This is a genomic window from Brevibacillus sp. FSL K6-0770 (assembly GCF_038000275.1).
Classification (GTDB): domain Bacteria; phylum Bacillota; class Bacilli; order Brevibacillales; family Brevibacillaceae; genus Brevibacillus; species Brevibacillus parabrevis.
Window position 1 is genome coordinate 5,560,848 of sequence record NZ_JBBOBQ010000001.1, and the last position, 57,671, is coordinate 5,618,518.

The 57,671-nt window shown below is 52.1% G+C and carries 48 protein-coding genes, 1 pseudogene and 1 riboswitch (1 of these 50 only partly in view); of the genes and pseudogenes, 14 read left to right on the plus strand and 35 right to left on the minus strand.

Annotation, left to right across the window (positions count from 1 at the left end):
- Window positions 1–412: 412 nt before the first annotated feature.
- Window positions 413–2,464: a transglycosylase domain-containing protein gene (locus tag NST23_RS26465; RefSeq protein ID WP_340964942.1), complete on the plus strand. Its 2,052-nt coding sequence runs from the start codon at window positions 413–415 to the stop codon at window positions 2,462–2,464.
- Window positions 2,465–2,536: 72 nt separating this feature from the next.
- On the opposite strand, the gene NST23_RS26470 is transcribed toward NST23_RS26465, so the two are convergent.
- The 9 genes from NST23_RS26470 to NST23_RS26510 all read right to left on the minus strand — a co-directional run bounded on the left by NST23_RS26470 (window position 2,537) and on the right by NST23_RS26510 (window position 14,349).
- The gene (locus NST23_RS26470; protein ID WP_122962555.1) at window positions 2,537–2,791 is read right to left on the minus strand and encodes a hypothetical protein; all 255 of its coding nucleotides are present in this window, start codon (window positions 2,789–2,791) and stop codon (window positions 2,537–2,539) included.
- A gap of 275 nt (window positions 2,792–3,066) precedes the next feature.
- The gene (locus tag NST23_RS26475) at window positions 3,067–3,564 is read right to left on the minus strand and encodes a YwhD family protein (protein ID WP_122962554.1); all 498 of its coding nucleotides are present in this window, start codon (window positions 3,562–3,564) and stop codon (window positions 3,067–3,069) included.
- An 81-nt stretch (window positions 3,565–3,645) separates the two neighbouring features.
- On the minus strand, window positions 3,646–4,005 hold the full coding sequence (locus NST23_RS26480) for a hypothetical protein (protein ID WP_242773861.1): 360 nt from the start codon (window positions 4,003–4,005) through the stop codon (window positions 3,646–3,648).
- Between the two features lie 126 nt (window positions 4,006–4,131).
- Window positions 4,132–6,927, minus strand: a complete 2,796-nt coding sequence (locus NST23_RS26485; protein ID WP_340964944.1) for a lipase/acyltransferase domain-containing protein — start codon at window positions 6,925–6,927, stop codon at window positions 4,132–4,134.
- Window positions 6,928–6,994: 67 nt separating this feature from the next.
- Window positions 6,995–10,561: an ABC transporter permease gene (locus NST23_RS26490; protein WP_340964946.1), complete on the minus strand. Its 3,567-nt coding sequence runs from the start codon at window positions 10,559–10,561 to the stop codon at window positions 6,995–6,997.
- A 400-nt stretch (window positions 10,562–10,961) separates the two neighbouring features.
- Window positions 10,962–11,873, minus strand: a complete 912-nt coding sequence (locus NST23_RS26495; protein ID WP_340964947.1) for an S-layer homology domain-containing protein — start codon at window positions 11,871–11,873, stop codon at window positions 10,962–10,964.
- A gap of 37 nt (window positions 11,874–11,910) precedes the next feature.
- Window positions 11,911–12,297, minus strand: a complete 387-nt coding sequence (locus tag NST23_RS26500) for a thioredoxin family protein (protein WP_280648657.1) — start codon at window positions 12,295–12,297, stop codon at window positions 11,911–11,913.
- Window positions 12,298–12,536: 239 nt separating this feature from the next.
- Window positions 12,537–13,061 carry a YwgA family protein gene (locus NST23_RS26505; RefSeq protein ID WP_063228939.1) on the minus strand — a complete coding sequence of 175 codons (525 nt, stop codon included), beginning with the start codon at window positions 13,059–13,061 and terminating at the stop codon, window positions 12,537–12,539.
- On the minus strand, window positions 13,054–14,349 hold the full coding sequence (locus NST23_RS26510; RefSeq protein ID WP_063228938.1) for an HD domain-containing protein: 1,296 nt from the start codon (window positions 14,347–14,349) through the stop codon (window positions 13,054–13,056). The genes NST23_RS26505 and NST23_RS26510 overlap by 8 nt, the downstream gene beginning before the upstream one ends.
- 208 nt (window positions 14,350–14,557) lie before the next feature.
- On the opposite strand from NST23_RS26510, the gene NST23_RS26515 reads away from it, so the two are divergent.
- The gene (locus NST23_RS26515) at window positions 14,558–15,418 is read left to right on the plus strand and encodes a CPBP family intramembrane glutamic endopeptidase (protein ID WP_173599044.1); all 861 of its coding nucleotides are present in this window, start codon (window positions 14,558–14,560) and stop codon (window positions 15,416–15,418) included.
- A gap of 107 nt (window positions 15,419–15,525) precedes the next feature.
- Here NST23_RS26515 and NST23_RS26520 read toward each other — a convergent pair whose 3' ends face one another.
- From NST23_RS26520 to NST23_RS26550, 7 genes are all read right to left on the minus strand, one after another.
- Window positions 15,526–18,636 carry an efflux RND transporter permease subunit gene (locus tag NST23_RS26520; protein WP_173596347.1) on the minus strand — a complete coding sequence of 1,037 codons (3,111 nt, stop codon included), beginning with the start codon at window positions 18,634–18,636 and terminating at the stop codon, window positions 15,526–15,528.
- Window positions 18,633–19,865 (minus strand): efflux RND transporter periplasmic adaptor subunit, encoded by a 1,233-nt coding sequence (locus NST23_RS26525; protein ID WP_122962548.1) that lies wholly within the window; start codon window positions 19,863–19,865, stop codon window positions 18,633–18,635. The genes NST23_RS26520 and NST23_RS26525 overlap by 4 nt, the downstream gene beginning before the upstream one ends.
- A 42-nt stretch (window positions 19,866–19,907) precedes the next feature.
- Window positions 19,908–20,534 carry a TetR/AcrR family transcriptional regulator gene (locus tag NST23_RS26530; protein WP_063228934.1) on the minus strand — a complete coding sequence of 209 codons (627 nt, stop codon included), beginning with the start codon at window positions 20,532–20,534 and terminating at the stop codon, window positions 19,908–19,910.
- A gap of 221 nt (window positions 20,535–20,755) precedes the next feature.
- Complete coding sequence (locus tag NST23_RS26535; protein WP_229049764.1) at window positions 20,756–21,481, minus strand: polymer-forming cytoskeletal protein; 726 nt, start codon at window positions 21,479–21,481, stop codon at window positions 20,756–20,758.
- A gap of 20 nt (window positions 21,482–21,501) precedes the next feature.
- A complete protein-coding gene (locus NST23_RS26540) occupies window positions 21,502–22,122 on the minus strand; it encodes a YhbD family protein (RefSeq protein ID WP_340964950.1) in 621 nt (206 codons plus the stop codon).
- Window positions 22,123–22,305: 183 nt separating this feature from the next.
- Window positions 22,306–23,241, minus strand: a complete 936-nt coding sequence (locus NST23_RS26545; protein ID WP_274874490.1) for an RluA family pseudouridine synthase — start codon at window positions 23,239–23,241, stop codon at window positions 22,306–22,308.
- Between the two features lie 148 nt (window positions 23,242–23,389).
- On the minus strand, window positions 23,390–24,502 hold the full coding sequence (locus NST23_RS26550) for an aminopeptidase (RefSeq protein ID WP_340964952.1): 1,113 nt from the start codon (window positions 24,500–24,502) through the stop codon (window positions 23,390–23,392).
- 725 nt (window positions 24,503–25,227) lie between these two features.
- Between NST23_RS26550 and NST23_RS26555 the strand changes: the two genes are divergently transcribed.
- Window positions 25,228–26,466, plus strand: a complete 1,239-nt coding sequence (locus tag NST23_RS26555; protein WP_122962544.1) for an MDR family MFS transporter — start codon at window positions 25,228–25,230, stop codon at window positions 26,464–26,466.
- A gap of 66 nt (window positions 26,467–26,532) precedes the next feature.
- On the plus strand, window positions 26,533–27,183 hold the full coding sequence (locus NST23_RS26560; protein WP_340964955.1) for a hypothetical protein: 651 nt from the start codon (window positions 26,533–26,535) through the stop codon (window positions 27,181–27,183).
- 72 nt (window positions 27,184–27,255) lie between these two features.
- Here NST23_RS26560 and NST23_RS26565 read toward each other — a convergent pair whose 3' ends face one another.
- Window positions 27,256–28,728: a DUF4855 domain-containing protein gene (locus NST23_RS26565; protein WP_340964957.1), complete on the minus strand. Its 1,473-nt coding sequence runs from the start codon at window positions 28,726–28,728 to the stop codon at window positions 27,256–27,258.
- 43 nt (window positions 28,729–28,771) lie between these two features.
- On the opposite strand from NST23_RS26565, the gene NST23_RS26570 reads away from it, so the two are divergent.
- Entirely contained in the window at window positions 28,772–29,059 is a 288-nt protein-coding gene (locus tag NST23_RS26570) for a hypothetical protein (protein ID WP_340964960.1), read from the plus strand.
- Window positions 29,060–29,072: 13 nt separating this feature from the next.
- On the opposite strand, the gene NST23_RS26575 is transcribed toward NST23_RS26570, so the two are convergent.
- Window positions 29,073–29,957: an S-layer homology domain-containing protein gene (locus NST23_RS26575; RefSeq protein WP_340964963.1), complete on the minus strand. Its 885-nt coding sequence runs from the start codon at window positions 29,955–29,957 to the stop codon at window positions 29,073–29,075.
- A 46-nt stretch (window positions 29,958–30,003) separates the two neighbouring features.
- Window positions 30,004–31,161: a THUMP domain-containing class I SAM-dependent RNA methyltransferase gene (locus NST23_RS26580; RefSeq protein ID WP_122962541.1), complete on the minus strand. Its 1,158-nt coding sequence runs from the start codon at window positions 31,159–31,161 to the stop codon at window positions 30,004–30,006.
- Window positions 31,162–31,359: 198 nt separating this feature from the next.
- Between NST23_RS26580 and NST23_RS26585 the strand changes: the two genes are divergently transcribed.
- Entirely contained in the window at window positions 31,360–32,169 is an 810-nt protein-coding gene (locus NST23_RS26585; protein ID WP_217022097.1) for an Fpg/Nei family DNA glycosylase, read from the plus strand.
- 33 nt (window positions 32,170–32,202) lie between these two features.
- Here NST23_RS26585 and NST23_RS26590 read toward each other — a convergent pair whose 3' ends face one another.
- Window positions 32,203–33,102, minus strand: a complete 900-nt coding sequence (locus NST23_RS26590; RefSeq protein WP_274874492.1) for a GNAT family N-acetyltransferase — start codon at window positions 33,100–33,102, stop codon at window positions 32,203–32,205.
- A 149-nt stretch (window positions 33,103–33,251) separates the two neighbouring features.
- On the opposite strand from NST23_RS26590, the gene NST23_RS26595 reads away from it, so the two are divergent.
- Entirely contained in the window at window positions 33,252–33,695 is a 444-nt protein-coding gene (locus NST23_RS26595; RefSeq protein ID WP_173599054.1) for a 2Fe-2S iron-sulfur cluster-binding protein, read from the plus strand.
- Between the two features lie 18 nt (window positions 33,696–33,713).
- Window positions 33,714–34,355, plus strand: a complete 642-nt coding sequence (locus NST23_RS26600; protein ID WP_173599055.1) for a thiamine diphosphokinase — start codon at window positions 33,714–33,716, stop codon at window positions 34,353–34,355.
- Window positions 34,356–34,416: 61 nt separating this feature from the next.
- Here NST23_RS26600 and NST23_RS26605 read toward each other — a convergent pair whose 3' ends face one another.
- On the minus strand, window positions 34,417–35,106 hold the full coding sequence (locus NST23_RS26605) for a uracil-DNA glycosylase (RefSeq protein ID WP_122962536.1): 690 nt from the start codon (window positions 35,104–35,106) through the stop codon (window positions 34,417–34,419).
- A 227-nt stretch (window positions 35,107–35,333) separates the two neighbouring features.
- Here NST23_RS26605 and NST23_RS26610 point away from each other — a divergent pair, with 227 nt between their 5' ends.
- Together NST23_RS26610 and NST23_RS26615 are read left to right on the plus strand one after the other, a co-directional pair.
- Complete coding sequence (locus tag NST23_RS26610) at window positions 35,334–35,849, plus strand: stalk domain-containing protein (RefSeq protein ID WP_340964966.1); 516 nt, start codon at window positions 35,334–35,336, stop codon at window positions 35,847–35,849.
- Between the two features lie 163 nt (window positions 35,850–36,012).
- Window positions 36,013–36,342 carry an antibiotic biosynthesis monooxygenase family protein gene (locus NST23_RS26615; protein WP_173599056.1) on the plus strand — a complete coding sequence of 110 codons (330 nt, stop codon included), beginning with the start codon at window positions 36,013–36,015 and terminating at the stop codon, window positions 36,340–36,342.
- Between the two features lie 61 nt (window positions 36,343–36,403).
- On the opposite strand, the gene NST23_RS26620 is transcribed toward NST23_RS26615, so the two are convergent.
- From NST23_RS26620 to NST23_RS26635, 4 genes are all read right to left on the minus strand, one after another.
- On the minus strand, window positions 36,404–37,858 hold the full coding sequence (locus tag NST23_RS26620) for a sigma-54 interaction domain-containing protein (protein WP_122962533.1): 1,455 nt from the start codon (window positions 37,856–37,858) through the stop codon (window positions 36,404–36,406).
- A gap of 27 nt (window positions 37,859–37,885) precedes the next feature.
- Window positions 37,886–39,097 carry a trans-sulfuration enzyme family protein gene (locus NST23_RS26625; RefSeq protein WP_242773803.1) on the minus strand — a complete coding sequence of 404 codons (1,212 nt, stop codon included), beginning with the start codon at window positions 39,095–39,097 and terminating at the stop codon, window positions 37,886–37,888.
- Window positions 39,098–39,326: 229 nt separating this feature from the next.
- A complete protein-coding gene (locus NST23_RS26630) occupies window positions 39,327–41,045 on the minus strand; it encodes a GMC family oxidoreductase (protein ID WP_122962531.1) in 1,719 nt (572 codons plus the stop codon).
- Between the two features lie 17 nt (window positions 41,046–41,062).
- Window positions 41,063–41,806, minus strand: coding sequence for a gluconate 2-dehydrogenase subunit 3 family protein (locus NST23_RS26635; protein ID WP_122962530.1), 744 nt, complete (start codon window positions 41,804–41,806; stop codon window positions 41,063–41,065).
- Between the two features lie 161 nt (window positions 41,807–41,967).
- Between NST23_RS26635 and NST23_RS26640 the strand changes: the two genes are divergently transcribed.
- Window positions 41,968–42,663, plus strand: a complete 696-nt coding sequence (locus NST23_RS26640) for a hypothetical protein (protein ID WP_173596335.1) — start codon at window positions 41,968–41,970, stop codon at window positions 42,661–42,663.
- Between the two features lie 44 nt (window positions 42,664–42,707).
- On the opposite strand, the gene NST23_RS26645 is transcribed toward NST23_RS26640, so the two are convergent.
- The 8 genes from NST23_RS26645 to NST23_RS26680 all read right to left on the minus strand — a co-directional run bounded on the left by NST23_RS26645 (window position 42,708) and on the right by NST23_RS26680 (window position 50,641).
- A complete protein-coding gene (locus NST23_RS26645) occupies window positions 42,708–43,550 on the minus strand; it encodes an alpha/beta fold hydrolase (protein ID WP_122962528.1) in 843 nt (280 codons plus the stop codon).
- A 14-nt stretch (window positions 43,551–43,564) separates the two neighbouring features.
- Window positions 43,565–44,359: an energy-coupling factor transporter transmembrane component T gene (locus tag NST23_RS26650; protein ID WP_233454058.1), complete on the minus strand. Its 795-nt coding sequence runs from the start codon at window positions 44,357–44,359 to the stop codon at window positions 43,565–43,567.
- Window positions 44,350–45,171, minus strand: coding sequence for an energy-coupling factor ABC transporter ATP-binding protein (locus tag NST23_RS26655; RefSeq protein ID WP_122962527.1), 822 nt, complete (start codon window positions 45,169–45,171; stop codon window positions 44,350–44,352). Before NST23_RS26655 ends, NST23_RS26650 begins: the two co-directional genes overlap by 10 nt.
- Entirely contained in the window at window positions 45,168–46,010 is an 843-nt protein-coding gene (locus tag NST23_RS26660) for an energy-coupling factor ABC transporter ATP-binding protein (RefSeq protein WP_122962526.1), read from the minus strand. The genes NST23_RS26655 and NST23_RS26660 overlap by 4 nt, the downstream gene beginning before the upstream one ends.
- The gene (locus NST23_RS26665) at window positions 46,007–46,612 is read right to left on the minus strand and encodes a QueT transporter family protein (protein ID WP_122962525.1); all 606 of its coding nucleotides are present in this window, start codon (window positions 46,610–46,612) and stop codon (window positions 46,007–46,009) included. The genes NST23_RS26660 and NST23_RS26665 overlap by 4 nt, the downstream gene beginning before the upstream one ends.
- A gap of 186 nt (window positions 46,613–46,798) precedes the next feature.
- The gene (locus NST23_RS26670) at window positions 46,799–48,133 is read right to left on the minus strand and encodes an APC family permease (protein ID WP_122962524.1); all 1,335 of its coding nucleotides are present in this window, start codon (window positions 48,131–48,133) and stop codon (window positions 46,799–46,801) included.
- 138 nt (window positions 48,134–48,271) lie between these two features.
- Window positions 48,272–49,939, minus strand: a complete 1,668-nt coding sequence (locus NST23_RS26675; protein WP_371736927.1) for a glutamine--tRNA ligase/YqeY domain fusion protein — start codon at window positions 49,937–49,939, stop codon at window positions 48,272–48,274.
- Window positions 49,940–50,023: 84 nt separating this feature from the next.
- Window positions 50,024–50,641 carry an SET domain-containing protein gene (locus tag NST23_RS26680; protein ID WP_122962522.1) on the minus strand — a complete coding sequence of 206 codons (618 nt, stop codon included), beginning with the start codon at window positions 50,639–50,641 and terminating at the stop codon, window positions 50,024–50,026.
- A gap of 246 nt (window positions 50,642–50,887) precedes the next feature.
- A riboswitch (cyclic di-GMP riboswitch) is annotated at window positions 50,888–50,976 on the plus strand.
- Between the two features lie 184 nt (window positions 50,977–51,160).
- On the opposite strand from NST23_RS26680, the gene ggt reads away from it, so the two are divergent.
- From ggt to NST23_RS26695, 3 genes and pseudogenes are all read left to right on the plus strand, one after another.
- The gene (gene ggt / locus NST23_RS26685) at window positions 51,161–52,879 is read left to right on the plus strand and encodes a gamma-glutamyltransferase (RefSeq protein ID WP_063228909.1); all 1,719 of its coding nucleotides are present in this window, start codon (window positions 51,161–51,163) and stop codon (window positions 52,877–52,879) included.
- A gap of 112 nt (window positions 52,880–52,991) precedes the next feature.
- Entirely contained in the window at window positions 52,992–54,980 is a 1,989-nt protein-coding gene (locus NST23_RS26690; RefSeq protein WP_122962521.1) for a methyl-accepting chemotaxis protein, read from the plus strand.
- Window positions 54,981–55,272: 292 nt separating this feature from the next.
- Window positions 55,273–55,905 (plus strand): annotated as a pseudogene (locus NST23_RS26695) (MBL fold metallo-hydrolase); the annotation flags it as partial.
- 101 nt (window positions 55,906–56,006) lie between these two features.
- Here NST23_RS26695 and NST23_RS26700 read toward each other — a convergent pair.
- Window positions 56,007–56,726: a glycerophosphodiester phosphodiesterase gene (locus NST23_RS26700; RefSeq protein WP_173596334.1), complete on the minus strand. Its 720-nt coding sequence runs from the start codon at window positions 56,724–56,726 to the stop codon at window positions 56,007–56,009.
- A 31-nt stretch (window positions 56,727–56,757) separates the two neighbouring features.
- Window positions 56,758–57,671, minus strand: the 3' portion of a protein-coding gene (locus NST23_RS26705) for an ABC transporter substrate-binding protein (RefSeq protein ID WP_122962518.1). 418 nt of this gene lie beyond the right edge of the window; only the last 914 of its 1,332 coding nucleotides appear in the window; its start codon lies beyond the right edge, outside the window; its stop codon occupies window positions 56,758–56,760.

Sequence of the window (57,671 nt, forward strand, 5' to 3'; positions counted from 1 at the left end):
GAGCGGATTTTGCGAAAAAACTCGGCAAGGGTTATGGCGGTGGAGGTGTCGTTTTCGCTTGTCAAACAGCTATTTCGTTTCTGTGAAAAGACGCGATGGGGGCTTGACGGCAGATGTGGCGCTTTCGCTTGTCAAACAGCTATCTTGTTTCTGTGAAAAGACGCGGCGGGGGCTTGACGGCAGATGTGGCGCTTTCGCTTGTCAAACAACCGTCCCCGTTTCTGTGAAAAGACGCGATGGGGGCTTGACGGCAGATGTGGCGCTTTCGCTTGTCAAACAACCGTCCCCGTTTCTGCGAAAAACGTCTTTTGGGACGTAAAACGCTTGCGACCAACGCTTTTCTCCTCCAAAGAGCGGGGAGACTGTCACGACTATTTTGTTCGTTCAAACAATAGAAAGGAGGAGAGGCAAAATGGAAGTCATTCGTGAGCCTTCCCTGTTGCGTTATCTTCGCTGGGCCAAGAAATTTGTAAAATTTTCCATACTCAGCCTTTTATGCTTATCTTTTGCCATCTTGCTCTTGATCTTGTACTTGCGCTCGCAACCGCTTCCTGAAACATTCGTCAAGCAGACGACAACGATTTACGCAGCTACCGGAGATGTGCTGGACACGATGCACCGGGGGGAAAATCGCATTTCTGTGCCCATTCAGGAAATATCGCCTGCCCTCATCAACGCAACGATCGCGATCGAGGATCGTTCATTTCGGGAGCATTACGGCTTTGACTGGAAACGGCTGGCCATGGCTGCCTACGTCGATGTGATCAACATGGACATGCGCCAAGGAGCCAGTACGATTACCCAGCAGCTGGCACGAAATCTGTATTTAAGCCTGGATAAAACATGGGAGCGAAAAATCAAGGAAGCCTTGCTCGCGATTCAACTGGAGCTGAATTACAGCAAAGATGAAATTTTGGAAATGTACATGAACCAGATTTACTATGGTCATTCTGCCTACGGAGTTCAGGCTGCCGCCCAAACGTATTTCGGCAAGGACGCCAAAAACTTGTCTCTGGCGGAAAGCGCCATGCTGGCCGGGATTCCCAAAGGACCGACCTATTACTCTCCTTTCGTTGATTTTGAGCGGGCAAAATCGCGGCAGAAGCTGATTCTCGAAGCCATGGAACGCGATGGCATGCTCACGGCAAAAGAAGTAGAAACGGCTTATGCCGAACCAATCAAGCTGAAGGAGCGCGCCACAGAAAACGTAGCCGAACAAGCGCCTTACTTCCGTGATTACATCGCGAGTCTGGTCAAAAACAAGTACGGCATCGACGAAGAAAAATTCATCCATGGCGGTTTGAAAATCCACACCACGCTTGATCCGGTGATGCAAAAAAAGGCAGAGGAAATCATCGCTTCCACACTGCCGAAAGACAATCCGAATTTGCAGATCGCCTTGGTCGCCATGGACCCTGCTACCGGGTACATCAAAGCAATGGTAGGCGGACGCGACTATAAAACAAGCCAGTACAATCGCGTGCTGGGCAAAAGACAGCCCGGCTCCTCCTTCAAACCGATCATGTATTTGGCGGCCTTGCAAAACGGCTACACGCCGCTGACGATGATGAAAAGCGAGCCGACGGTCTTCACCTATGACCATAACAAGCAATATATCCCGAGCAATTTCGGCGGACGATATGCGAACGCGATGATCAACATGCGCGATGCGATCAAGACTTCTGACAACATTTACGCGGTCAAAACGATTGATTTTCTCAGCCCGCAAAAAGTCGTCGAGCAGGCGAAAAGCTTGGGGATCAGCAGTCCTTTGCAAGCTGTGCCTTCTCTCGCCCTCGGCACTTCCCCCGTCTCACCTCTGGAGTTGAATGCAGCCTACGCGGCCATCGTCAACAAAGGAGAAGCGGTTGAGCCAATCGCGATTACATCGATTGAAGACAGCGAAGGAAACGTTTTGGTGCAAGAAACTACGCAGAAAACACGGGTGGCTGATCCTGTCGCCTCTGCTCTGTTGGTGAATATGATGCAAGGCGTGTTTGAACGCGGCGGAACCGGATTCCGCGTCGCCAATGAATTGAATCGGCCAGTTGCCGGAAAGACGGGGTCGACCGACTATGACGCTTGGCTAAGCGGTTTTACCCCTCAGTTAGTCTCCACGGTGTGGGTAGGCTACGACAAAAATCAAAAGGTGGACGATGTAAAGGAAGGGTATTTGTCCAAAAAAGTGTGGGCGAGCTTTATGGAGAGCGCACTGAAAGGCCAGCCTCCCGCCCTCTTCGATATGCCCGCCGGAGTGGTTTCCGTCTACATCGATCCAGCGTCAGGAAAGTTGGCTACCGAACATTGCCCGACTCCACAGCTGTTTTACTTTTCCAGTGGCACGGAGCCGCAAGATTACTGCACAGATCATCTGCCTCCCAACCAAACACCTACGCCGCTGCCTGCGCCCGACTCTTCGACGTTCTGGCAACGGATGGGCAGCTGGTGGAAGCCGGATCAATAACGATAACGAAAAAAGGACGCGCTCGCAAAGAGTACGTCCTTTTTTTGTTTCATCATTTCAATGCCTGGCTCATCACTTTAATGATTGGCTGTCTCCGCCGCCTACGATGCCATCTCCGTCGGTGAAGACATGGTCGTTGACGATACTAATCATCCCGGCCTGATCGAGCTGTTCCAATACTTCAAACAAGCTTTCCCGCTTGCCTGCCGGGAGCTTGCGGATAAAGTTGTTGATTTCAGCAGGTTCCACATGCGTCCGAAAATGAACCCCGCCGTGTTTCACAAAATGATCCTGGGATTGCTCCTGTTCACGCGGATCTTCATTCATGAGTACCGCCCCTTCCGTCAGACAGTTTGGGTCGAGCCTCTTTAGTGTGCCGCTATCAGCGCAAACCATGACCAGTAAAAAAATCTTCTATCGGCAATCACCGGATCATCATGTTCACAATTTGCCTGAACGCAAACAGGGAAAGAGTGACGGCTCTTTCCCTGTTTGTTGACCCAGTGTACATGTACACAGATATGGAAATAAGTTTACCTGACTTCAATTCTGGTAACAATTGATTTCACAATTTGTTCACAGACCGTTCACGATTTCCAGCTTTAGGACAAATTTTGTTTTAATTCCTCCGTGGAATTATCGAACATGGCTGCATTATTTTCGATCAGCAATTTTTTCAAAGCAGCTTTTTCTTTGTCGCCAAGCTCGGTCAACATGATCCGGCGCTTCATGGAATAGTCCATACGATTCACATGATCCGCCAAAATTTTGTAGCCACGGCGCGCTTCCCGATCGATTTCCATGTAACAAGCAGTCGCCCCTGCGTAATACGGGCCATTTTCATTGCGGTCAACGGTTACCCACACCACCCAGTACGGCTTGCCGTTCGGTACTTCTTCTTTGTTCATCGTCCATTTGATGCCTTTTTCAATCGAGCTTTTTGCATGCAGCGCCCCCATGTCGATGTAGGCTTCATCTCCATCGATGATAACGGACGATACAGCTCCCAGATCGAGTACCCCTTGGCCGAATCCGCCGTGAACGTCCGTTTTGCCGCTCATGATGGTAAAGCCGCCTTTTTTGTTATCGAAAATATCCATTTACACGCCCTCCAGACACATATTCTCCTTTCTTTATTCTACTCGGAAACCTACAGTGACGCAATTTGCCCATGTGCCCGGTTATTTTTTTGCTTCGTGCCCCTCTGCTTCTTCGTCAAGCGGCTCCCCGTCCTCGGTCGGCTTTTTACGATATCGCTTCATGAGCTTGTCGAACAGCCACATGATCAAAGTCAGCAGCAACGCAGAGTGAATCGCCATCGCTGCCTTGATGATCAGGAGCGATCCCAGCATCGTATCGGAAGGCACGGCAATCATGTAGTACAAAAAACAGCCAAGAAACGCTGCGCCGAACGTCAACCATCCCCGAAATCCGTAAACCGCCCGCAGGTAGCCTGTTACAAGCAACCCGATAATCGGTCCGCCCAACTCAATCGAGTACATAAACGGGCCGAGGAGCAGCCAGATAAACAGATTGTCCATATTTTCGTCCTTCCTGCCTTAGGTGCTTTGGGCGCTCTACTTGGAAGTCTTGATCAAGCGTTTTTATGGATTCACAAATCCAGACTTCCGTCTATTTATTCATTCATCTATTCATGTATCCCATTTTCAGCTTTCCTCCGGCGCTTCGTTTAAGCCATTTCCGTCCAGGCGATACCGTCTGCCACTTTCCCCATCTTCTTGTGAATCCTCGGACGAAAAGCGCTTGATGAAAAGCTTCGTCGCTGGCTCGTTTGAAGCTGGCGTTGGAGGTTCAAATTCCAGTTCTTCTTGATCGAGCACATGGATTACGACGATGTTGCCATGGTATTCAATCGACAAATCTTCCACCACTTCTTTTGCATTCGCATCGAGCTTGATCGACTTTCCATTTTTCAGCAACGTCAACTCTGGAAAGGTCCCGTCTTCCTTGGAAATAATGTAGTACAAATACTTGGCGCTTTTGCCCCCAAGCTGGTTGCGTAGACCAGGCTGAACTTCCTCGTTGCCCTTCAGCAATTGCGTCACTTGTTTCATGACTTCCGGATTGGCAGGCAGCTTGGCATGTTCGCCAGCTACATAGTACCTTTTTTTCATATCCTTTTGAGCATAGTTCGCGCTGATGTACGGAACGGTGCCATCTCCAAGACCATTGTCGTAATAAGGGACCCATTCATTGTGGTACGCATCAAAGTAGTAGCCGAGAAACGTAGTTTGACCCGTACCAACAATCGCATACTGGGGTACATTGATCGTCTTTTTGTCCCACTTTTCATGGAGTGCTCCTCCCTGCTTGACCAGCGGAGTGTAGTCGAGACGAATTTTTTTATCTTGCAAAAAGTCTTGATAGCTGTAAGGTTCGTTGCGATTTTTCTTCAAGAAACCTACCGTTTCAAAGTACTTTTTGGAAGGCAGCAGTTCATAAACAGCCGGTGCGTATTCCGAGATGATTTTTCCTGTCTCTTCATCCAGCCATGGGATGGAAAAGTTGTACCCGTATTTGATTGCCTGATACGCTCGCGGAGAGCCGAGAAATGGCGTTCCCATGTAGACAATGCGCTTGACTTTTGACTGGTACGACACATTTGAGAGCAACGTTTCCCTCGTAAGTAAACCACCCATGCTGTGCGCGACCAGCTGAACTTGCCTCGCCCCCGATCGTTCCAGCGCAGTATCTATTTTTTGTTTGAGGAAAGCTGCGTTTTTCGTGCTGCTGTATCGCCAGTCATACGGCATCGCAAAGATAGTCTTGTGCTTTTTGTAGCCAGCTCTCTCCAATTCTTTGACCATGCTGTAATACTGTTCGGTCATGTCACGCACAGGGCTCAGCGGAGAGTAAGAGAGATACTCAATCGCGCTGAATCCTTCATCGTCAGGTTCTGGATAGATGGATGCTCCCGCCTGCCGTGGGCGCACTTCTACGCTGTTTGTTGTCGTCGGCTCCAACGACAGCAAGCGCCGATGTCTGGGGTCATTGATTCCGACCAAACTGTCTCCAAGACCAAGCCATATTTCCGAAGCTTGACCGCCCTCCTCGGCCATGAGGCGTGACCCGCCAATTCCCGGAATCAATATGACCGGAATGGTCTTTGCTGCTATCTCCAGCTTGTAAGAATTAGGCGTGAAATCGGATCGCTTGCTCGCCATGACTTTAATGATGTAGTTGCCCGGATCGACGTTCATGATGATTTGTTCGTTGGCATTCCTCGGCTTCTCTGATCGGGACAGTACCTTCCCCTGCTCGTCCTGTACATACAAGTCGATGTCCATCCCGGCCGGAATTTCTTTGAGATCAATGGTAAAAGTCGAGGCAAGCGAGAACGAGTAGCGATAATAATCGACGTCCGTACTGGCGTGCAAATTTCCGTCCACAGAAGCTGTAAAATTGGCTGGCAGCTCGTACGCTTCTTCGAGCGTATTGTTCGGCTCGTACTCGTCCACTTTTGCTTCTGTCTGATCAGCCAGAAAATCCACCCGCAGTCGATAGTAAAAATCTTTATGGTGTGACTCCATATGTCCTTTTACCATGACATAGTACCACTGGTCTTTTTCCAGGCCGATTCCTTCCACACTTTCATCGTGCTCTCCCGCAAGTTCAGAACGCCCCAGCTCGTTATGCTCATTGTCAAATACGTATACGTGATAGTCCTGGCCCGGAGGAACCTCACGCAAGGAAACATTCATTCGTCCATGCTTCGTGCCTTTTACTTTCCAGTAATCGACGTCGCCTGCTGTGCCAATTTTCCCCCTGCCATCCTTGGCGTCAAACAGCCAATCCGCTTTTTCCTTGGTATTGTTAGGCTCCAGTTCAAAAATCACTTCTCTGCTGCGCAATTCGGCTTCTTGTGGCTTGTCGCTTTCGGCAAAATCTTTGTAAAACGCTTGTGCCAGCTCAGCCAGTGACCTATCAGAAACGTCTGTGTCCGGCTCCTCTATCTCTGACTCATCCGGTTCTCCAGTCTGGTGCATCTCAGCTTCTTCTGACGCGGGGATTAACTCCAGCAGGTCTTTCCCGTCCTCAACGTACTTGTCCCAAGGTGCACGCCTCACCTCCAACGCAGCCTCGTAAGATACATCTAGATCAGTCAAATCCAGTTGCCAGCTTGCCAACAACTCTTCGTCGTCCCGATCTGTCAGACTGATGATCAGCGGGCGATTGCCAGCAGGCTTAACAACAGCGGAAATGCGATCATCGTTGCGGAAGGCCCGGCTTTTTCGCTCCCCTTCCTGAACGACAGCCAGCTCGACCTGCTCTGAAGCTGCTGACAATTGCGCCTGAAAGTGTATCTCTCCCTCTTCCACCCAAGCCCACGCCGTTTCAACGAATAAACGATGCTCTTTTGCCCACCCGGTTCCGCCAGCATTCACCCAGCATATCGCAAGCATAATCAACAAATAGAACAGGCGCTTGGCCGTTGTCATCATCGCGATCCCCCTTGTCTTCTTTCTACTTCAAACAGTAAAAAAAGACAGATAAGGGCTGCAAATATATTTACTGAGTGCTGTGGTTGCGGACACCTTGGCGTTCCCAAGCGTTGGCAATGATTCGGAAAGGCACCCGGTAATCTGCATGCTCATGACCTTGCCCTGTCGTTTTGTTCCAGTAGGAAAAACCTTTGTTCACCCCAAACCGGAACTGAACCTGGTAGTAAACCGCATAAGAAGCCCCTTTTTCAAATCCGTACTGCTTGTCTCCCATCAAAGGAGTATCTACCCCTGTCTCACGCTGCCCCAACTTGGCAACCGCATAGGAAGGACCACCCCATCGCTGGCTGGAAATAGCGCGCAAATCGAGCAAAGACTGCAATAACGTCTGCCTTCGTCCAGTCTCAGATATCCACGCCTTGGCCGAGGCGATGAGGGGAAACTGTCCGCTGACCGGGTGACGATGTCGATCCTGCAGCTCCACGCGCGCCAAGATCCGCTCTCCAGCGTAAAAATCGAGAGGTGTACTGTCCGGATAGCGGTCACGCCCGTGGTACTCAGCCCATTCGGCTGTATGAAGGACAGAGCTTGTCGCATTCGGTTCAAACACTTCAAAAAGCCGCTCTCCGCCTTTGACCGTGATCGTATAACGGCCTGTCATGGTGCTGCCGGCTTGTTGTGCCTCGCACGTCTCGTTGTCATCCTCGTCTTTGGTGCACACGTCATAGCTCAAGGCAAAGTCAATTTTATAGTTCATCGTGATGACAAAACCGTTAATTTCCGCTTTGTATTTCTGATTTTGCAATACTTGTCTCCATGTCGTTTGAGTCGGAACGGTCGTCCCTGTATAAACAAACTCCCCACCCATGGAAGTGCTGGCAACCTGCCATTGTTCAGGTACGCCGGGTCCCGTTACTTGCAAATCCAACATGGCAGGTGTGTAGACAGCCAAACGTTTTGCATCGGCGATCCAGCCCGGATTTGCTGTCACTTTGACGTTCTTGATTTCCTCTCCACTGACCGACTTTTCGAGCTGCTGCGTGTAATCTAATATTTTTTGATTGATTTGTTGCTGTGTCTTTTGATAGCCTTCATTGATTTTCGTCTGATCAATCACGACGCGAATTTTGGCTGGCTCTCTCTCCCATACGCCATCGGCATGCACCGGAAGCTTTTGCAATTGACGTCCATCGCTGTCGTAAATCTCCAGTCCGATCTCCCCGCCTTCGTAATCCTCTCCGCCTCCCGGGGGCTGCGGAATGTTTCCGCCGACGATTTTTACAGGCCATTTTGCCCGGTTGTCTGCCCAGTTCATTTCATTTTCCGGCTGATTTTGGGCCGGGTTCAAATGGGCAATAAAATCCTCGGATTTTTGCGGGTATTGCGTTGGAACCTTGATCGTACGCACCTCGCCCGGCTTAAATCCGTCTACATCGAGCATCGTTTCTTTTGCCGAGCTGTCCCATCTCACTGCCAGCTTTGTATCATGCTTGAGTTTGCCTGCATTTTTAATTTGAAACGTAATGACGCCTGTTGTCCCAGCTGCTTGCGGCTGTTTGGGAGCAATCGCGAAACTCTCTTTGAGAATGAGCAAATTTTCCTTGTCGGTCGTATCCGCTCCTTCAATCTCAATGAAAATATAACCGTCACACGTCTCGTTGGACTCGCCATAAAACGCCACCATGTACAAACCTGGCAACACTTCGTCTGTCACATCATCATCCGGGAGACGTATCCAGTGACTTTCAACCGGAAGCTTATCAGAAGGCAAGCTCCGGCCGTCCCGCGAAAACTTCCACTCCAAAGAAACCGGGTCCAGCCATTGCGTGTTCATTTTCGTGTCCTCGGATGTAAACAACATCAGATCGTACCGCTTGTCAGGAAAATCAGACGCTTGAAGCCGAATGGTTTCCCCACGCTGTATCGGCCTTGTCCATGCCTCTTGACCAGAGAGCGTTTCCATACTGATCAGCATTTTATAACATCTGCCATAGCCTTGAACAGTAAAGACAAATTCACGGATGCATCCGGTTTCGGAAATGAAAACCAGTTTGATTTGCTCTCCCACTTCGATGTCTTCGGGCAGCACAACGGCTTGCTGCTCACTCGCCCCTAGTTTTTGGCCGAGCGGCTTTCTCTCATTGTTTCTCTCCACATACCAGGTTCCCGCGCTGCTGGCAGCCACTCGCATGTGAGTCTGGTATCCTTCTGGCGTCAGCGTAAAGTTTTCTTTGTAAAACGGAATGAATTTGAAATCAGAAAAGCTCTCCCCGCCCGGCGGGAACTGCGAAGGTTGCTCCCCGTATCTTTTGAAACGTATTCGTTCCTGTTCAGCGATTGAGCAGCTGATGTCGCGAATTTTGATCGTAATTTGCCAGTCGCACTCCGGCCTGTCTCTCCAGAGTGCCTGATTATAGTTCAGTTTCACGCGATATGTTTTTCCCTTGTCCAAAGTCACACCCTCGCCAACCTCATCTGTATAGGGAAGCCGAAATGTATCGGAATTATAAGTAACCCATCCTGCGCGGTCGCCCTTGTCTCGCCTGGGCAATGTCTCGACAGTCCCGTCAGGCTTTGTCACATCCCATAAAATGGACGCCGGGTTGACTTCTCCGGCTGCGTCCCGATAAGTGGACTTGAACCTGATCTCCTCTCCCGGAGACAATTCAATGGTTGCACCGCTTTGCAGCACTTTGCCGTTCACCATAACGATTGGGCATTGATCGACTCCCTGACCCCCTCTTTTGACGGCAATGCTTTTTTCCCAACATTCTGTTTTGTCTTCGCTCGTATAGGCAATTTTGAATGTGCCAGATTCAGGCGCTTCCGTGATGCCAACTTTGCGATTGTTGCCACTTCCCGTTTGCATAGTGACACCATTTTTCGTAAACGAACCAGGCTTTTTCGCCGTGGCGATAATCGTGGCATACTTCTCGACAGTGATAGTCTCTCCCTGATCGGCTACCCGCAGCAGCTCTCTGACTGTCTTCTCTTCTTCAATGCGCAAGTCCATCGTCGTGCGTTTGCAGCCGGAGGGCTCCGGGTCAACGGGAGGCTTCGGGTCGATCGGCGACGCGTCTCCTACTGTGAATTGGTACGTGTAAGGAGTCGATACGTTGATGCTGGGCGAGCCTTGACGGGAGCGGTGGTGCCTGTCGGTTATCGTCAGTGTTACCTCGTAGAGACCCGCTTCCACTGGCTTGTATTGGTAGCTGTTTGTCCATACAAATGGCTTCGGGGTGCTAGTTTCGCTTACAACAGGCACGTACCCGCTCTGATCGCGAATTTCTTCGTTGCTCACAAAGGAGTGGTAACCTCGCCCGGTAGTTTTGTTGACAACGGACAAACTCCAAACAAGAATGCCACGGTCATAGTAAGAATAGTCCGTGGCATTCGCCGAAATGGTCACCTGTTCGTTGACCTCGTATTTGGTTTTGTTAGTGCTGACTTGTCCAGTCGGTTGAGAGGTGGTGCGGAAATGGCCTACGGATATGTAGCCATTCCCGTTTGGTTCGAGATTGTCTCCAATGGTGTAGCCAGCTCCGCCGGAGGCTGTGGCTAGTTCGGCTAGGTTGTAGGCTTGGTAGGGTTCAGCTTTGAAGTTGGAAATGTTTATAACTTCCTTGCTATTCACGTTTGCTTTACCACTAAGTATGTAGCTATTATTTCCATTAAGCTTTGAAATCCAATACACTGCCTCATCCCTATCAACGAAATACCAGCCTTTATCTGCCTTTTTATCAGTATCCGCAAATCCTAGCACTTGTTGCACATCTACTTGTCTATCAACTTCTACTTTTGATATCGTTGCACCAAGCGTCCCATTTATTGTAGAAATCGACATTAGATCATACCCATTTTTGGGGTATAGCTCCTTGTATTCATCGACAATCGCGACTTTTATATGATGTAAATTCAAGGCCGCTTCAGTAGACATATGAGTTCCTAAGATTTCCAAAAAAATGCATAAAGAAAATACTAATAACAGGATTTTCCTATACTTATAGTAAATACTTTGCATTTTTTGACCTCATTTAGTGATAAAATTTTTGTGTTTTATTTTCGGGTTGTAGAACTGGCAATTCGGGATACCAATAAACTCCTGCAACGCTAGAATCCAGTAGATTTACTACTTGGAAGGAAAGCGACTCTACTATTGTAGTAGAGATAGAAAATGATTCGTTATTCAAAAAACCGCTTCTCCCATCATCTTTTGTAATAAAAACGGCTCTGATCATAAAATCCCCATCCCCTTTCGGCACCTTCCCCACAATATTGCCATTAACAATCTTCAAACTCCTATGAAACTCCTCAGCATACTTCGCCCCCTGCTCCAGTTGCCACTTATCCGTCCACAAATACCGCAAAATCTCCGCCGCATCCCCCCGCAATACGGGCAAGTCCTCCCTGAACTTGGGCTGCCCGCTTGGTGCCGCCTTCATCCAGCCCCAAGTAATCAATGCACCAGTATTGGACAAATTCGGATTTTTCTCCCCCCGAAACGGCTTCCACGCATTAAACACCAGCAGCGCCGCCTCTTCCTTCGTCAACAGCTTGTTCGGATTGACGGGCACATTCGCCAAAATGCCTGCCTTTTGTGCGCGCTCGTAGATGTCTTTGGCCCAATGGCCCGCAGCGAGTGCTGGCACAGACTCTTTTTCGCTTACTTGCCGGATCGCTACCAGACTGGCTACAAATTGCGATTGGGTAACAGTTTGCTCAGGGTGAAACTTTCCGTCGGGATACTTCCAGAGGTAGCCTTTTTGCAGGCCGTGCGAAATGGCATCTTTGGCGGGATGATTGGCATAATCAGAGGCAGGTGCGGATTTTGCTGCTGCTTCCGCTACATGTAGACGAAGAACTTCGCTTTCGCTGCCACCGTTTTGCACCACCGCGATCCCCACTAACAACAGACTTGTCCACAACGTTTTTCCAATCAGTTTCACGCCTATCCCCTCCCTATTACCAGACATTTTACCTATTTTATCCATTTATCGAAAGATCCCGCTCCAGGTTTCTTTGCAAAAAGCTTCGCAGCAACGCCTCCGGCACGTCCCCCTCCAGCTTGTCGATGACCCGCTCCCCGTCTACGATAAAAACCGTGGGCGTCGCCTGCGCTCCCAAACGCATGGCTTCATCCAACTCCCGGTCCCTCTGGATGTCCAGTCGTGCCACCCATTCCTGTGGATAATCTTTTGCCACCTTTTCAAACGTGGGCGTAAACGTTGTGCAATATCCACAACTGTTGCTGAAAACGTAGATAATCTTCGCTTCCTTCGTCCCAAACCCACTAGCCCATCCAATCAACGCGCCAAGCAAAATAGCGCCGCCAAGCACACTCCACCACCATCCGTGCCGAACTCTCTTCATTTTCTTCGCTCCCTCCACACGGGCTAAATTGAAAACGGACTGACTATGTTTTTGTCAAAGAACGATGCCCGTATTATGCGGCGTCATTGTGAGACAAAAAAAGCCGACCCGCTTTGTGGTCGACTTGACAGACAGTTCCCTGATTTAAAAACCCGCGAAAAAAGACAAAAAAAAATGACGTACCACAACTGTTGGAAGTTCGTACGCCGTGCTGGTTCGTTTATGCAAAACATTTTACATCAGTTCAATTCCGTGCCGTCTCCGTGCATCAAAGAACGCAGTTCCTCGATAAAAGCCTGTCCCTTCCGGATTTCTTCCTCGGAATAGCGCTGTTTGCTCTTAAAAGTAAAAATTTTGCCCTTCATTTCTTCGTAGGGCAAATGGTTGAAGTACAAGATAGTGGATACCAGTTCAAGAAAACGGGAGTTCTCTTCGTTCATGCGCAAGATGGCTCGCTCTCCCAAGCCAAAGTCGACCTCGTGAAACCGGAGGAAATCTCGCCCCGTTTCGTTAAGCGAGTAGCGGTACATGTGAATGGCGCCCTTGCTCTCCACCTGCTCATCCAGAAGCCCCATGTTGCACAACTCATCTACCCTGAGTGTCAGCTCTTCCGAATACGGACCGTACATGTGAAACTCGTAGCGCTCATCGAAATCCATCTCCAGATGTTTTCCTATGTACACCATTTTCTGCAATTTTTTTCGCCCGCTCACTTCGCCGACAATTTCGATCAGACGAATGATCTTGGCGTGACGATTAAGCATCCTCCATCACTCCCAGACGTTCTCGAATCTTCCGGGATAGCTCCCCCGGCAAAGCCATGACTTTATCCAATGGAAAGTACAATTTGTAGTCAAATCGGCGCTTTCCGCTAATGGCCTGTACAATCTCAGACTTCTGCGACAGTTCTACCAGCTCGCCGGAAGGCATCTGGAGCATGATCGGAATCCGCTCCTCTTCTTCTCCGGCACGGTAAAAATCATACGGAAGATCGGAGGTCGTGTCTACCTCCAAATAATACATCGGGTCGATCCCTGCCTCAATGAACTGTTCTTTCAGTTCTGCCAGCAAGCGAAAATCTCTTGGATTATATTCGACGTATTTGAAGAGATTCCTGTCCAAAAAACGGGCGCACAAATCTTTCAAAATAGCGTCTTCTTCCTTGCGCCAAAGCTGCATGTAGAACAAAATCACCGATTCATCCAGCGCCAAATAATCGGCCACCTCCACCTTTTCCGTCAAAAAAGGAAGCAGCATGACAGGCTCCTGGGAAAACTTGTACCCTGTGGCAAACAGCCATTTGGCCCGCTGAAAAATTTTGCAAAGCACAACTTCCGCGCTGCGCGTCACCGGATGGAAATATACTTGCCAATACATTTGGTAGCGCGACATGATGTAGTCCTCAACCGCGTGCATGCCGCTGAACTTGAAAACAATGCCGTCCTCCTGCGGTCGCATGACTCGCAAAATGCGCTCGATCTCAAAGTTTCCGTAATTCACACCCGTGTAGTAGGCATCTCGCAGCAAATAGTCCATGCGGTCTGCGTCCAGCTGGCTGGAAATGAGGCTGACAATCAGCTTGTTGTCGTACGTTTTGTTGATCACTTCTGCCAGCTTTTTCGGGAACTCCTCATCGAAACGGCGCAAAATCCGGTTGATTTGCGTATCGCCGAGCAAAATTGCCCGCGTCCAGTCCTCGTGATGGTACTTGAACACCTTTTCAAAGGAATGCGAAAACGGCCCATGTCCGACATCGTGGAGCAAAGCAGCACACAAGCAGAGCAGCTTTTCCTCGTACGTCAGTTGAATCCGGCCTTCAAACGTCTCCAAAATTCGCCGCATCAGCTCGTACACGCCAAGCGAATGGTTAAACCGGCTGTGCTCTCCACCGTGAAAGGTAAAAAAGCTGGTGCCCAGTTGCTTGACCCGGCGCAGACGTTGAAATTCTGGCGAGTTGATCAAGTCCCATATGAATTTGTCCCGCACATGGACATAGCGGTGGACAGGGTCTTTGAATACCTTTTCTTCATGAAGAAGCTGGGGCTGTTGCATCCTGGACACTCCCTTCCTGTTTGCGTTCTCTCTCTATATTTCTCTGCGTACAGTATCGTCTCACTCTATCATATCACACGTCTGGACGTGTTTCTTGTCACAAGCAAACTCTTAAAAGAATCTGAAGAATGTGCCTTTAGTATAGACCAATCATTGGATAAATAGGAGGATTAAAGAAAATAATCTTGAACAATGTGAGGATCGCAACATGATGAAAAACGCTTTTCGCTTGATGTCCGCCAATCCGTTACCCGGCAGTTTGCTGCTGATTGTACTTTTGCTGCCGTTGATCGTCTCCTGGGGGCAATTCATCGAGTCAGGCTTTTGGCAAGAAACCGTATCCGTAACGCTCCTGTTCTGGCCAAAATCAGCGTGGAAGCTGGCTGTTCCACTCCCTGGCTGGTTTATTTTTGCTGTCTTTACGCTCGTATACACGCTGAGCATGATTCGTCTGGCACAAAAACGCAGCCTGGTCGAAGCGTTTCTGTTCATTCTGGCCGGATTTTTGCTGGCAAAAGCGGGCGGTGCGACATTTCAGGCAATCAGCGGTTGGTCGAAACTACAGCCAATCGGCTCACAGGAGCTGGCAGGCAAAGCAAACCTGCTCGTGTTTGCCACCTGGCACAATCCTCTGTGGGAAGAGCTGGTCTTTCGCGGCATCCCGTTGCTGTTGCTCGCCCTCCTCTATTCCCGAAAAGAGTGGCCCGGGTATGCCAAATGGCTTTACCTCATCGTTCCGTCGCTCCTGTTCGCTTGTTATCACGTGCCCGGGCATGGACTCGGCACCCTGTTTGAATCTTTTCTGATCGGAGTCCTTTGGGCCTTTGCCGCCTTGCGCTGGGGGTTAGGCGCGCCGATCGTCCTGCACATTTTTGCAGATGCCATGCTAGTCCCGACGTTGCCACTGATGAAAAACATGCCGTTGCATGAAATTCCCTGGCTAGTAGAGTACGGCTGGCTGTTCCAGTCGCTTTCCGCTCTTTGCGCACTCTTGCTGGCCGTGTCGATTCCAATGCTTTTGTTCAGCGGTTGGCGCAGAGCGAAAAGGACACAGGCATCTGAGCTATAACCGATGCCCTCCTGCCCCGCTTGCTTTTGCTTTTGCACGCTTCATAAAAAAAGCAGCGGCACGCTCTTCGCCCAATCGCGCGAGAGACTGCCGCTGCTGTTATTTCCTTACATCATTTCTGCCTCCGGACCGTACAAGTCCGGACGTTTTGCCGCTTTTTTCGCCTGCTTTTTCAATTTGCGCTGAGTCAATACCGTGTAGAAGGACGGCACGACAATCAGTGTCAAAAGCGTTGAGAACAACAGGCCGGAAATGATCGTCACCGCGAGCGGCTTGAACAGGACGTCACCGGAAATAGCCAGTGGCATGAGGCCAGCTACGGCGGTAAACGAGGTCAACAAAATCGGTCTCAATCGTGCCTCGCCTGCTGAAATGACCGCTTGCTTCAACTCTACCCCCGCGTGGCGCGCCTCTTCGATGAACTCGATGAACACGATGCCGTTGCGCACGACGATTCCCGACAGCGAAATCACGCCCATCATCGTCATGAAGCCGAGCGGCGTTTGCGTCACGAACAATCCAATCAGACTGCCTGCGACCGCCAAGTAGACGGTACTCATCACCAGCACCGGAATCGTCAGCGAGTAAAACTGCATCGCAATCAAAATCAGGATCAGGAATACTACGATAATGGAGAGTTTGCCCATATCGATAAAGATGTCCGTCTGCTCGGAAGTTTCTCCGCCGATGTCGATGCGATAGCCTTCTGGCAAAGACATGCTGTTGAGCAAAGGCTGGATTTCCGTCATCACTTCTGTAGCCGTGCGATTTTTCACATCGGCCGAGATCGTAACGCTGCGCGACAAATCGCGGTGCGGGATCGCCTGTGTGCTGAACGTAGGCTTAACTTCTGCAAGCTGCGACAGCGGAATCAGCTCGCCGCGCGCATTGGCGATGCTGAGTCGTTGGAACAACAGCGCCGGGTCTTCGTTGCCTTTTTGCAGGAACATCTTGATGTCGACAAGCTCATCGCCCGTGTCAAACTCGCTGACGGTAATGCCTTCGCTGACCAGTCGCAGCGTCGTGGACAAATCGGTGTAATTGACCAATTTTTGCTCCATCAGCTCTTTGTTGACGACAAATTCGAGCGTGTAGCGCTCTACGCCGAAATTATCCTGCACGTCAAAAGTTCCGGAAATCCCCGCGACCTTGTCTTTGATTTGCGCAGACAGGGAACGGAGCGTTTCAATATCTTCGCCGTAGACGCGGATGACTACCGGCTTGCCGACAGGCGGCCCCGCCTCTAACTGCTTAGGCAAGACAGTCGCTTCCGGGTACAGCTTCTTGAACTCTTCTGTCCAAGGCTCCAATATGGTTTCAACTTTCGTTTCTTTCTCATTGAAATGCACGACGAGCTGACCGACAGTGATACCGCTTCCCGCATCGGTATCTCCACCAAACATCTTCGGTGCGCTGCTCCCGGCATAGGAAGCGACAGATTCAATGCCATGCTGCTTCATAGCCCAATCGGATACGCCGCGCACGACTCGGTCCGTCTCTTCCAGACTGCTTCCCACTGGCATGCGAATATCGACCAAAAATTGCGGACGGTCATCGTTCGGGAACAACTGGACAGGCGTAAGCGGAACCAAACCGTAAGCAGCCGTCCCGATCAAAACGCCAATCATCCCGGCCATAAGCGGACGCTTGAGAATTTTGGGCATCAGCTTGCCGGCGTACCAGCCTGTCAGCTGTGTCAGTTGCTTGCCCAACAGTCCAGCCGGTTTGCGGTATCCTTCGACACCTGATTTTCGCCGCGTCTCGTACCACTGACGGAAAATCGGGATAATGGTCAAAGACATCACCATGGACGCGAGCATCGTCAATGAAATAATCGCGGGTACAGGGCGAATGAATTGACCTGCGTTCCCATTCAAAAACATCAGCGGAGCAAAGGAAGCAATCGTCGCCAAAGTCGCCGTTACGATGGAAATGGACACTTCCTTGGCGCCGTTGACCGCTGCTGCCAGCGGCTTTTCGCCCAACACGGACAGGCGGCGTTCGATGTTGTCATTGACCACCACAGCATCATCGACCAAAATCCCGAGCACGATGATGAGTGAGACAATCGAAATCATGTTCATCGTGATTCCCAGCGACGGCAGGAACAAAAGCCCTACTGCCAGCGAGATCGGGATCGCCAATGCCACGACGAACGAAGTGATCAGATTCAGTCCCAATGTGCAGACCAGCAAGACGGCAATCACGGCGATAATCATTTCCCGGGTAAGATCGCTGAACAGCTCATCTACGCGCTCATTTTGGCTGTAGATCGAATGTCTTTCCGCCCCAGCCGGAAGTGATTTGTCCAAAGTCAGCATCATTTCGTCCACGCGCTTTTGCAGCGATGGCACGTCGCTTCCTGTCTCCGCGTTGATGCTTACGGAGATAGATGGCTTGCCGTTGTAGTAAGACGTCGTTTTGACCGTCTCTGTCGTCATTTTGGCCTGGCCGATGTCCTTCAAATAAATCGGAAAGCCTTCCGGTGTGCGGGCAATCAACACTTTGTTCAGCTCATCGACATTTGCATTTTCGGCCAGTTTCAACTGATACGTACGTTTGTCTGTGGTCAAATCGCCGAGCGGAATTTTTTCATTTTCCTGTTTGACGGCCATCATTACCTGGCCCCACGTAATTCCGAACTGGCTGAGCTTTTGCGTATCGACCTCGATGCGAACCTCTTGCTTCGGCAAGCCTTCCACCTGGACATCTGCCACGTTCGGAATGGTCCGCAGTTGTTCTTTCCACGATTTGAACATGTCACGCATGCTGTACAGCTGCTCCTGCGTATCCGCTGTAACGGCAAACGTCTGGACAAATGTGCGATTCAAGTCGTCGTTGATGATCGGCTGTTTGGCGTCCGCTGGAAGGTCCGCCTCAGCGTCCTTTACCTTTTTGCGCAGCTCATCCCATTTTTGCTTCGGGTCAACGTCGCTTTTCGCTTCCACGATGATAAAAGAAACGCCAAGCGAAGAAGTCGAGGATACGTAGTTCAAGCCTTGAAGCTCGTTGATTTTTTCTTCCAGCTTTTTGGTAACGGTCTGCTCCACCTTTTCCGGCGAAGCTCCCGGGTAAATCGTCGTCACTGTAGCAAGATTGACGATAATATCAGGTGACTCTTGCTTGGGAAGCTGGAAAAAGCTGAGGAAGCCAACCAGCACCACCATAATGAAAAACAGCAGGGTGATCTTGCGCTTCGCAACGATGTACTTGATCACGGCTGCTTCCCTCCTGTCGCCTCAATCGGGTCTCCGTCAAACAAACGGTCGACACCTTTGACGATCAGTTGGTCCCCCTCTTTCAGCCCGCTCTTGATTTCCAGTTTGTCGCTTGCAATCTGTCCGATTTCCACTTTTGTTTTCAGTGCCTTCCCAGCAGCATCGACAAACACATGGGCGTCGTCTTTTCCTCTGCTGATGACTGACTCTACCGGAACATAGATGCCGACCTGTCCTTTGATCGTCTTGGTCGCCTTCACCACTTGCCCGGCAAACCAGTCATGCGCAGGGTTGGCAATTTGCACTTCTACACCGATTGTTCCCGTGCTCTGATTCGTAGCGGGGAAAATTTTCGTGACTTTGCCATCCCGTTTCTGGTCGTACAAGTCCAGCGAAACGACCTCGCCTTCCTTCCAGGTAGCTATCTCGCGGTCTGGTACGGGCAGCACGACTTTTAACGTATCGATATTGCCCACTTTATAAACCGGGGTGCCGGAGCCGACCAGGTTTCCGGCGGAAGTGAGCTTGGCGATGATCGTTCCATTGATCGGGGAACGAAGCTGTGTTTTGGCCAGTGTGCTGGCGGCTGCTTCCTTGGCAATCACAGCCTGGTTGTATGTAGCGCGGCTCAGTTCCTTGTCTTCCGAACGAGCGCCCTGTGTGACCAGCGAGTACGCCTGCTGGGCATTTTGCAAATCTTTTTGCGCGATCGTCAGTCCGTTTTGAGCCGTCTCAAACTCGCTTTGCGAGATTGCTTTTTGCTGATAGAGCTGTTCAATCCGCTTGAAATCATCCTGCATTTTTTGCAAGGCGACCGTTGCTTTTTCCACCAGCAAGCGCGCTTGAGTCACTTCCTGCTCTCTGGCTCCGTTGTTCACTTTGCTCAAAGTGGCCGCACTCTGTTGTACCGCGGCGTTGGAGGAAGCGACCTGGAGCGAATAATCCTGGGCATTTACGCGGGCCAACACCTCTCCGGCCTTGACCTTGTCGCCTTCGTTTCTGGCCATCTCGACAAGCCGCCCGCCTACCTCAAAAGAAACGACCGCTTCTTCCAAAGGCTCCAATGTTCCGGACAACTCGGTCACGGTTACTGCTTGCTCCTTTTTGACAGCCGCCACTACGACTTGTTTGACTTCCTTTTCCGGTGCTGCCGCAGGCTGCTGCTCACTGCATGCCGTCGTTGCGAGCAATCCAATCATCATTACAGATACAAGCCATTTTCTCATCATGACTTCCCCCGCTCCTATGTACCATCACACGATTTTGTATGTTTAGACCCTTCTGATTCCTTGCAGCAAAATTTCTGACGCATGTTCATACAATTGCTCTTCGTCGTCGATGATGGGCACATCGAGACCGACCCGATATTTAGCCATGAACGCATAAAAGAACGTCGAGATGAACATCAAGGCTGCCGTGCACGGATCAGACTTGGGCAAATGTCCCTGCTCCTGAAACTCGGTGAGCTTGTTGCCAAGCACTTCCACAGCCGTCATCGGCAGGCTGCTGAACAGCTTGACGACCTCCGGGTGATTATCCGCTTCGACGATGCAAATCATCAATATTTCTTTTCGCTCCACCAGCAAATGATAGTACGTCCTGGCATAAGTAATGAGCATCTCCTTGACGTTGGCAAACTCGCCCTGCAAGCCTTGCTCCAGTTGCTCCCGCACTTCGAGAATGTCTTTAAGAAGCTCCTCCAGTATCGCCACCTTTGTTTTGAAATGGCGAAAAATCGTCACTTCGTTGACTCCGGCCAACTCAGAAATTTTGCGGGTCGTTGCTCCTTTATAACCTTTTTGCGCCATTAACTGGCGGGCGGCAGACAAAATCCGTTCTCGTGTCTCTTGCTCCTCACCCCTCCCTCCAGAAACGTATTCGATATGGGGCTGATCCATAACGCACCTCCAAAGCCATGCAAGCAATTGCTTTCATTTTCCTATTTTTCCACGCACATTATATCCCGATCATGCATGCATGTAAATACTTGCATGCGCTGTTTGAAAAACAATTTGCTGCCGCATCATCCAAACAAAAAACAAGCTCTCCGCAAGCTTGTTTTTTTGGGGGAAAAACGTCCCGATGCATTCCGGGAAAGTGGGAGTGGCCGCTTCCGGCATTACCGTTTTACATGCTGTTTCACCAGAGAGCCTGGATCGAGACGAAAGTCTTCGGAGCTCTCGACCAGATCGATTTCGCAGCCCGGTCCGATCTCCACATTTTTTCCGCGAACGACCTTGGCACGCGTGTACTCCAAATAAATCTCGTCGCCCTCCACGCTATCTACAGACAAGGCCAGCGCACTGTTAAAAATGTGTTTCAACAGCTTGTTGAGCGTACTGCTTCCTGCCTTGCGAACCTCGATGTACTCCCCGCCCATTTCTTTGGCCTCACAACCGCCGTGCAAGTGAACTTCAATTCGTCCGGCATTCAGCAAGCCTCCGACTGTAAAAGCGCCTTTTGCGGAAAATACCTCCGCTTCGCAGTCACCTGTCGTCTTCAGCATCCCGCGCACTTTCACTTCTTCTCCCGTCATGCTGCCGTGAATTTTCGTGTTTCCATCGACCTTGAGTCTGGTAAAAGCCAAGTCTCCATTCACGTCGAGCTGACCGTATACTTCGATCGTGTCCAGCTCAGCTTTGCCGCTGATCGACGCGTTTCCCTCCACCTTTGCCGAAGCTCCCCGGACATTCCCTGTAATGCTGAGATGCCCTGCACAATGCAGTGTCTCGCACTCCACATCCCCTTTGATTTTGCCAAAGCCTTGGACATCCACTTTGTTATATACGCCACCCGATGCATTCACGGAACCGTGAATGACGAGATCCGGTTTGTTTTCGTTCATCGCCTTCATCCCCTATTCTGCTACATTTTTGCTTTCAACTCTTCGATACATGCAGCCAAATTCAGTCGGGACACGATTTTCACGCCGCTGTCAAAGTGTACCTCTGTAGCACCAGGCACCAGCACAAACGTCGAAATCCCCATTTTTCGCACAAAAATCAATTCGCAAGGCTTGCCCTCAAAGCTCGGATAGTGATCGCACAGCACTTGCAAAAGCCCGCCGCTCTCATCCAGACTCATTTCGCCTGTAATCAGCAGCCGATTCAGCACGTAGACGTATAACACTTGTTCAAAAGAGAACACTTCCGGCTTGCCCTGATACTTCGTATACAACTCCAATGTGTTAGCAGAAACAATGTTTTGCTCCACTAGCTCGTCATAAGTGAGCTTCGTCCCCGCCAAATGAGGAGAGAACATGTCTGCCAGCTCATCCAGAGACAGATCGTCTTTCATGTGAATGATTTTGGCGATCCTGGACATGATCTGCTCACGCGGGAAAAAAGTTTCCTGCCCCGTAAAAGTGGCGCGCCGGATGAACCAGTCCTCTGGAATCAGGTTTTTCCGTTTCCAGCGGTACAGTTGCCCGTACGATATTCCTGTCAGCTCCAGCAGCTCCTTTTTCGAGATGAGATTAGGGTCCATGTGAAGCACCTCCAAAACCAATGTAACATAACACTGTTACGTTATTCAACTGCCTATTCTTCTGTACGACAAAAAAACCGGCAGGACGAGTCCTGCCAGCTTCGTTTTCACCTATGTTCCAACTTGCTTTTGCGCTTTGCCATTTGAATGCCGCCGACAACCGGCAGGAGATACAGCAGCTCGCTAGACAAATTCCGCCTGAATCAGCCGCTTCATATCTGCGGGCACTGGCGCTTCCACAACCAGCTCTTTTTCGAGCAAAGGATGGAAAAAGCGCAGGCTTGCCGCGTGCAGAGCCTGTCTTCGCAACAGCCCTCTCGCTCCGCCGTACATCGTGTCGCCTGCCAGCGGGTGACCGAGGTGGGCAAAATGAACCCGGATCTGATGCGTTCGCCCTGTCTCCAGCCAGACCCGGACAAGCGTCATCCCCTCAGACGCCTGCTTGACTTCGTAATGGGTAACCGCATGATCTCCGTCATTCGTCACGCGCCGTTTGCTCGGGTGGCGCGGATCGCGGCCAATGGGCGCGTCAATCGTCCCAGTTTTCTGCGGCAGTTGCCCGCTAACCACCGCCAAGTATTCGCGGTGCAAGCCCCCTTCGCGCAGCACCCGATCAGCCAGCTGGTGACCGTAGCTGCTTTTTGCCACCAGAATCGCTCCAGATGTGTCTTTATCCAAACGGTGCACCGGATGAATGCTCGCACTCTCCCCGTTTTTCGCAAACCGCTCAGCCAGCGAATGTAACAATGTTTCGGTATGCTCCGGCTTGGTTGGGTGCACCAGCAAACCCGCGGGTTTGTTGGCAATCAACAAATGATCGTCTTCATACAAAATTTCGACCGGAACTACGTGGCTGGCAGGTGGCAACGGCGGTGCAGAAAGCTGCGAGGACTGCTCTGCCTGCTCCTGCCGATCGACTACGCGAACAGCGACCACATCCCCGACCTTCACCTGACGCTGCAAAAAGGGCTGTTTACGGTTGAGCAAAATCCCCTTGCTTCTCGTCAGCCGTTGCATCATTCGTCCCGATACGCTCAGTTTTTGCCGGACAATTTGTTCGACGTTCATTCCGCTGTCTTCTTCTTTGACGATGTATTCCATCCAGTCTTTGCGACTCACGGCTAATCCCTCTGTTCCATGCTTTTTTTCCTATTGTAACAAAAGGACGCCTGCCGCGCCCCATTCCCCTCCTCCCTGCTGACGGCGACTCCAAATCCGCGCATAAAAAAACCACCATGCGATTGCACGATGGTTTTCCCGCTCGCTGTTAGCCTTTCAAATTTTCCGGGTTGAGCCCTTGCAGCTCTGGCAGGACAAACAGGCCGTCTTTGCGGATCAGAACGTCATCAAACCAGATTTCGCCGCCGCCGTACTCAGGACGCTGGATGTTCACCATATCCCAGTGAATTTGGCTGCGGTTGCCGTTATCCGCATTTTCGTAGGCACGGCCAGGCGTGAAGTGGAAGCTGCCCGCAATCTTCTCGTCGAACAAAATGTCGTTCATCGGATTCAAAATGTACGGATGCACCCCGATCGCGAACTCGCCGATATACCGCGCGCCTTCATCGGTGTCAAAAATTTGGTTGAGCTTCTCCGTGTTGTTGGAGGTCGCCTCGACGATTTTCCCGTTCTCGAATGTCAGGCTCACATTTTCAAACTTCGTGCCCATATAGCTTGTGGCAGTGTTGAATGTGATTTTGCCGTTTACAGAATCGCGCACAGGCGCGGTGAAGATTTCACCGTCCGGGATGTTGCGCAGTCCGGAGCAAATGACGTTCGGGATATCCTTGATGGAGAAACGCAAGTCCGTTCCCGGTCCGACCAAGCGTACCTTGTCTGTGCGATCCATCAATTCCTTCAGTGGGAGAAACGCTTCGTGCATCTTTTTATAGTCAAGGGAGCACACATCGAAATAAAAATCCTCGAAAGCTTCCGTCGACATATTGGCGCTTTGGGCCATCGCTGTCGTCGGGTAGTTGAGCAGCGTCCAGCGAACATTCGTTACGAGGTAATCGTTCAACCCTTGCATGACGCTTTGGTGGGCACGGCGGCGCTCAACCGGAACATCTGCCATTTCGCTGTCATTGGACGGGCCATTGATCACGATGTACGTATCGAGATCTTTGAACATCGGCTCTTCCCATTTTGCCAAATGAGCGGCACGGTCCGCACTTGCTCCCATCATCAGCTCGCGCTGGATTTGCGGGTCCAATACCCGGACAAACGGATAGGCTCCCTTGGCGTACGCTTGCTTGACCAGTTCTTTGGCCAAAGCGTGCCCCTCGCCGCGCACTTCAATCAACAGCGTCTCCTTCTCCTCCAATCGCACGGAATGGCTGAGCAAGTTCTCCGCCAGCTTGACAATTCGAGTATCCAACATGCAATCTCCCCCTTATCGCGATTCCTATAAAAAATATTTTACTGAATGGGCGAAACTTTTTCAATTACGCGCCGACTTCGTTTTCAGCTTCGTGCTTATCATATCATCGGAACAGCTCAAGCGGGTCAAAAAACGACCCGTTTGGTACAATTCCAAAAAAAGCGAAAATTTCTCTTGCCTAAAATCATTTTCGTAGAGTATCCTAGTCAACAAGAGTTTACCTGTTCAAATATTTTGAAAGACGGGAGTTGAGTTCATGGTGTCTTATGTAGTTTTTCTCGCTTAGGTGGGGCCTTTTGATAAGAGGCCGCTGCCTCTTACCGACCCTACCTATCGTTAGAAACTGCAGGATGCCTGAACCGCTTCCGTCTTTTTCCCGATCAGATTGGCGGGTGCCGATATATGGTGCGAGCCTTTGGTTTTTTGTACCCTTCTTTACAGGTGCAAAGCCTATTTGGTTCCCCGGTTTTTCGGCTTACCTACCACCCTTGTATCGTTCGATCAAGCGCAAGCGGAAAAGAGCACTGGCTCTGGCTCCGTTTGCGCTTTTTGTTGTGGAAAACATCCTATCCCTCGCTGTTCGTACGTGTGTGCCAAGTCGTGAAAAAGCCGTGCATCGGGAGGTTTAGCCAAAAAGAGCAGCCGCTTTTCTTTTTCGGAAAAAAAGCGCGGTCACGGCACCTGCCTGCAATTTGAACGGAACAATGAATGGAGGAATTTGTGTCATGCAATGGCGTGCGTGGGATTTGAACTTGAAAGTCCGCCTGTTTGGCGAACTGATCACTCATACTTTTTTCTGGATGTACTTTCCGTTTATGGCTTTGTACTTCAGTGACACATTCGGCAAAGACGTAGCCGGGCTGCTGTTGATGGTGCCCCCGCTGCTCGGGATGCTGTCCAATCTGTTCGGCGGCTATTTGGCTGACCGCGTCGGGCGGCGATTTACCATGCTGCTCTCCATCTTTGCCTCGACGTCGATGTTTGCCCTGTTTGCCTTCTCGCCTTCGCCTTGGGTGGACTACATCGCTTTTATCGGCATCGGGATTGCAGGCGCGCTTTACTGGCCCGCCAGCTCTGCCATGGTTGCCGACCTGACGACAGAAGAAAACAGGCGAATTGTCTTCGCCACCTTCTACACAGCCATGAACATCGGGGTAGTAGCCGGCCCTGTCCTCGGCTCCTTCTTTTTCGTGCATTACCGTCATGAGCTGCTGCTCGCCTGTACGGTCATCGAGCTGCTGTTCGGGCTCGCGATCTTTTTCCTGATCAAAGAGACGCTGCCTGATCACATTCGCCAGGAAAAAGCCAAGGAACGCTTCTCGCTGGCCCAGCAATTCAAAAGCTACGCGGTCATTTTCCGGGATAAAGTCTTTGCCCTGTACATCGGTGCCGGGATTTTGGTCGCCATCTCCTTTATGCAGCTCGACATGTACATGGCGCTGTACATCAAAGAACACGTCTTTGACCAAACGCTGTTTGCCTGGAAAGACTGGAAGCTGACTGTCGGCGGCACGAGCGCTTTTGGCTGGCTGATGGGGTTAAACGGTCTGCTCGTCGTCCTGTTCACACTGCCAGTCACACGCTGGTTCGCACACTGGAGCGACCGCAACAGTCTCGTTGTCTCCTCGATCCTGTACGGCTTCGGCATGTTTTTCATGGCGTTTACAACAAACATTTGGCTCTTGTTCGTCTGTATGGGCGTGCTCACCTTGGGAGAGCTGATCCGCACCCCGGTGGCACAAAGCTTCATCAGCAAATATTCGCCGGAGGACGCGCGCGGACAGTACATGGGCGCTTCTTCGCTCCAATTTTCGATCGGGCGCTTTATTGCCCCGATTACAATCGGACTGTCACAATGGCTCTCGCCACTCAGCGTGTTCAGCGTGATCTTGGCGTTTACGTTGGTCAGTGCCTACTTGTACGTCGTCCTGTTCCGCATGATCCCGTCCAAAGAGACGAACTAGCCGTAATAGAAGCCCCTCTCTCGCATATAGTGATTAGTAGAAACGCTTTGCGAGGAGGGAGCAAGCATGAATCAGCCTAAGCCTAAGGCATTCGCCACTTTCCGGGAAGAGCGCGACCGAAACTACCGCACTTCGACTTATATTCAATGGGGGCCTGCCTCCGTCACCCGCTCGCTGGGCAGTGCTCTGTTGCTCAATCCGGGGTCGGCGGCTCTTTTCCAGGCAAGGCCCGCCGCTGGCCGAAGCATCATGGGTCAGGTCACTCTCGACCCAACCATGCAGCAGTTGGTTCGCTTTACGGAAGCGATTTACCAGAACCGCCCGCTGGAAGGGAGATTTTATATATTCAACTTGTTTTCCTTGCAAAACCCGTCCGCTTCTGACGCTATCGCCTGCTTCGAGCAGCTCGTGGAGAATGGCGAAACTACATTGGAAGCACAGCTCGCTTCCAGAGAAGAACTGCGAAAGCAGCCGTGGATCATGCTCGGATGGGGTTGCTTGCAAAGAAAATCGCGGCCTCATTTTTCCGCACTAAAAGCCATGTGGCAAAAGCAAATCGCTTCGGCCAGCTTGCCTGCTTTTGGGAAACGCTGTTCCAACGGCCAGGACTACTATCATCCGTGTCCGAGGCTGCATGCCATGAAAGAGCCGTTATTGCGCGACCTGGTTGCGCTCTACCAGCAAAATGTACACGCTTTGCCTTCCTCTTTCGTGTAGCAAGCTTTGCCTTATGGAAAAAGAGTCTGTCTCCCGTTCTCGCAGGGAAACAGACTCTTTTTTTCTGGACGGCTATGGCAACTCGTTGGCTTCAAAATACTCTTCCCGGTCAAAACGTCCGCGCATCCACTTGTACGTGTCATCATAGATGGCGCGCTTGACTGGGTCTGTGCTTTTTACGGAATCAAGCAATGTTTTGGAGCCGTAGTAATAGGCGTGGATGTTGTTTTTGTCCATCCCCAGCTTGTGGGCAGCTACGAGCTGGTTGTAGTAGGTCTGATAAAATTTCGGATCGTTGTACATTTTCCGATCCCCTTCGATCTCTACGCCCATGCCATACTTGTTGACCACATCCAGCACGCTTTCGATCCGGTCGAGCGGCACTGGTTTGTCACTGTAGAAATTCGGCTGCAAAAATGCGTAGTCGAAAGCCAGCGACTTCCACTCTGCCACGCCTGGCGCCCCGAAGTAAGGAATCCAGTAGAAGCGCAGAGCTTCGTTGTGAACCATGCTCGCCATGTCGCGAATAAGCGCGCGCTCTTTTGGAGCACTATCCTCGATCAATTCGTGGAACCAGTAGATGCCCTCCAGCTTCAAGTAAGCGTAGCCTTCCTTATTCCAGCGCTTTTGCAGCTCCTGGAAGTACCACTCCAACGCCGCTTTGCGGTTCAAATACGCCTGTTCTTCCCCGATGCCCGCAGGATTGAACGAAAGCGACGGCTTGTTGTCGGCGATTTTGCCAAAGTCCTTTTGATTCGCGTTCGGATACGGCAGGGCGAGCACGACGTTTTCCTGGGTCGGCGTCGTGTACAGCGTGCCGCGCAGGCGATTGTACTCCCGCATCGCCTGGTTCAGTGCGTCGAGCTGCTTGCCTGTGCCGAACAGGTCGTTCATATAGCTGCGCCATCCGTCTTTCGTGACAGGCATGTCCTGATACGGCAGGAAAAGGATCGTGTCGAACATCTGGTCACGCATGTAGCCGTCAGCCGTACGATAACCTACCATTGGCAGAAAATCTTCCTTCGTCCACGTTCCAAGCTCTCCGTATCCCCCGGAATAAGCGAGCAGCATGTTTTCTACACGGCGTCTTGTGTTTTGTTCGCCTGTTCCTTTTGCCGGGCTTGGCGGTGGCAACAGGACCGCTCCCCCTTGCCAATCGCTTGCGCCACTCGCCCATACTTCCAGTTGGCGGGCAAAAACGAACACGGATACCGGGAACGATACCCGGACATAACGCGCGTTCACATCAGGCAAGCTCACGGACAGCGTGCGCAAGACAAGCTGAGTTTCCGCAGCAGGCACGTCGTGGACAGCCCTTCCGGCGTACGACCACGCTTTGCCGTCACGGGATACTTCTACTTCCATGTATTCCGGCATCAAGATGCCAGATGTTTTTTGCTGTTTGAATGTCAAAGATACGCGTTCCAACGGCTTTGCTTCCTGAAGCGCGACCGTCACCTTGCGGCCGAACTGGCGATTGTACCCTGTCCACTCTTCGGAAGGGGCGACCAATCCGCCTACAGGCCCCGGATATTGCTTTTCCACCTGCTGAAAATACGAGTCTGGCGTTCCGAAAGTAGCTACAGATGTGAAGCTGCCCGGAGCGACATTGACGAGGTCGTCCTGCTCAGCCGGCTTGTCGGCTGCCTCCTCTTCTCCCGTTGACTGTGCTGCATCGGCACCAGTCGCTGGCGAAGTCGTCTCTGTAGATGCAGATGTTTTCGGATCGGTTGTTGCATCCTTGCCCTCTTCTGTTTTCGCGCTGTTGCTGTCTGCCGCAGAAGTCGCAGGCTCCGTTCCTTTTGGCTGCTCTTCTGTTGTGACAGGCGGCTTGCCTGCGTCCTTGATCTCTATCGGAACGGTTACGGTCTTATAGCCGACTGTTACCGTCAGATTCCCTTTTCCGGGAGTCGGCCCGGCAACGAATGTTCATCTGCCAGTACCGTGCCCAGCTCAGGGCGGTCAAAAGCAAAGATCGGAGTAAAAGGCAGCTTGTCTCCTTTTGCCTGCTTGACCTCCAACTGCTCGCTCGTCCCCGCCAGCAAGCTCAGTTGGCTCTTGCCCAGCGTGAAATCAACCTGCTCAGCCTGCTGATAGCGCGCATCGAGCACGCGCTCCGCAATGACTGCCGCCTCCGCACGCGTAACAGTGCCAGCAGGATTGAACTTGCCTTGTGCCCCTTGCATCCAGCGTTGATTGCTTACTTCCTCGACTGCCGCCTTGGCGTAGTCGGCGATCTGGGCGGCGTCGCTGTACACGATATTTTGCGACGCGGCTTTGGGGAGACCGCTGACCTTCATCAGTCTCGCCAAAATTACGGCCAGGTCTTGCCGGGTCAACGGGTCAGCTCCGCCAAGCGTCTGATCGCTTCTGCCGTTGATCACGCCGAGGTCAGCGAGCCCGTAAACAAATGAGGCATACGGACTTTCTTTTGGCACGTCGGCAAAAACAGCCTGCTCCATCTCCGCTGGCTGAAGGCCCACCACTTTTGTCAGCAATACGGCGATATCTTGGCGCGACATCGTATTTTGCGGATAAAAGCGCCCGTCTCCCTGCCCGTTGATCAGCTGTAGCCCTGCCAGTCGCGTGACGGCTTTTTTCGCATAGCTGTTGCCCAAATCGGTAAATTCCACAGTTTCTTGCGCTGTTTTCCCAGGCTGTGCCGCCTGCTCCGGCTCGCTTTTCGCATACAGCGGCGGAACAGCCTGCACGAGCAAGGTCGACAGCAACAAACAGGCGGAGAGCACTTTGCTCCCGAATTTTCTCTTTCTCATTACAACGTTCTCCTCCAATATGCCCCTTTTACACGGCTTGCTCTGTCTACTCTGTCGGGGAAATCATCGGCTGGCGCGGCGGCTTGGGGCCAAAGAACTGATAGTAGTCCACCTTGATGTTTCCGTTGTAGAGCTTGCGCTTTTTGCTCGCCTTGCGCCCGAAGTGCTCCTCAAACAGCTCATCGGAAGTGATGACGTAAAAAGACCATGTATCCATGGCGGCAAAAGTTTTCCCCATTTCCCCGTACATCTTGCTGACCTGTTTCCACTCTCCCAAGCGCTCCCCGTACGGCGGATTGCAAATCAGATAGCCGTATTTCCGCTTCGTCCGTACATCGCGAACATCCATGCGCTGAAAATGGATCGATTCATCCACGCCCGCCTCTGCTGCATTGCGGCGTGCCACCTTCAGGATCTCATCGTCCATGTCGGTGCCGATAATCTCCAGCTTCTGATCGTATCTGGCCAAGTCATGCGTCTCAGCCCGCGCCTCTCTCCAGGCTGTTTTCGGAATGATCGGCCACGCTTCCGAGACAAATTCCCGGTTCATTCCCGGCGCGATGTTTTGTCCGATGAGCGCTGCTTCGATCGGAATCGTCCCTGAGCCGCAAAACGGGTCCATGAAGACGCGATCCGGCTTCCAGCGAGACAGCATGATCATCGCTGCCGCCATCGTTTCCTTCAACGGGGCTGTACCGATCAATTCGCGATAGCCACGCTTGTGCAAACCCGGGCCTGATGTGTCGATAGTCAGCGTCGCCACGTCTTTGAGCAGAGCCACTTCGATTTTGTACAGCGGCCCTTTTTCCTCAAACCACTCGCACTTGTACGTCTTTTTCAGACTTTCCACGACCGCTTTTTTCACGATGGCCTGGCAGTCGGGAACACTGAACAAAGTCGATTTGACTGACTTTCCTTCTACGGGAAACGTTGCATCCTCCGTGATCCAATCCGCCCATGGCAAAGCTTTTGTTTGTTCAAACAGCTCGTCAAATGTAGTCGCCTTGAACTCCCCGATTTTTAGACGCACCCGGTCGGCAGTTCGTAACCACAAATTTGTGCGGGGAATCGCAGAAATGTCTGCGGAAAACGTCACCTTCCCGTTTTCTACCTGAACCGGGCCATAGCCGAGCGCTTTTACTTCCTCTGCTACTACCGATTCCAATCCAAAAGTCGCCGTAGCGATCAATTCTACTTTTTGCATATGTAATCTCCTGTCCGTCCATATTGCTTTGGGGCTTACCCTTATACTATATTACCCGATTTGGCAATATCGTTGGTAATCTTGTGCAAAAACAATACGAAAAGACCCGTCGCCATAAAAACAACGGGCTGGGCATGCCGGCTATCCGATCTGGAAATCATAATAGAATGCAGCTTTATAGAGAAAGGAGAAATCGTCATGCCGGAATTGCCTGAAATGGAAACGTACCGCAGGCTGCTCCATGAGCAAATCTGCGGTGCGGTCATCACCTCAACAGCCGTCCAGCGGGAAAAAACCATCAATCTGCCCCCGGCACAGTTCGGACAGCTTTTGCAAAACAATCGCCTGACGCTTATCGAGCGGCGCGGCAAGCACCTCTTGTTTCACTTGCAAAGCGGCCACGTCCTGCTGCTTCACCTGATGCTGGGCGGTTTTCTCTACTTGGGTACAGCCGAGGACAAGCTCGCTCGGACTGCCCAGGTAACTGTCTTTTTGGGAGAACGAGTGCTGTATTTTCACGGATTGCGGCTCGGTTACTTGCACCTGCTCACTCCCGATCAGATCGACGAAAAGCTGGCCCCGCTCGGCCCAGAACCGCTCAACCCGGAGTTCACGCTGACCCACTTTGAAAAGCTGCTGGAAGAAAAGCGCGGAGTTTTAAAAACAGCCATGGTCGACCAACACTGGATCGCAGGCATCGGCAACTGCTATTCCGACGAAATTTGCTTTCACGCGCGCATACTGCCTACGCGCCGCATCCCCGAACTGACTGCGCCAGAGCGAGCCACTCTCTATCATTCCATGCAGGAAGTGCTTGCAGAAGCGATTCGTTTTGGCGGTTACATGGAACAGCCGTTGTATCGCACCGACGAGTTGACAGGCGGGTTCGACGAGCGTTGCCAAGTGTACGATCGCGGCGGAGAGCCATGCCTGCGTTGCGGACGGCCTATCGTAAAAGACGAGCTATCCTCGCGAAAAGTTTTTTTCTGCACTCATTGCCAGCAATAAGCCAATCAGCGATTGCGGAATCCGATCAAGCTGTTATTCTTGCGCCGTCTCCATCTGCATGACCATGTACACCTGCTCGGTTTCCGATGGCCCGAAGCCTGCCGACTCCAAAATTTCCAGCAGCAAGCCTTCAGAGGCGCGCAAGTTGAAGGTCGACCGCTTGCAGTCCGATGCGTATGGCGCGTACACGCGGGCGAGAGCGGCGCTCAAAATGTTGCGGGCATCGCTGTGGCCTGGCTGAGCCACACATTGGCGCAAAACGATGTTGCTCACTTGTCCCGCTTCATTTACCATGCTTTTGTACAAGGCGTACCCGACCGCCTGCCCCGCTCCGTCTTCGACCATTACTGCCTGTGCGTCCCGCAAGCTTTGCCATTGATTTTGCCAGGCGACATCTCCGTCGTAGAACGGCAGCGCAGTCACTTCCTGAGTGACAATCGGCCTGATCCGATACTCTGGCTTGGTCGACGCACCGAATGCATGCTCGGGCAGCGGGCCGATTCGTTGCCAGAACAAGAGGCGGTCAACCACCTCGTACCCTTTTTGCTCATACAGGGCTATCGCCTTGCTGTTTTGGCTCATCGCCTCCAAGGTAGCCACCTGCACGCCAGCTTCCTTGTACAGCTCAAGCGTCGCATCAATCAACTGCCGCCCCACTCCTTGACGGCGATATTCGGTAGCGACACCCGTCCCGCCGTTCCAGGCGACTTTTTTCCCACCGATCGTTCTCAGTCCGCTTGCCACCAGGCCAATCGGCTCTTCTCCATCAAACGCGACGACAGACAAGCCCATGACATACCCTTCGTTCCCCAATCGCTGCACCAGCATCTCTTCCGTCATCACAATCGAAACGAAATAACCTTCAAAACCTCTGTTCCAAGCTTTTGTCACCTCGGCAAACGTACAGTCGCTCATTCGCTTGATGGTAATCATGCCATCACCTTCCATGATTTTTTCGATAAAATTATTTTAATCGAAAATGCCTAAAAATTCAATCTTTTACACACAACACAACATCTCTTTTTGTCACTCCCGCTTCGCACATGGTAAGATGGAAAAAATCACTTACCGGGGAGGTTCCTATGCGCAAACAGCTTACTGTCGGTTCTTTGATCGCCGGACGCTCTCCCGTACAGCAACCTGTCTACACTCCTGTTCACACCAACTTGCCTGAGTTGGGCAAACAAGCAGACAGCCGGGTTTTTGCCAAGCCAAACAAGCAAAACAGACCAATCCCGACGGCAAAAGCACGACACAAGCAGGTGCAGATCAAGCAAAACTCTCGAACATTCACAATCGGGCAAGCTCCCTGTCAGACGCTGCTACAAGCCGCACAGACGCAGGGACAATCGCTCTCTTACAAATGCCAGCAAGGGTATTGCGGAAAATGCAGCGTCCTGGTCGTATCAGGCAACGACTTGCTCACCGCTCCGACCCGGCAGGAACACGAGAAGCTGGACAAAAAGCTCGCGGCAGGCTATCGGCTCGCTTGTCAAAGTGCATTTCACTCTACTATTTCAGATTAAAAGGTGGCCACTGACTGCATGAACACTACACGCATCCTACTTTTCGCAGGCGGAAATCTGGGTGACTGGGCCATCCGTTACATACGCGAAGGCGACTGGCTCGTAGGCGTGGATCGCGGCGCGCTGTTTCTCGTTCGCAACGGCCTGTCGCCACGCTTGTCAATCGGCGACTTCGATTCGGTCACCGCGGAAGAGATGGCGGAAATCGAACGCCACAGTCTGGATGTCTCCGCTTGCGATCCCGTCATGAAAGATTTGACGGACACCGAAATGGCGCTGACCTGGGCCATCGGGCAAAAGCCCCGGGAAATTGTCTTGCTCGGAGTGCTCGGCTCCCGCTTCGACCACACTCTCGCCAATGTCCATCTGCTTGGCAAAAGCTTACAGGCAGGAGTTTCCTGCCGCATTGTCGATGAACGCAATGAAATCCGCCTGATCAACAGCCACTGCCAGCTTTCGCAGGACCAATTTACCCACGTTTCCCTGCTGCCTTTGACGATGGAAGTCACCGGAATTACGCTGCGCGGATTCATGTACCCGCTGGAAGACGCCACGCTGCGAATCGGCGACACGCTCGGCATCAGCAACATACTGGTAGAACAAACCGGGACGATTGATGTACGCACAGGCCAACTGCTCGTGATCAAAAGCAAAGACTGAGCCATAGCAAAAAGGATCTGCGCCGTTCGTTGCAAGCGAGCGGCACAGATCCTTTTCCCATTTATTCTTCTTCCTCTACATGCATCGGCAATTGCCAATCGATCTCTTCCATTCCCTGCGAACGCAGAAACGCATTGGCCCGGGAAAACGGTCGGCTTCCGAAAAATCCGCGATTGGCCGAAAACGGACTTGGATGCGGCGAAGCGATGATGCAATGTTTCTTTTTGTCGATGAAGGCCGCCTTCTCTTGCGCGTGTTTTCCCCACAGGATGAACACAAGCGGCTTTTCGCGCTCATTCAGCAAATGAATGATTTGATCGGTAAACGTCTCCCAGCCGATGCCTTTGTGCGAATTTGGATTGCTCGCCCGCACCGTCAGCACCGTGTTCAACATCATGACTCCCTGCTTGGCCCAATGGCTCAAGTAGCCATGCTCAGGAATGGCGCAATTCAAATCGCTTTGCAACTCTTTGTAAATATTCACGAGAGATGGCGGCGGTTTGATTCCCGGCTTGACCGAGAAGCTCAAGCCATGGGCTTGTCCCGGCCCGTGATAAGGGTCTTGTCCCAAAATTACTACTTTTGCCTGTTCGTAGCTGGTCAGATGAAGCGCTGTAAAAATGTGATACATATCCGGGTAAATGGTCTGTGTCTGATATTCTTCCTTCAAAGTCTGACGGAGCTTCAAGTAATACGGTTTCTCGAACTCCCCAGCCAATACGGGAGCCCAGTCATTTTGCAAAATAGCCATTTTCCTCACCTTATCCGCTAATCTTTCTATTACCTTACCACAAAGTGACCTTTCACTGAATCATCGTTTCAACCTGTTTGTCCGTCTGGGACCAGGCGCGGCTAGTCCTACCTTTTCTCCCATTCGTAGTCTATGTTTCCTATTACCCTCGTTTGATAGCTTTTCTCCCATGATCTTTGACATAATGTTTTCTGGGAAGATTTAGACAAAGGGAGAGGTTTTTCGACATGAAATGGGACTTGAAATCATTTTTTGGGGGAATTATCGTCGGCTCGGCACTCTTTTCCGGAATCGCAATCGCGGCTCCAGCTTATCCGGATGTGGCTGAAGGCACAAATACGCCTTTTACTTACTACTTCGAAGGCGTGCCAAAGTCTCCGAACAGCGACGTCCAAGGTATCATGTACAAAAACTCTGTGTACGTACCGATTCGTTTCGTGGCAGAAAACTTGAACAAGCCAGTCATTTACGATGCCAAAACGAAATCGATTTTTATCGGTAAACTGCCAGTTGCCAAAATGTACTCGAAAATGGAAGCGGTTGAACTGGTCAAAAAGAAATATGCAGGCAGCCTTACACCTACACACGTAGTCGAATATGACCACGATGACGAAAAAGGGCACTATGTCATTCAAGTGTACCAAACTGTAGTAAACAATTTCCAGTCCGGAGACAGCTACACCAGCACGTACGGATGGTTCGTCGTGAACCCGAATACCGGAGAAGTGAAATCGTTGCTGTAAGCATGCACTTATTCTTTTATATAAACAACGAAGGACAGCGGCCTGTAGGGGAGCCGCTGTCTTTTTGCTTTCCAGTAACTGGACAACTTTCGATTGACTTTGAAAATCACTCTCCATACGATGAGTAAAGACAGCAATCAATCAGTGGAAGGGTGTTTGGCTCATGATGGTCGAAATCAAAACATACGTGGTACAGGAAGGCTTCTCCGATGAAATCGTCAAAAGCTTCAGCGAACCAGGCGTGGTAGAAAAAGCTCCGGGCTTTGTGGACTTGAGCATTTTCGTGCAAAAGCCGCGCAAAGACGAAGAAGAAGTCGTGGTCATGATTCGCTGGGAGTCGAAAGAAGCTTGGAAACAGTGGGAATTGAGCGAGCCGCATCTCGAAGGACACCGCAAAGCGCGCGAGCAAAAGCGTCCCGAGTTCATCATCAGCTCCAAAAGCGGCCATTACGAACTGAAAGCGATCAAACACCCGGAGCAGCAGCAAGTCTAACTGCCTGCCCGACATAAACAAGCCTCGTTTCGCAGAAAACATCTCGAAACAGAGGCTTGTTTTATATATCAAGGTTGTACTTTTCCATCTTCCGGTACAAGGTAGAAAGACTGATTTGCAGCTCGCTGGCAATCGCCGCTTTGTCCTGACGGTACGCGCTGCTCGCCAAATATTTTTTCAGAACAGAGCGCTCATAATCAGCCAAAAGCTGTTCCAGCCCCGCCCCCGCCTCATCTGCTCGCCCCGTCGCTTCCTCCGCAAGCAAATATTCCGGCAAACTCTCATGGTCAATCAGCGATCCATCCGCCATGTTGACCATATATTCCACGGCGTTTTCCAATTGCCGGATGTTTCCCGGCCAATCGTATGCGGCAAGCCTGTGAACGAGCGAAGCGTCAAGCTCCAGCCTGCCCTTTTGCAAAAGTGTCCCGTACCGATGCAAAAAATGCTGCAAGTACAGCGGGATATCTTCCCGGCGCTCGCGCAACGGCTTCAGGCGAAGCGGGATGACATTCAGCCGATAGTATAAATCTTCGCGGAACGTCCCTTCCTTGACCATGCTCTCCAAATCTTTGTGAGTCGCCGCGATGACCCTGACGTCGATCTCCAGCGTCTTCACGCCTCCGACTCGCTCTACCGTTTTTTCCTGGAGAACACGCAAAAGCTTGGGCTGCAAAGACAGCGGGATATCCCCGACCTCGTCGAGGAAGATCGTGCCTTTGTGCGCCAGCTCGAATTTTCCCGGCTTTCCTTCGCGGCGAGAGCCTGTAAACGCTCCGCCCTCATAGCCGAACAGCTCGCTCTCCAGCAGCGTTTCGGGAATCGCCGCGCAATTGATTGCGACGAACGGCTGTCTGCTGCGCGGCCCCTCGCTGTGAATCGCTTTTGCCAGCAATTCTTTGCCCGTACCGCTCTCTCCGCGCAACAAAACAGTAGAGATGCTGCCCGCCACCTTCTTCGCCTTGGCGATCACGTCCCGCAAGCCTGTATCTGCCCCGATCAGTTGGGCGAAGTACACAGGCTTGACGACTGCCTGCGGCATTTCCTCCTGGATGTTGCAGCCTTTTTCCCGTTCGGCATCCAGTTCCAGCAGCTTGTGTTCGATCAGCGAACTCGTGTGCTGCAAAAACGGCATCCACTTTTCCGAGTGGTGCAGCATCTTTTCCTTTTGCTCAGGCGAAAAGCCGATGATGCCGATGACCCCGACCGTCTTTTCCCGCTTGTGTACCGGGAAGCCGATTGTTGCAAGCTCCCTGCATTGCTGCAAAAATTTGCAGTTCATGCACTGGGAGTCGTTCTTTTTCATGTCAAAAATCATGCCTGGCTGTCCAGTCTGCAAAATCATCCGGAAAAACGATCCTTCCGGCGCAGGCAGCCCGATCAAATCCGAATAGTAGCCTGTGCCGCTCACCCGAATCCCTTGTTCATCCAGAATGGTGACATCCAGCCCCAGCACCTTGGAAATATTGTCTGCGTATGATTGAATGAATTTCTCTATCCGGGAAAATTCGGTCATGGTCGATCCTCCTGCCTGTCACGTTCCTTACCCTCTCGCAGCAGCCTCCGCCACAGGGACGCAGCGTAGCGCCTGCTCCAGATCAGCAATGATGTCCGTCGCATCCTCCAGCCCGGTTGAAAGGCGAATCAAACCGTCTGTAATGTTGAACTTCAGACGATCCTCCACCGGAATGGAAGCATGAGTCATCGACGCGGGATGCTGCACGAGTGTTTCCGGGTCTCCTAAGCTAAACGATATCATAGCGAGACGCAGCGCGTTAATGAAAGATTTGGCGGCGTCATACCCTCCCTTGACCTCGAAGGAAACAATTCCGCCCATCCCCGCCATTTGCCGCTTCGCCAGCTCATGCTGCGGATGGGATTCCAGTCCAGGGTAGTAGACGTGCGCGATCGCCGGGTGCTTTTCCAAGTATTCCGCTACAGCTTGCGCATTTTGACAATGTTGGCGGACGCGCAGGCCCAACGTCTTCAATCCGCGCAAAATCAGGAAGGCGTCCCATGCGTTCAAGTTTTGCCCCAGATCGCCCATGATGTTTTTGCGCATGAACTGTATTTGCTCTTTGTTCGCGACAATAAATCCGGCGATAACGTCCCCATGCCCGTTCAAATATTTGGTCGCGCTATGGACAACCACATCGGCTCCCAGCTCCAACGGCCGCTGGAGATAAGGCGTCATGAACGTATTGTCGACAATCACGACGATGCCTCGTGCGTGCGCCAAACGGGACAATGCCGCGATATCGAGGACTGTCAGGCACGGGTTGGAAGGCGTCTCAATGTACAGCACGCGGGTGTTGGCCCGGAAAGCCCGCTCCACTGCCTGCAAATCGGTACAATCGACGAAATCGGTCGCAATGCCGTAACGCGGCGCCATTGTAGTAAGAAACTTGTAGCTGCCTCCGTATACATCCCGCGTACACACCACATGGTCGCCTTGCTGCAAAAAGGCAAGCAGCGCCCCGGAGATCGCTGCCATTCCGCTGGATACGCCCAAAGCGGCCTCCCCGTTTTCCAACGCTGCAATTTTTTGCTCCAACGTCTCGATCGTCGGATTGCCGTACCTGCCGTAATACGTTCCGCCCCGCTCCCCGGCCACGCAGGCAGCAGCGGAATCCGCATCGGGAAACGCATATGCGACCGCAGGCACGACAGCTGCCGTGACCGCCCCCGTTTTCGGGCAAGGCTCTTGAGCCGTATGAATAATAGCAGTGTCCAGCTTCCAGTTGTTCGTTTTCATCATTGTCTCTCCTTTTGGCGATCCTCTCGCTCATCACTGGCAAATCGTAATAGCAAGGAGCGTGCCAACGAAAAAACCGCATGAAACCGCGATATTCTCGCTTTTACGGCTCACGCATTTTCTCATTTTCGCGAAAAGGTTTTGCTTCTATACGAAAAAAAGCCGTCATATAAACCGACGGCTTTTCGCAAATTCGCTAAATCCATTTTGCAATCGTAACAAAATACAGCTACACCAGCATGCCGCCACCGCTCTGCCGATACTTCAAAATGCCCTCGGCCGCCCGGTACGACAGCGCCCCCATCGTGCCCGTCGGATTGTAGCCGCTGTTGTGAGCAAAAGACGATGCGCCGACGACAAACACATTTTCCGCGTCCCACATTTGCAAGTAGTTGTTGACCGCCGAAGTTTCCGGCGATGCCCCCATGATCACTCCGCCTGTATTATGCGTGGATTGGTACGGGGTAATGTCGTAAGGGCCAAGCTTGCCGCGCACCTCGATTTTGTTGGCGCCCATTTCCTTGAGAATGTCCCCGCATTTGTCGGACAAAAAGGCAGCCAACTGCCTGTCCTGCTCCTCGAAGTCGAACGTAATGCGGATCAGCGGATCTCCGAACGCGTCTTTGTACGTCGGATCGAGATCGAGAAAATGGTAACGGAACGGCATGGAGGCCCCTTGCGCCCCGACATTGATCGTGCGGTTGGCGTATTTGAGCGAGGCTGCCTTAAATTCCTTGCCCCAGCTTGGCGTACCTTCCGGAACCGTATTGTTGGCGATCGGACGTTGCCCGTACTGGGAGACGCTGATGTTGGCGCCATGAATGAAATTCAGGCTGGAGTGGTCAAAGTTGTCGCCGTTGTAGTCATCGAGCACCATGCCGAGCGAGCCGGCACCAGCGTAATTGTTGAACTCCTTTTCTTCGAAAAAGCCCGTGGCTCCGCCTTTCATAACCTGGTAGCAGTAGTTTTTTCCAATCACGCCTTTGCCCGTAGTCGGATCGTACGGTCGCCCCAGCTTGGACATCAGCAGCAAGCGCGAATTGTTGAACACGTAGCTCGTCAACACGACGATGTCAGCAGGCTGTTCAATTTCTTCTCCGGTTGTCACGTCCGTGTACAGCACACCTGTAGCTTTGTTGCCCGTATGTAAAATGCGGCGCACGTGGGAATGGGTGCGGATTTCGAACTTCCCTGTCTTCTTCGCCACAGGGATAACCGTGACAACCGGGTCTGCTTTTGCCCCGTACTCACACCCAAAACGCTCGCAGTAGCCGCAATATTGACAGGCAGCCCGGGAAATTCCGTCCGGATTCGTGTACGCCTCCGACAAATTCGCAGATGGGAGCGGATAAGGATGCAAGTTCAGCTTTTTCGCCGCTTCCTCGAACATCTTCATGCTGGGCGTGCTTTTCATCGGCGGCGTCGGATAAGGCTGGGAACGTTTGCCGCCAAGCGGATTTTCCGAACCCGATATGCCCGCCATCCGCTCGAACTTGTCAAAGTAAGGCTCCAGCTGGTCGTAAGTGATTCCCCAATCCTGAATCGTCATGCCCTCGGGAATTTTCTTTTGCCCGTAGCGCTCGACTGTCTTGCTGTGAATCTCGAAATCATACGGCAAAAACCGGAACGTGTGGCCATTCCAGTGAACGCCCGAGCCGCCAAGCCCTGTTCCCAGCAAAAAAGAACCGTATGAGCGCATCGGCAGCGCCCGCACGTTCGGATTGCTGCGGAAGGTGATCGTTTCCTTGGACAAATCCTGCATCATTTCATAGCGAAGCGCGTAGCGCAGTTCATCGTGCACCATGAAATAGTCTTCTGTTTTCCGCTCTTTGCCGCGCTCCAGTCCGACGACCGTCAGCCCTTGCCTCGTCAGCTCCGAAGCGATCACGCCCCCGCCCCAGCCCACACCGACGATTACCACATCCACTTTGGGCAGTTTTCTGGCCATATGCTTCACCCCGTCTGTCAGTGTTGATGATCCCGCAAGCTGAGCGGCTCCATCTTCACGAATTTGTCTTGTTCGATGATTTGTGTGTAGGCCATTTGATTGCCTGGGTAATTTTTCAATCGCCAGCCATCCATATTTTTATTGCCGCCGTACAGCGGGTCTGAGTAAATTCCTTCGATGGTGCTGGCTCGCAGCATTTTGAAGAAGGCGCTGGCCGAAATCGTCGTCAGTTTGACATCGTCCTTTTCAAAAGCCTTCAACACGGCATCCTGCTGCTCAGCCGTAATCTCGTAAAAGCGCTTGCCATGCGCAGCTTGGCTGTAGTTGTTCAGCTCCTGAATGCCGATGTCGAAAATCTCCCGCCGCTTCAACCTTCCCTGGTAGCCTTGGGTCACCTCTCCCGAATAAAACGGACCTTGCATGTACTCACGAGAGTTGAAGCCCCAATCGCCCGCAAGCTGGTGATCGATGAAGTAGGCTGCACCAAGCGCCTTTGCGCCCGGTCCAAGCTCGTCTTCCGGGAAAATCCGCTCACAGGCGGCATCCACCACCTTGAACTGTTCCGGGCTGAAATACATCAACGCCTGATTGTAATCGGCAGCAGGAGCCGGTGTCGCTCCCGGTTGTGGCGGTGCTTCCGGCTTGCGTAGCAGACTGCCTGCCACTCCGCCCACGACCAGACCACCGAGCACAAGCCCTGTGTTTTTCAGAAAATGTCTCCGTGACACTGGCTGCTCATGTTTGTTGTTGGATTCTGCCAAATCTACCACCTCCAGTTGTCTCTATCCCATGGTTTGCGCATTTTCGCGACAGGCTAAACGCATTTCGCGGAAATTTTCCCAGCATGCACCACACATAATTTCCAAAACACATTCAAAGGATATGGTTACCAATACAGCAAGCATAATTTGGAGGGATACTGATGAAGCGCTTTGGAACATGGGCAGGCAGAGCCGGAGTAGGCATTGCCCTGCTGCTCACCGCCTGTAACAACCAGGCCGCCCCGCAAGAGCCAGCCAGAACCCAAACTGTACACCCTGCTGGAATGGGCGAGACGGTCATTCCCAGCGTAGACCGGGACAAAAAGCTGACAACCAACTCTCATGGCACGACATTTAGCGGCATGGGCCACGGTCTGTACAGTTCGATCGGAAGCTCGCATCTGCACAGCGGCGGCCCTTCGACCAAGCTGGAGGCGCAACTCGGCGCGGCAGGCGTCCACGGTGTACAAGCGCTAATCGTCGGCGATTGGGTTTTCCTCGCCCCAACCACTGCCAACCAAGCCTCCATCAACTCCATCGACCCGATGCAAGCCCACTTGCTCGGCAGCTATACGGGCAGCAGCAGCCGAGGAAACGACACGCCGAGCGGGCTGGCTGGACAGCAGGCAAGAAACAACACGACAGGCGTGCTTGGCACCAGCGATCGCTCTGCCTTGTTTGCCCAGGCGCGCACCGTAGTAGAACGTTCGTATGGAACAGACGCGCAAGTCTGGACAGTCAGCTCGAAAAAAGGCATAGACGCATTGGAAAAAGTCAAAAAGCATTTGCGGGACAAAAAAGGGGACAACAAAATGGCGGACGAGCTGGACAAGCTGTTCCGCGAGGCAAAACGATAGACAAAAGTACAAAAAGAAAAGGGGCAAGCAGATGCTTGTCCCTTTTAGCGATGCAAAAACAGGTTGATTTCATTCACGGTTTCATCCGGATGCGTCACCATCAACAAATGCAAGGAATTGGCGATCGTCCTCACCTGCGCTTGCGGCACAGCGCTCCGGTATTTGGCGACCGCTTCTCGGAAGAAAGACCGCTGCGCTTCATCCGGCAAGTGATTTTCATCTGCCAGAAGCAACAGCACCGGACACGTCAGCTGCCGACACAGCTCATCCAGATCATATGTCGCGTACTGATGAAAGTAGCCGTCAAACGCCTCCCGCGGCAAACGGTAGCCAAAGCCGCCGTCCTCCTTGCGCACAAGCTCTGTGCTCATCCAGCCTGCCGGAAGCTTCCTTCCGCCATACCTTTTGGCAAATTGCCTTTCCGCTTCCTCTACCGTTTGAAACCGGGTTGATGACAAGCGCTCGACCGTAGGATCATGCTCAAAGCCCGGCATCGCTCCCAGGGAGTAGTAACCGCCATCAAGCAACACCAGCGAGGCAATCCGCTGCGGTTCGCGGACGGCAAGCATTTGCGCAGGCACGGCCGAAAACGAAGCCGCCACAATCGCCACTTGGCTCAGCCCTTCCTGCTCCAGCAGACAGGCCAAGTCATCGACGATCCGCTCAAAAGCAAACGGGCCGCGATCCGTAGAGTTGCCATGACCGCGCAAATCGACCGCCACCACCCGGTAATGCTTTGCTAGCTCGGGTAACAGCGAAGCAAACAGGTGCCGCGTATTGCGAATCGCATGCAGCAGCAAAAGCGCCGGAGCATCTGCATGGCCTGACACACTGTACTCTAGTCGCCCGGCTTCGACCTCTACATGTTTGACCTGCTCAACTTTCATGGCTTCCTCCCCTGTCAAATTCGTCCCGGAATGAGGACGCCAATATGCTCGGGATGCACCCGGGCGATGTAAAACAGCGAGGCAACCGCACAGACACCTGCCAACAGCATGACGACCTCCGCCTTTTTCCAGCGCTTGCTGCGGTAAAACCGATGCTGGCTGTTCCTGATCTGAAAGCCTTTGGCATCGAGCGCATTGGCGATCAGCTGCACGCGCTTCAGCGAACTGAAAATGAGCGGAACTAGCAAAAACCCGTATTTTTTGATGCGCTCAAAAGCATTGCCTTCCACCGTCGACATCCCTCGCACCATCTGTGCTTCGCGGATCGTCGCCAGATCATTTTTCACCAGCGGAATAAAGCGGAAAATAAGCGACAGCAAGTAACTGACGGAAAACGGGACGCCAAGCCCGCGCAGGCCCATCGCAATCTCTCTCGGCGAAGTGGAGAGCAAATAGTACATCGACAAAAGCGCCACATTCGCCAGGCGCAGCCCCATTCCCAACGCCCAGAGCACGCCGATATCGGTTACTTGCAGCGGGTAATTGATCAATGGAACGCTGCCGCTCCAGTACGCTACGCCTACGTTCGTGAACGGCAGCCATGTAATCGCCGCGAAAACCGCGCCCACTCCGCCCACCAGCGCGTACGCTTTGACCATCGAACGTTTCCACCCCAGCCTGGCGATCAGCACCAGATTGCACAGCCAGACCACAGCCAGCGCTCTCGGGTCTTGAAACAGAAACGGCAGCAGGCCAAGCAGAAGAAACATCAGCAAAACGAAGCTCGGATGGGCATGCTTCATCGCCATTGCCCACCTCCCGCGATTTTTTGAGTCATTTGTTGCAAAGTGAGCGGAAGCGGCCCTTTCATCCCCGCCGCTTCGCCAAACCGATAAACAGCGGGTGCCTCCACCTGCGCGGATGCCAAAATGTCAGGCGCAGCAAACACGCTTTGCGGATCGCCGTCACACACCAGACTTCCCCGATGCATGACCAGCACACGCTCGGCGTATTCCGCCACCAACCGCATGTCGTGTGTAATGACGATGATCGTGTGACCAGCTGCATGCAAGCGGCGGACAAGCTCCATCATTTCCAGCATCCCCCGATAATCGAGTCCCGTAGTAGGCTCGTCCAGCACGATGACCTGGGGCTTCATCGCCAAAATCGAAGCAACGGCAATCTTTTGCCGCGTGCCTTTGCTGGAAAAGTAAGGCTCTGCCTCGCCCATTCCGCCTAATCCGACGGCTTCAAGCGCCTCGTTCACCGCTTGCTCGATCTTTTCCGCAGGCCAGCCCATATTTTTCGGGCCAAAAGACACCTCTGCCGCTATCGTAGAGTGGAAAATTTGATGGTCAGGGTTTTGATAGCAATAGGCTACCGTGCGGGCCAGTTCGGCGGTCGACATCGTTTTCGTGTCGCAGCCGTTCACTTTTACGCTGCCTTTGCTCGGTTTGTACAAACCGTTGCAATGCTTGGCGAGCGTAGTTTTTCCCGAGCCGTTTCCCCCGATGACCGCGACGAACTCTCCTTGCCGTATCTGCAAGGATACTCCGTTCAATACCGGCTTTTCCCGGTCGTATCCGTACCAGACATCGTCCAGTTCAATTACGCTGCTCACACGCTTCCCTCCCGAACAAGCTGTGCCTCTCTGTATCGCGCAGCCAATTCCTCAACCGTAAGCGGCAACGGGCCTGCCGTTTCGGCAAGCACGCCTTCGCGGCAGAGCAGCTGGTAGAGGCGGATGACATCAGGGACAAAAATGCCGTGCTGATCGAGCACATCTGTCTGGGCAAAAAAGTCTCTTACAGGCAAGTTGAGCACAATCTGCCCTTTTGCCAGCAGCACCAGACGGTCGCAAAAAGCGGCCAGCTCCTCTGTCGCATGAGAAGATACGACGATGGTCATCTGACTTTCCTGCTTCAACCGTTGCAAGAGCGCGAATACTTCTCGCGCTCCCAATGGATCAAGCTCGGATGTCGGTTCGTCCAGAAGCAATGCTTGCGGGCCATTCGTCAGGGCAGACGCGATTGCTACACGTTGCTTTTCTCCCCCTGACAATTCAAAAGGAGAGCGATCGGCAAACCCGGGAAGGCCGACCAGTTGCAGCACTTCTGTGATTCTTTGCTCGATTTGCTCATCGGAGCACCCGACATTTTCCAGCGAAAACGCAAGCTCTTCTTCGATCGTCAGCCCGATAAACTGTGTCTCCGGGTCTTGGAAGACAACGCCCTGCTGCCCTTGCGCCTGGCGTTTTCCCGCAAACTGGCCTGCGTAATTGGCCGGGATCAACCCCGCAAGCGCCAGCAAAAGCGTCGTCTTTCCCGCTGCCGCCGGGCCAACCACCCCGACTACTTCGCCCGGATACAAGCAAAGACTCACATCCGTAAGCGCCGGGGTCGGAGAATCTTCGTAGTGCCAATGTACCTCTTGCAGTTGCAACAGCGGTTCCTGAATCACTGGGCGATCCTGCTTTCAGGCCCGAGATAGCTGTATTCCTGCAACGGTCGTCCGCGATACAGACCGGAGCGCTTCACAAACGGGTACAGCAGCTTCAACAGGATCGGGCCGAGAATCGCCGTCGAGATCGCCTGGTTCAAAAACACAGTAGGAATAAACAGAGAGGCAATCGCCATCGGCGTCAGACCGAGCGCCACATTGACCAAAATCGCGCACGCCACGACAGCAGAGCTGATCAGAACGACGAACACAAAATATTGCAGGAAGCTGCGTTTGGTTTTCAGCGCCGGGTGACTCACCGTGAGAAAGCCGATGAAACCTCCCAAAAAGTTGGAGAAAAACCCGACCGCAACCGCATGTGGCGGTGCTCCTCCGGTCAACAGGTCGCTGACCATATTGCCAAAAGCAAGGCCAATGCAACCTGGCAAGCCGAACAGCATGCCGAAAACAGGCTGCAAGGCATTCGCCGGACGAATCGGTACGGAAGGAATGAGCTTGATATTAGCCAGCATGATAATGGCAACTGCATATAATGCCGCTGTAACGACAATCAGCACGTAATCGACTGTCGTCCATTGGCGGCGAAACAATGAAGTCTGCATCAAAGTGTACCTCCTTTATGTCAATTGCTAACGTTTGGAATATTGCCTGATGCCAGTTTACTCCACACCTTTTTTGGCGTCTACCAAAAAACCCGCTCCCGCACTTGTTATAGAAAAGTTGAATAAACAAAAGCCTCCCCATGCGCACTCGCAGCACAGGAAGGCTTTCTTCAAGCAAGTATCGTCCTATTCCTCAAACTTCATCAGTTCCAGTTTGGCCCCTTTGATTTTGACCAAATAAAGCAAATACACAAGCCCGACAAACGTCCACAAAAGTCCCAATATCATCGATTTCGCATGGAGACTGCCCCACAAAAATGCGAGAAAGGCTGTCCCGATCAGCGGAGCCAGAAAATACCCCCACCAATCCGTCGCACGCTTTTCTTGTTTTTGTCTCAGGAAGTAGGCAATGACGCTCAGATTGACGAAGCTGAACGCGATCAACGCTCCAAAATTAATAAAGGACGTAGCCGTCAGCAAATCGAGATACAAGGCAGCCAGCATCAGCGTTCCGACCAGCAGCACGTTAAGCAGCGGCGTCTTCAGTCTCGGGTGTATGTAGCCAAACCACTTTTTCGGCAAATAACCATCCCGGCCCATCGCGTACAACAGCCGCGTTACACTCGTCACCGATACCAGACCGGAGGCGAGCGTCGAAGACAAAGCCGCCGCCAAAAAAATCAACTGAAAGACGGAGCCTCCGATAAACAGGGCGATTTCTGCGGAAGCTGCTTCCGGGTCAGACAATACGGAAACATCGGGAAACAGCGATTGCATGAAATACGAAGCGGTAATGAACAACGCTCCCCCGGCCAGTGCAACCAGCAAAATTCCCCGGGGAATCGTCTTTTTCGCATCTACCGTCTCCTCTGTCAGCGTAGTGACGGCATCAAAGCCTAAAAAGGAAAAGCAGAGGATCGATGCCCCCGACAGCAGAGCGACTACCGACAAATCAGCAGAAAGGAACGGACGGACGTTCAGCACCTGGCCCAGCCCATCTCCATTGATCAAGCCACGGATAGCCAGTCCGGCGAACAAAATAACGACGGCGATCTGAAAAAGCACCAGAAACGAGTTGACGGATGCCGTTACTGTCACGCGAAATACGTTTAATAAAGTAATCAGGACAATAAACCCGATAATCCACCACGTGGTCGGCACATCGGGAAATACGGACGAAAGATACACACCCGTCAGCAAAGCGTTGATCATCGGCAAGAACAAATAATCGAGCAGCGAGGCCCACCCTACCAAAAACCCGGCATACGGATGAATCGTTTGCTGCGTGTAGGTATACGCTGTCCCGGCCGACGGGAAGACGCGGACCATTTTCCCGTAGCTCGCCGCGGTAAACAGGATCGCCAGCAAGGTCACTGCGTAAGCGGCAGGAACATGCCCCCCTGTTTCTTCGGCAACGATGCCAAACGTATCAAAAACGGCCATTGGAGCCATATAGCCAAGGCCAATGACGACGATATGCCACAACTTCAAGCTGCGTGTAAGCTCTGCACTCCCATTCACTGTCTGTCCTCCTTCTGTTACACGACACGAATAATTATACACGCGAATGGGAAAAGTTCCACCGTTTGCGCACCAAAAAACGCTGTTGCACACGGTTCCCCATGCCGCAACAGCGTTTGGTTTTCAGGCTTGATATGCTTACGCTTTTGGCAGTTCAAACGAGCTTTTCAGCGAAACGATCCGGTTGAAGACCAGTTTGTCCGCCGCTGTATGCTTCGGATCGACATTGAAGTATCCGTGACGGAAAAATTGGTATTTGTCCTGCGGCTGCGTTTCTTTCATGTTCGGCTCGACGAATCCGTTCAGCACTTCCAGCGAATTTGGATTGATGTTGTCCAGGAAGCTTCCTTCCGAATCTTCGTCATCCATAATCAGTGGCTCGTACAGGCGAAATTCAGCCGGAACTGCCTGAGAAGCTTCTACCCAGTGGATTGTTCCTTTTACCTTGCGGCCAGTAAAGCCGCTGCCGCTCTTGGTTTCAGGATCGTAGGTGCAATGCAGCTCGATGACGTTTCCGTCGGCGTCCTTCACCACATCGTTGCACTTGATGAAGTACGCGTGCTTCAGGCGAACCTCATTTCCCGGGAACAGGCGGAAATACTTGCTCGGCGGGTTTTCCATGAAATCGTCCTGCTCGATGTAGATTTCGCGGGAGAACGGAATTTGGCGATTGCCCATCTCCGGGTTCTCCGGGTTGATCTCGGCTTCGAGCATTTCTACCTGGCCTTCCGGGTAGTTCGTAATGACGACTTTGAGCGGATTCAAGACAGCCATGGTGCGCGGCGCCTTGAGCTTCAAGTCTTCGCGAATGAAATGCTCCAGCATTTTCGCGTCTACCGTGCTGTTGCTGCGCGCTACCCCGATCTCGCGGGCAAACGTGCGAATCGCTTCAGGGGTAAAACCGCGGCGACGGAAGCCGGCAATGGTCGGCATGCGCGGATCGTCCCAGCCATCTACCACTTTCTCGTCCACGAGCTGTTTCAGCTTGCGTTTGCTCATGACGGTGTTGGTCAGGTTCAAACGGGCAAACTCGTACTGGCGCGGAGTATTTTCCATCTCGCACTCGCTGATGACCCAATCGTACAGTGGACGATGGTCTTCAAATTCAAGTGAACAGAGCGAGTGGGTAACGCCTTCAATCGCATCTTCCAGCGGATGGGCGTAGTCGTACATCGGGTAGATGCACCATTTGTCGCCTGTGTTGTGATGGGTCGCATGAGAAATACGATAAATCACCGGATCGCGCATGTTGATGTTCGGAGAGCTCATATCGATTTTCGCACGCAACACTTTTTCCCCGTCCTTGAACTCGCCATTGCGCATGCGAGCAAACAGGTCGAGGTTTTCCTCCACAGAGCGGTTGCGGAACGGGCTGTCTACCCCTGGTTCTGTCAAAGTTCCGCGCAGCTTGCGCATTTCTTCGGCAGGCAAATCATCCACGTAGGCTTTGCCCTTTTGGATCAGCAACACCGCACGCTTGTACATTTCTTCAAAGTAATCCGATGCAAAAAACAGCCCGTCCCATTCAAAGCCGAGCCACTGTACATCTGTTTTGATTGCTTCCACGTACTCTGTGTCTTCTTTCACCGGATTGGTATCGTCAAAACGGAGGTGGGCCTTTCCTTTGAACTCGCTTGCCAGCTCAAAGTTGAGGCAGATGGCTTTTGCATGTCCAATATGAAGATACCCGTTCGGTTCCGGCGGAAAGCGGGTAATGACTTCCTTGACCTTGCCTTCTTGCAAGTCGTCAATCACGATATTGCGGATAAAATTGGATGACGCTACCTTGTTTTCCAATGAAATCAACCTTTCACTTCACCTTTACATTCCATAATACTGATTCTCTTCCCAGAGTTCAACAAAATCGGGCCGTTGTCCGGCCCGCTGTCTCTACCATTCCTGCTCTTTTTGCCATTGGGATTGCGGCTGGCAGTACAACGAAATGATAGAGTCGAGGGAACGACGCTGCTCGGTTATGCCGCGAATAATTTTCAAATGCTTGGGTCGAACCAGGTGGAGCAGCGGCTGTTCAACATGATTGAACCGGGCGAAAGCTTCAGCTGCAACCTCATCCCACTGCCGATAATAGCGCAGCAAGTCATCAGGCATCACCCGCGATCGATTCGTGCCCGGCTCCGGCAAGCAATCAAACGGTTCATCCAGATTCAGCGTACCGTAATCATCGGTCAGCTCTTCCCCCGGCAAAATGTCTCTGGCAGCCAGCTCCAAGTCGTACATCGTCGCCACGCAGGTCGCATGGAAGCTGTGGTTCACAAATCGGGCCTTATCCCAGCACAAGATGTATTTTCCAAACTGATTTTTGAAGGAATACTTCTGCACATCCTGCTTTCTCAATGGGTCCAGTTTTTCCACATATGCCGGGTCCAATACCTGATCCAGGTCATCCTGTGCCCAGACAATCGTGCCTTTCGGGATCAATTTTGTCGCAAAAACACCGTACCCGATTTCATCGTTGATATAGCGAAGCTCCGTATCGGGATGCATCATGGCCTTGATTCACTCCTTGGCAAATGTGCGTTTTTACCATCATAAGCAGTTCGGCCAATAGTGGTGTGTGAATGTCGGGAAAAACACACAACTCCCTGTTCCTCCCTTTTTTTCTAGATTAAAAAAATTTTTCTTATTTACCCCAATCGACAAATAGTCTATATTATTGACAAACGGATGATTAGGAAAATTTTCCTGTAACAATTGAATCAGTTTTCTATTATCAACTGGATGCGTTACCCATTGATATCGAAACGGCAAACCCGGGGAAATCCGGCGACGCAAAGCTAGAGGGGCTACCTCCGCACAAGCGGGCACGCCAGCCAGCTACCGAAGTATTGGTGTAGGACAAGACCAATGATCCTATATCATTGGTCTTTTTTTGCGCAACAATTGTCTATTTTTGTCCATTTATGTATTTATGTGTAAAAATATTCATTTTCAGTTAAGGAGGTGAGGCTGCGAAAAGCTGTCGGATTGTTGGAATCGTTCATCAAACATACAAGGAGGCTTCATACGATGTCATTCTGGAAGAAACTTTCTACTGTCGCATTGACTACTGCAATCGGCCTGGCAACCCTGTCTCCGGTTCAAGCAGCTAATCGGCCAACATCAATGTCGCCAAACGCAATGGTAACAACACCACACTATCTGGCTACAGCAGCAGCCCTGAAAACATTGGAAGACGGCGGCAACGCTGTAGATGCCGCCATCACAGCCGCTTCTACTCTCGCCGTCGTCTACCCGCATTACACAACGATCGGCGGAGATAACTTCTGGCTCATCTACAACGCCAAGACCAAGGAACTGAAAGCGTTGAACGGCAGCGGACGAGCTGGCGAAAAAGCAACGATCGACTACTACAAAGGCAAAGGCTACGAAAAAATTCCTTCCCGCGGCTACGAGTCTGCCAATACGGTGCCAGGCGTTGTTTCCGGCTGGTGGGAAGCGTACAACTACGCGCACAAAAGCATGGGCAACAGCAAGCTTCCGTGGCACAGGCTGCTTGAACCGGCGATCGGATACGCTGAAAATGGATATCCCGTCTCACCGAACCAGGTTTATTGGACAAAATACGCCATCGATCCGAACGATAACGATTTGAAAAACCTCCAGCGCTTTGAAGGGTTCCGCAAAACCTTCCTGAAGCCGAACGGAGAGCCGTATGCGCCTGGCGAAATCCTCAAGCAAAAGGACCTGGCCAAAACTTTGCAAATCATTGCGAAAAAAGGAGCAGACGGATTCTACAAAGGCGAAGTCGCCAAAAAAATCGTAGCGGATATGCAGAAAAACGGCGGGCTGCTCACCTTGAAAGACTTTGAAAAACACACCTCCACATGGGCAGAACCGATTACAGTCGACTACCGCGGCTACAAGGCTTACAACGTACCGCCCAACTCCCAGGGCATGGCTTCGCTCTCGATCTTGAACGTGTTGAACAACTTCGACCTCAAGAGCATGGGCGAAGGGACGCCGGACTACTACCACACGATTGTAGAAGCCACCAAGCAAGCTTTTGCCGACCGTGACAAATGGCTGACAGACCCTGCTTTCGTCGACATTCCGGTGGACGAGCTGTTGTCCAAGCAACACGGCAAAGATTTGGCTGCACGCATCGATATGAAGCAAGCGGCAAAAGCAGTAGAGCCGCTCGATCCAAAAGGGGACACTACTTGGTTTGGCGTCGTGGACAAGGACGGCAACGCCGTTTCGATCATCCAGAGCCACTATTTTGACTGGGGTTCCGGTATCGTAGCAAAAGATACTGGCGTCCTGTTGCAAAACCGTGGAAGCTACTTCTCTCTCGATCCGAAACACATTAACCACCTGGAGCCTGGAAAGCGCACCTTCCATACGATTAACCCTGCCATGCTCTTCAAAGGGGACAAGCCTTACCTGCTTTACGGAACACAAGGCGGCGAAGGACAGCCACAAACGCAAGCGGCTCTCGTAACGCGTATTGTCGACTTCGGCTTTAGCGTACAGGATGCGATCGAGGCTCCAAGATGGCTGCACGGACGCAACTGGGGCTCCGCCTCCAACAATTTGAAAGTCGAAAGCCGGATTCCGCAGGAAGTGTTGGACGAACTCGTGAAGCGCGGACATCCGGTTGAAAAGCTGGAAGCAGCCTATACAGATGCGATGGGACAATCCGGCGCCATTTTGATCGATCCGCAAACGAACGTGAAGTTCGGCGGCGCAGACCCTCGCGGGGAAGGCGCAGCAATGGGATATTAACCGATGGTCAGGCTGCTGAATCTTCTCAGCAGTCTGGCTGTGTCTACTCTGTGCGGGCAGCGTTCCTTGCCTCGCGCAGTTGAATCAACCACCAATTAGGAGTGGAGAGCCTATGTCTTTTTTCAACAAACTCAGAAATAAAATGATCCTGTGGTTTCTTGCCGTAGCGGTCATCCCGCTTGCTGCCGTTTCCTTTTTTATTACAAACAGCTTTTCAACCATTTTGATCGATAAGCAAAAATCGTCTTATGTGGACCTGACTTCAAGTACAGCTATGGCTATGGACCAGTATCTCGATCGGCGCATGACGGAAATTCAGGTGCTGGCCCGCACCTCTGATATTCAATCTGTCGACGCGGCAGCCAAAAATGAGTTTATCCGCAAGTTTACCGAAGAAATGAAGCTGTACGATGGCAATACGTTTATTTCAAACGACGGAAAAGTAACCGCTGACACCTTCCCGAAAAGCGTCGGGATCGACCTCGGCGAGCGGCAATTTTTCAAAGACGGCATGCAGGGCAAGCCCAGCTACTCCGATGTCCTCGTCGCCAAAACTACGGGCAATCGCTCGATCATTGTCGCTTCCCCTGTCAAAGGAAAAAACAATGAAGCGCTCGGCGTATTGACCGGACTTGTCAACGTGGATCATTTCGCAGCCACGTTTCTCGCAAATTTGAATGTAGGCAATGACGGCTATCCGATTCTGGTGGACAACAAGCATCAGGTGCAGTACCACCCCAACCAGGAGCTGATCGGAAAGCCGCTTGAGGAATCGGCCCTGCCCCAGCCTTTGCAGGACATCCTGAAAACAGGCGCTGCGGAAAAAGGCTCATACAGCTACACAGATCAAGGCAAGGAGTATGTCGTCACTTACTCTCCGATCCCCAAAACCAACTTTGGCCTGTACTTGCATATTCCTGTTGAATCGATCACCGCTGGCGTCTCTGCTGTCAGCAACAACGTCATGCTGATCGTCTTTGCCGTAGTCGCAGCGGTCATCGCCATCGCCTATGCGATCTCCCGGCAAATCACCCGCCCGATCGTCGAGGTTGCCGCTGTGGCAAACCGGATTTCCGAGGGGGAGCTGACCGTATCCGCCTTGCAAATTCGCTCGCAGGATGAAGTCGGTCAACTGTCTCAATCGGTCAATGCCATGGTCCACAACCTGCGCACGATCATTCAGCAGGTCAATGATACGGCTACTGATCTGGCCTCTTCCGCAGAGGAGTTGTCGGTCAACGCCGAGCATACCAGCAAGGCAACGGAGCAGATCGCCATTACGATCCAGGAAGTCGCGTACGGCGCCGAGAAGCAGGTAAGAAGCGTGGAAGACAGCGTGAACGCCATGCAGGTAGTATCACAGGGCGCGGAAAAGGTCGCCACCAACGCACAGCACGCGGACGAATCCGCATTGAGCGCCTCCCGCATCGCCGTGGAAGGCAATCAAGCTTTGCAAGTCGTGATCAGCCAGATGCAATCGATCGAAAATACGGTCAGCAACATCGCAGACATCGTGAAGCGCTTGGGGAACAGCTCGCAGGAAATCGGACAAATCGTCCAGGTCATTACCGCTATTGCCGAGCAAACCAATCTGCTTGCCTTGAACGCTGCAATCGAAGCCGCCAGAGCAGGCGAGCAAGGACGCGGGTTTGCTGTTGTGGCAGACGAAGTACGCAAATTGGCCGAGCAGTCTGCCCAATCTGCCCAGCAAATCAAAGAACTGATTACGGCGATTCAGGTTGAATCGAATCAAGCCGTCTTGTCGATGGAACAAGGAACAAACGAAGTTGCGATCGGACTGACAGTAGTGAACAATGCTGGCAAGTCTTTCGAACAAATCCAGGATGCTGTCGCACAAGTCGCCAGCCAAATCCAGGAAGTGAAGACGTATTCCGAGCAAATGTCGGCTGGAACCCAGAAGGTAGTAGAGTTGGTCAGCGGCATTGAGGAAGTCGCCGAAAATTCGGCAGACGGAACGCAAAGCGTTTCTGCCGCCACAGAAGAACAGCTGGCTGCCATGGAAGAAGTGAACTCCTCCGCTGCTTCCCTGGCCCGCATCGCCGAAGAGCTGCAGTCTCACGTAAGCCGCTTCAAAATATAGCGAGGCAATCAAAAAACCGCCGGGCAGCAGCATCCGGCGGTTTTTCTTGCTTCAAAGCGATCAACAAAATCTATGAGCTGCCACTGGTAGCGATAGCGGAGCAAGCTAATAAAAGCACACTCGCGCTTGCGCTTCCACTTTATTCCTGCAATGATGATAGCAGAAAGCTATTCTTATCGCGAAAGGCGGGGAAACGATGAGTTCTTCCGGTCCTATCTCTACTCCTTACTTTTCTTTGCAGCCTGTTGCAGAAGGCGTGTACGCCGCTATTGCTGTCCGTGGCACCGGAGCAATGGCTAATGCCGGAATCATTGATTTAGGCGATCAGGTAGTCGTCTTTGACTCCATGTACACGCCACAGGCAGGCCAAGCATTGCACGATGCGGCTGTCCAGCTATTCGGAAAACCCGTCACGCTTCTGATCAACTCTCATTTTCATCTGGACCACACTGGCGGCAATCAGGCATTTCCAGGTGTTCCGATTCTCTCCACCGCCAAAACGCGTTCGCTCACCTATGAGCGCACGACCCAATTTTTGACCTTTGCCAAAGCGCACCCTGATTATCCGCTGACGGTCAAACAAGCTTTGGAACAAGAAACGGACGCTAAAAAGCGGCAAGAAAAAGAATATGAGTTGGGCGAGCTGCTCGCGATGGATGCTGCCCTTCCGATACTGGTTCCCACTCTCGCTACCTTGACCTTTCACGATTCGATTACATTGCACGGCAGCAAGCGCTCTGCTGTCCTGCGTTCGCTGGGAAACGGGCACAGTCCCTGTGATTCCGCCCTTTTCCTTCCCGATGACGACATCCTGTTTGCCGGAGATTTGCTGTTCGCAGGCGCACATCCAAGCATCATGACCGGGAATGTTCCGGAGTGGATCAGCATTTTGGATGCTCTCCTGCAAGACTGCCCAGCGCTGATTGTACCCGGACATGGCCCGGTAGCAGACAAGCAGGCTGTACCCCCTTTTCTCATGCCAAAAGCCGCCGGATATGTCTCCGACGGCTTTTCCTTTTGCCTAGCTTACACAAATTCCAGCATCCGGTCAGGATGGTTGGTGCAAATTTGTACATCAGGATGCCAGGACATGACCTCACGAATGTGCGCAGGCTCATCCAGCGTCCAGGCAATCACCTTGAAGCCTTTTTCGATGGCGGCTACGGCAAGCTCTTTGTTCAGGAAAGGGTAACCCATGGACAAAATGCTGGCACCTGCCTCCTCCAGTTGCTCCAGCATGAGCACAGGACGGCCGTAGACGATCAGTCCCGTCTCGATTTGCTGATCGAGAGTGCGAACATGACGAATCAGCTCATGGTCAAACGACGTCAAGCAAACTTCCTGCTTCATCCCGTACTGTTCGAGCAGCGCGAGCACTTTTTCGGCAATGCCGGGGTACATGTCGCTCGTCGCCTTCAACTCGATGTTCAGCCTGCAGCGGCCCTTGACCGCAATCAGCGCTTCCTCCAGCGTCGGGATTTTTTCGCCTGCAAACTTTTCGTCGAGCCATTTGCCCGCATCGAGCTGGCGAAGCTCCTCCAATGTGTGGTCCTTGACCAGACCGCTTCCGTTCGTCGTGCGCTCCAGCGTAAAGTCGTGGATCAGCACGGGAACGCCATCGGAAGACAGCTGTACGTCAATCTCCATTGCCTGTATAGCCGGCTCTGCCAACGCCAGTCGAATTGCCGTCATCGTATTTTCCGGGGCTTTGCCTGACCATCCTCGATGCGCCATACATATATTCATGTCGCAAACTCCTCTCTTGTTTGTGCCGCCTTTATTTTTTCAGCAGCTTGCTGCCTTTGTCCGTCGCATTTTGCAGCGCTTCATCAATGGTCGCCTGTCCAAGCATCGCACGTTGCAGCTCTTTTTGAATGACATCCTGCAATTCTTTGTAACCAGGTGCCATTGGGCGCGGGTAACCGTATTGCAGCTGGTCTACTGCTACTTTGAAGTTCGGATCTTTTTCATAAAATGCCTTCATCTCAGGTGAATCTACGGCAGCGGTCGTCACAGGCATGTAGCCGGATGCGATGGACCATGGTACGGTTTGCTCTGTATCGGTCATCCACTTCATAAATTCCCATGCCGCTTTCTTTTCGGCATCAGAAGACTTCGCCAGCATGACCAGGTTTGCTCCGCCCGTTGGCGTACCGAAGTTTTTGTTTGCTGGCAGGAAGGCTGCTCCCATGTCAAATTTGGCATTTTTCTTCAATTCCGTCAAGGAACCTGTCGTCGTGAAAATCATGCCCACTTTTTGATTGAGGAAATCTTGCTCGGCGACATCCCACGCATTGTAGTTTTCGCCTGGAGGGTTTTTCATCAAGCCTTCCTTGACCATTTTCGTCCAAAGTTCAAGCGGCGCTTTGCCTGACTCGTTGTTCAAGGTCAGCTCCTTGCCGTCTTCGCTCAAAATGTTGCCTCCGCTCTGGAAGACGAGCGCTTCGTAGAACCAAATATCAACAGGGGTCGAGAAGCCGTAGCGCGTGACTTTGTCGCCTTCTTTTTTCACCAGCTTTTGCGAGTAGCTGATCAGCTCATCCCAGGATTTCGGCCCGTTCGGATCGAGACCCGCTGCTTTCAGCATGTCGCGGTTGATGTACAGAAGCGGCGTGGAGCGGTTGAACGGCACGGCGTACAGTTTGTCTTTCCAGTAAGAGTTTTTCATCAGGCCGGGAATGTACTTTTTCT

What these genes read in the sequence shown, in the direction of transcription:
- NST23_RS26465 (WP_340964942.1), top strand. Translation starts at nt 413, where the DNA reads ATGGAAGTCATTCGTGAGCCTTCCCTGTTGCGTTATCTTCGCTGGGCC.
- NST23_RS26470 (WP_122962555.1), bottom strand. Translation starts at nt 2,791, where the DNA reads ATGAATGAAGATCCGCGTGAACAGGAGCAATCCCAGGATCATTTTGTG.
- NST23_RS26475 (WP_122962554.1), bottom strand. Translation starts at nt 3,564, where the DNA reads ATGGATATTTTCGATAACAAAAAAGGCGGCTTTACCATCATGAGCGGC.
- NST23_RS26480 (WP_242773861.1), bottom strand. Translation starts at nt 4,005, where the DNA reads ATGGACAATCTGTTTATCTGGCTGCTCCTCGGCCCGTTTATGTACTCG.
- NST23_RS26485 (WP_340964944.1), bottom strand. Translation starts at nt 6,927, where the DNA reads ATGATGACAACGGCCAAGCGCCTGTTCTATTTGTTGATTATGCTTGCG.
- NST23_RS26500 (WP_280648657.1), bottom strand. Translation starts at nt 12,297, where the DNA reads ATGAAGAGAGTTCGGCACGGATGGTGGTGGAGTGTGCTTGGCGGCGCT.
- NST23_RS26505 (WP_063228939.1), bottom strand. Translation starts at nt 13,061, where the DNA reads ATGCTTAATCGTCACGCCAAGATCATTCGTCTGATCGAAATTGTCGGC.
- NST23_RS26510 (WP_063228938.1), bottom strand. Translation starts at nt 14,349, where the DNA reads ATGCAACAGCCCCAGCTTCTTCATGAAGAAAAGGTATTCAAAGACCCT.
- NST23_RS26515 (WP_173599044.1), top strand. Translation starts at nt 14,558, where the DNA reads ATGATGAAAAACGCTTTTCGCTTGATGTCCGCCAATCCGTTACCCGGC.
- NST23_RS26525 (WP_122962548.1), bottom strand. Translation starts at nt 19,865, where the DNA reads ATGATGAGAAAATGGCTTGTATCTGTAATGATGATTGGATTGCTCGCA.
- NST23_RS26530 (WP_063228934.1), bottom strand. Translation starts at nt 20,534, where the DNA reads ATGGATCAGCCCCATATCGAATACGTTTCTGGAGGGAGGGGTGAGGAG.
- NST23_RS26535 (WP_229049764.1), bottom strand. Translation starts at nt 21,481, where the DNA reads ATGAACGAAAACAAACCGGATCTCGTCATTCACGGTTCCGTGAATGCA.
- NST23_RS26540 (WP_340964950.1), bottom strand. Translation starts at nt 22,122, where the DNA reads ATGGACCCTAATCTCATCTCGAAAAAGGAGCTGCTGGAGCTGACAGGA.
- NST23_RS26550 (WP_340964952.1), bottom strand. Translation starts at nt 24,502, where the DNA reads ATGTTGGATACTCGAATTGTCAAGCTGGCGGAGAACTTGCTCAGCCAT.
- NST23_RS26555 (WP_122962544.1), top strand. Translation starts at nt 25,228, where the DNA reads ATGCAATGGCGTGCGTGGGATTTGAACTTGAAAGTCCGCCTGTTTGGC.
- NST23_RS26560 (WP_340964955.1), top strand. Translation starts at nt 26,533, where the DNA reads ATGAATCAGCCTAAGCCTAAGGCATTCGCCACTTTCCGGGAAGAGCGC.
- NST23_RS26575 (WP_340964963.1), bottom strand. Translation starts at nt 29,957, where the DNA reads ATGAGAAAGAGAAAATTCGGGAGCAAAGTGCTCTCCGCCTGTTTGTTG.
- NST23_RS26580 (WP_122962541.1), bottom strand. Translation starts at nt 31,161, where the DNA reads ATGCAAAAAGTAGAATTGATCGCTACGGCGACTTTTGGATTGGAATCG.
- NST23_RS26585 (WP_217022097.1), top strand. Translation starts at nt 31,360, where the DNA reads ATGCCGGAATTGCCTGAAATGGAAACGTACCGCAGGCTGCTCCATGAG.
- NST23_RS26590 (WP_274874492.1), bottom strand. Translation starts at nt 33,102, where the DNA reads ATGATTACCATCAAGCGAATGAGCGACTGTACGTTTGCCGAGGTGACA.
- NST23_RS26595 (WP_173599054.1), top strand. Translation starts at nt 33,252, where the DNA reads ATGCGCAAACAGCTTACTGTCGGTTCTTTGATCGCCGGACGCTCTCCC.
- NST23_RS26600 (WP_173599055.1), top strand. Translation starts at nt 33,714, where the DNA reads ATGAACACTACACGCATCCTACTTTTCGCAGGCGGAAATCTGGGTGAC.
- NST23_RS26605 (WP_122962536.1), bottom strand. Translation starts at nt 35,106, where the DNA reads ATGGCTATTTTGCAAAATGACTGGGCTCCCGTATTGGCTGGGGAGTTC.
- NST23_RS26610 (WP_340964966.1), top strand. Translation starts at nt 35,334, where the DNA reads ATGAAATGGGACTTGAAATCATTTTTTGGGGGAATTATCGTCGGCTCG.
- NST23_RS26615 (WP_173599056.1), top strand. Translation starts at nt 36,013, where the DNA reads ATGATGGTCGAAATCAAAACATACGTGGTACAGGAAGGCTTCTCCGAT.
- NST23_RS26620 (WP_122962533.1), bottom strand. Translation starts at nt 37,858, where the DNA reads ATGACCGAATTTTCCCGGATAGAGAAATTCATTCAATCATACGCAGAC.
- NST23_RS26625 (WP_242773803.1), bottom strand. Translation starts at nt 39,097, where the DNA reads ATGAAAACGAACAACTGGAAGCTGGACACTGCTATTATTCATACGGCT.
- NST23_RS26630 (WP_122962531.1), bottom strand. Translation starts at nt 41,045, where the DNA reads ATGGCCAGAAAACTGCCCAAAGTGGATGTGGTAATCGTCGGTGTGGGC.
- NST23_RS26640 (WP_173596335.1), top strand. Translation starts at nt 41,968, where the DNA reads ATGAAGCGCTTTGGAACATGGGCAGGCAGAGCCGGAGTAGGCATTGCC.
- NST23_RS26645 (WP_122962528.1), bottom strand. Translation starts at nt 43,550, where the DNA reads ATGAAAGTTGAGCAGGTCAAACATGTAGAGGTCGAAGCCGGGCGACTA.
- NST23_RS26650 (WP_233454058.1), bottom strand. Translation starts at nt 44,359, where the DNA reads ATGGCGATGAAGCATGCCCATCCGAGCTTCGTTTTGCTGATGTTTCTT.
- NST23_RS26665 (WP_122962525.1), bottom strand. Translation starts at nt 46,612, where the DNA reads ATGCAGACTTCATTGTTTCGCCGCCAATGGACGACAGTCGATTACGTG.
- NST23_RS26680 (WP_122962522.1), bottom strand. Translation starts at nt 50,641, where the DNA reads ATGATGCATCCCGATACGGAGCTTCGCTATATCAACGATGAAATCGGG.
- ggt (WP_063228909.1), top strand. Translation starts at nt 51,161, where the DNA reads ATGTCATTCTGGAAGAAACTTTCTACTGTCGCATTGACTACTGCAATC.
- NST23_RS26690 (WP_122962521.1), top strand. Translation starts at nt 52,992, where the DNA reads ATGTCTTTTTTCAACAAACTCAGAAATAAAATGATCCTGTGGTTTCTT.
- NST23_RS26700 (WP_173596334.1), bottom strand. Translation starts at nt 56,726, where the DNA reads ATGAATATATGTATGGCGCATCGAGGATGGTCAGGCAAAGCCCCGGAA.